Origin of the sequence: Paraburkholderia ginsengiterrae (genome assembly GCF_001645125.1) — a bacterium.
Classification (GTDB): Bacteria; Pseudomonadota; Gammaproteobacteria; order Burkholderiales; family Burkholderiaceae; genus Paraburkholderia; species Paraburkholderia ginsengiterrae.
Genome location: NZ_LXKA01000382.1, coordinates 170,350 through 226,774, shown reverse-complemented (window position 1 = coordinate 226,774; position 56,425 = coordinate 170,350). Strand labels below are relative to the sequence as shown.

General features: G+C 62.1%; 52 protein-coding genes and 2 pseudogenes. 24 read left to right on the top strand and 30 right to left on the bottom strand.

What is annotated here, in order from left to right; all coding sequences use genetic code 11:
- Positions 1-39: 39 nt before the first annotated feature.
- On the top strand, positions 40-318 hold the full coding sequence (locus A6V37_RS43300; RefSeq protein ID WP_100249326.1) for a transposase: 279 nt from the start codon (positions 40-42) through the stop codon (positions 316-318).
- Between the two features lie 99 nt (positions 319-417).
- Here the strand turns inward: A6V37_RS43300 and A6V37_RS37315 are convergent, their stop codons facing one another.
- The 9 genes from A6V37_RS37315 to A6V37_RS37280 all read right to left on the bottom strand — a co-directional run bounded on the left by A6V37_RS37315 (position 418) and on the right by A6V37_RS37280 (position 9,197).
- The gene (locus A6V37_RS37315; protein WP_423213090.1) at positions 418-840 is read right to left on the bottom strand and encodes a histidine kinase; all 423 of its coding nucleotides are present in this window, start codon (positions 838-840) and stop codon (positions 418-420) included.
- A gap of 68 nt (positions 841-908) precedes the next feature.
- On the bottom strand, positions 909-1,664 hold the full coding sequence (locus A6V37_RS37310; RefSeq protein ID WP_064265258.1) for a COG4705 family protein: 756 nt from the start codon (positions 1,662-1,664) through the stop codon (positions 909-911).
- Positions 1,665-1,826: 162 nt separating this feature from the next.
- Complete coding sequence (locus A6V37_RS41145) at positions 1,827-2,003, bottom strand: hypothetical protein (protein ID WP_157447936.1); 177 nt, start codon at positions 2,001-2,003, stop codon at positions 1,827-1,829.
- 182 nt (positions 2,004-2,185) lie between these two features.
- On the bottom strand, positions 2,186-3,313 hold the full coding sequence (locus A6V37_RS37305; RefSeq protein ID WP_064265235.1) for a porin: 1,128 nt from the start codon (positions 3,311-3,313) through the stop codon (positions 2,186-2,188).
- A 452-nt stretch (positions 3,314-3,765) separates the two neighbouring features.
- Positions 3,766-4,464 carry a response regulator transcription factor gene (locus tag A6V37_RS37300; RefSeq protein ID WP_064265234.1) on the bottom strand — a complete coding sequence of 233 codons (699 nt, stop codon included), beginning with the start codon at positions 4,462-4,464 and terminating at the stop codon, positions 3,766-3,768.
- 10 nt (positions 4,465-4,474) lie between these two features.
- Positions 4,475-5,872, bottom strand: a complete 1,398-nt coding sequence (locus A6V37_RS37295; protein WP_064265233.1) for a sensor histidine kinase — start codon at positions 5,870-5,872, stop codon at positions 4,475-4,477.
- A 64-nt stretch (positions 5,873-5,936) separates the two neighbouring features.
- The gene (locus A6V37_RS37290) at positions 5,937-6,971 is read right to left on the bottom strand and encodes an ABC transporter substrate-binding protein (protein ID WP_064265232.1); all 1,035 of its coding nucleotides are present in this window, start codon (positions 6,969-6,971) and stop codon (positions 5,937-5,939) included.
- 173 nt (positions 6,972-7,144) lie between these two features.
- Complete coding sequence (locus A6V37_RS37285) at positions 7,145-8,530, bottom strand: sensor histidine kinase (RefSeq protein WP_064265231.1); 1,386 nt, start codon at positions 8,528-8,530, stop codon at positions 7,145-7,147.
- Positions 8,520-9,197: a response regulator gene (locus A6V37_RS37280; protein WP_064286895.1), complete on the bottom strand. Its 678-nt coding sequence runs from the start codon at positions 9,195-9,197 to the stop codon at positions 8,520-8,522. Before A6V37_RS37280 ends, A6V37_RS37285 begins: the two co-directional genes overlap by 11 nt.
- Before the next feature lie 238 nt (positions 9,198-9,435).
- Between A6V37_RS37280 and A6V37_RS37275 the strand changes: the two genes are divergently transcribed.
- The 3 genes from A6V37_RS37275 to A6V37_RS37265 are packed head-to-tail and all read left to right on the top strand — an operon-like array spanning position 9,436 to position 12,169.
- On the top strand, positions 9,436-10,455 hold the full coding sequence (locus tag A6V37_RS37275; RefSeq protein ID WP_064265229.1) for an ABC transporter substrate-binding protein: 1,020 nt from the start codon (positions 9,436-9,438) through the stop codon (positions 10,453-10,455).
- A 39-nt stretch (positions 10,456-10,494) separates the two neighbouring features.
- Complete coding sequence (locus A6V37_RS37270; RefSeq protein ID WP_064265228.1) at positions 10,495-11,289, top strand: ABC transporter ATP-binding protein; 795 nt, start codon at positions 10,495-10,497, stop codon at positions 11,287-11,289.
- 16 nt (positions 11,290-11,305) lie between these two features.
- Positions 11,306-12,169, top strand: a complete 864-nt coding sequence (locus A6V37_RS37265) for an ABC transporter permease (protein WP_064265227.1) — start codon at positions 11,306-11,308, stop codon at positions 12,167-12,169.
- A 44-nt stretch (positions 12,170-12,213) separates the two neighbouring features.
- On the opposite strand, the gene A6V37_RS37260 is transcribed toward A6V37_RS37265, so the two are convergent.
- Positions 12,214-13,371 carry a M24 family metallopeptidase gene (locus A6V37_RS37260; RefSeq protein WP_341271994.1) on the bottom strand — a complete coding sequence of 386 codons (1,158 nt, stop codon included), beginning with the start codon at positions 13,369-13,371 and terminating at the stop codon, positions 12,214-12,216.
- Between the two features lie 556 nt (positions 13,372-13,927).
- Between A6V37_RS37260 and A6V37_RS37255 the strand changes: the two genes are divergently transcribed.
- Positions 13,928-14,245, top strand: a complete 318-nt coding sequence (locus tag A6V37_RS37255; protein WP_064265225.1) for a DUF4148 domain-containing protein — start codon at positions 13,928-13,930, stop codon at positions 14,243-14,245.
- 227 nt (positions 14,246-14,472) lie between these two features.
- Here the strand turns inward: A6V37_RS37255 and A6V37_RS37250 are convergent, their stop codons facing one another.
- Both A6V37_RS37250 and A6V37_RS37245 read right to left on the bottom strand, forming a co-directional pair.
- Entirely contained in the window at positions 14,473-14,721 is a 249-nt protein-coding gene (locus A6V37_RS37250) for a hypothetical protein (RefSeq protein ID WP_064265224.1), read from the bottom strand.
- A 140-nt stretch (positions 14,722-14,861) separates the two neighbouring features.
- Positions 14,862-15,908 (bottom strand): phytoene/squalene synthase family protein, encoded by a 1,047-nt coding sequence (locus tag A6V37_RS37245; RefSeq protein WP_064265223.1) that lies wholly within the window; start codon positions 15,906-15,908, stop codon positions 14,862-14,864.
- 425 nt (positions 15,909-16,333) lie between these two features.
- Between A6V37_RS37245 and A6V37_RS37240 the strand changes: the two genes are divergently transcribed.
- From A6V37_RS37240 to A6V37_RS37225, 4 genes are all read left to right on the top strand, one after another.
- The gene (locus A6V37_RS37240) at positions 16,334-18,004 is read left to right on the top strand and encodes an MASE1 domain-containing protein (protein WP_064265222.1); all 1,671 of its coding nucleotides are present in this window, start codon (positions 16,334-16,336) and stop codon (positions 18,002-18,004) included.
- Positions 17,985-18,665: a response regulator gene (locus A6V37_RS37235; protein WP_075643626.1), complete on the top strand. Its 681-nt coding sequence runs from the start codon at positions 17,985-17,987 to the stop codon at positions 18,663-18,665. Before A6V37_RS37240 ends, A6V37_RS37235 begins: the two co-directional genes overlap by 20 nt.
- 153 nt (positions 18,666-18,818) lie before the next feature.
- A complete protein-coding gene (gene pstS, locus A6V37_RS37230; RefSeq protein WP_242665699.1) occupies positions 18,819-20,018 on the top strand; it encodes a phosphate ABC transporter substrate-binding protein PstS in 1,200 nt (399 codons plus the stop codon).
- Between the two features lie 32 nt (positions 20,019-20,050).
- Complete coding sequence (locus A6V37_RS37225) at positions 20,051-20,743, top strand: CBS domain-containing protein (RefSeq protein WP_064265220.1); 693 nt, start codon at positions 20,051-20,053, stop codon at positions 20,741-20,743.
- 87 nt (positions 20,744-20,830) lie between these two features.
- On the opposite strand, the pseudogene A6V37_RS43295 reads toward A6V37_RS37225, so the two are convergent.
- Both A6V37_RS43295 and A6V37_RS37215 read right to left on the bottom strand, forming a co-directional pair.
- Positions 20,831-21,049 (bottom strand): annotated as a pseudogene (locus A6V37_RS43295) (hypothetical protein); the annotation flags it as partial.
- A gap of 53 nt (positions 21,050-21,102) precedes the next feature.
- The gene (locus tag A6V37_RS37215) at positions 21,103-21,870 is read right to left on the bottom strand and encodes a bestrophin-like domain (RefSeq protein ID WP_064265219.1); all 768 of its coding nucleotides are present in this window, start codon (positions 21,868-21,870) and stop codon (positions 21,103-21,105) included.
- A gap of 206 nt (positions 21,871-22,076) precedes the next feature.
- On the opposite strand from A6V37_RS37215, the gene A6V37_RS37210 reads away from it, so the two are divergent.
- Positions 22,077-22,733 carry a cysteine hydrolase family protein gene (locus tag A6V37_RS37210; protein ID WP_064265218.1) on the top strand — a complete coding sequence of 219 codons (657 nt, stop codon included), beginning with the start codon at positions 22,077-22,079 and terminating at the stop codon, positions 22,731-22,733.
- Positions 22,734-22,826: 93 nt separating this feature from the next.
- On the opposite strand, the gene A6V37_RS37205 is transcribed toward A6V37_RS37210, so the two are convergent.
- The gene (locus A6V37_RS37205) at positions 22,827-23,912 is read right to left on the bottom strand and encodes a polyamine ABC transporter substrate-binding protein (RefSeq protein ID WP_064265217.1); all 1,086 of its coding nucleotides are present in this window, start codon (positions 23,910-23,912) and stop codon (positions 22,827-22,829) included.
- A 56-nt stretch (positions 23,913-23,968) separates the two neighbouring features.
- A complete protein-coding gene (gene speB, locus A6V37_RS37200; RefSeq protein ID WP_082902555.1) occupies positions 23,969-24,946 on the bottom strand; it encodes an agmatinase in 978 nt (325 codons plus the stop codon).
- 179 nt (positions 24,947-25,125) lie between these two features.
- On the opposite strand from speB, the gene A6V37_RS37195 reads away from it, so the two are divergent.
- The 5 genes from A6V37_RS37195 to A6V37_RS37175 all read left to right on the top strand — a co-directional run bounded on the left by A6V37_RS37195 (position 25,126) and on the right by A6V37_RS37175 (position 31,111).
- On the top strand, positions 25,126-26,016 hold the full coding sequence (locus A6V37_RS37195; protein WP_064265216.1) for a LysR substrate-binding domain-containing protein: 891 nt from the start codon (positions 25,126-25,128) through the stop codon (positions 26,014-26,016).
- Between the two features lie 231 nt (positions 26,017-26,247).
- On the top strand, positions 26,248-27,342 hold the full coding sequence (locus A6V37_RS37190; RefSeq protein WP_064265215.1) for a hypothetical protein: 1,095 nt from the start codon (positions 26,248-26,250) through the stop codon (positions 27,340-27,342).
- 270 nt (positions 27,343-27,612) lie between these two features.
- Complete coding sequence (locus A6V37_RS37185; protein WP_064286894.1) at positions 27,613-29,046, top strand: MFS transporter; 1,434 nt, start codon at positions 27,613-27,615, stop codon at positions 29,044-29,046.
- A gap of 38 nt (positions 29,047-29,084) precedes the next feature.
- Complete coding sequence (locus A6V37_RS37180) at positions 29,085-30,284, top strand: CaiB/BaiF CoA transferase family protein (protein WP_064265213.1); 1,200 nt, start codon at positions 29,085-29,087, stop codon at positions 30,282-30,284.
- 2 nt (positions 30,285-30,286) lie between these two features.
- Entirely contained in the window at positions 30,287-31,111 is an 825-nt protein-coding gene (locus A6V37_RS37175) for a citryl-CoA lyase (protein WP_064265212.1), read from the top strand.
- Positions 31,112-31,149: 38 nt separating this feature from the next.
- On the opposite strand, the gene A6V37_RS37170 is transcribed toward A6V37_RS37175, so the two are convergent.
- Entirely contained in the window at positions 31,150-31,914 is a 765-nt protein-coding gene (locus A6V37_RS37170; RefSeq protein ID WP_064265211.1) for an IclR family transcriptional regulator, read from the bottom strand.
- Positions 31,915-32,187: 273 nt separating this feature from the next.
- Between A6V37_RS37170 and tehA the strand changes: the two genes are divergently transcribed.
- Positions 32,188-33,189: a dicarboxylate transporter/tellurite-resistance protein TehA gene (gene tehA / locus A6V37_RS37165; RefSeq protein WP_064286893.1), complete on the top strand. Its 1,002-nt coding sequence runs from the start codon at positions 32,188-32,190 to the stop codon at positions 33,187-33,189.
- 103 nt (positions 33,190-33,292) lie between these two features.
- Here tehA and A6V37_RS37160 read toward each other — a convergent pair whose 3' ends face one another.
- Positions 33,293-33,757, bottom strand: a complete 465-nt coding sequence (locus A6V37_RS37160) for a hypothetical protein (RefSeq protein WP_064265209.1) — start codon at positions 33,755-33,757, stop codon at positions 33,293-33,295.
- 253 nt (positions 33,758-34,010) lie between these two features.
- On the opposite strand from A6V37_RS37160, the gene A6V37_RS37155 reads away from it, so the two are divergent.
- The gene (locus A6V37_RS37155; protein ID WP_064265208.1) at positions 34,011-34,883 is read left to right on the top strand and encodes a LysR substrate-binding domain-containing protein; all 873 of its coding nucleotides are present in this window, start codon (positions 34,011-34,013) and stop codon (positions 34,881-34,883) included.
- Here A6V37_RS37155 and A6V37_RS37150 read toward each other — a convergent pair.
- Positions 34,880-35,131 carry a hypothetical protein gene (locus A6V37_RS37150; RefSeq protein WP_064265207.1) on the bottom strand — a complete coding sequence of 84 codons (252 nt, stop codon included), beginning with the start codon at positions 35,129-35,131 and terminating at the stop codon, positions 34,880-34,882. The genes A6V37_RS37155 and A6V37_RS37150 overlap by 4 nt on opposite strands.
- 54 nt (positions 35,132-35,185) lie before the next feature.
- Complete coding sequence (locus A6V37_RS37145; RefSeq protein WP_064265206.1) at positions 35,186-35,695, bottom strand: lecithin retinol acyltransferase family protein; 510 nt, start codon at positions 35,693-35,695, stop codon at positions 35,186-35,188.
- Between the two features lie 469 nt (positions 35,696-36,164).
- On the opposite strand from A6V37_RS37145, the gene A6V37_RS37140 reads away from it, so the two are divergent.
- Together A6V37_RS37140 and A6V37_RS37135 are read left to right on the top strand one after the other, a co-directional pair.
- Entirely contained in the window at positions 36,165-36,452 is a 288-nt protein-coding gene (locus A6V37_RS37140) for a hypothetical protein (RefSeq protein WP_064265255.1), read from the top strand.
- 5 nt (positions 36,453-36,457) lie between these two features.
- Positions 36,458-37,228 (top strand): PP2C family protein-serine/threonine phosphatase, encoded by a 771-nt coding sequence (locus A6V37_RS37135; protein WP_064286897.1) that lies wholly within the window; start codon positions 36,458-36,460, stop codon positions 37,226-37,228.
- A gap of 28 nt (positions 37,229-37,256) precedes the next feature.
- Here A6V37_RS37135 and A6V37_RS37130 read toward each other — a convergent pair whose 3' ends face one another.
- The 9 genes from A6V37_RS37130 to A6V37_RS37090 form a co-directional block, all read right to left on the bottom strand.
- A complete protein-coding gene (locus A6V37_RS37130) occupies positions 37,257-38,612 on the bottom strand; it encodes a sigma-54 interaction domain-containing protein (RefSeq protein WP_064265253.1) in 1,356 nt (451 codons plus the stop codon).
- Positions 38,612-41,668, bottom strand: a complete 3,057-nt coding sequence (locus A6V37_RS37125; protein ID WP_064286892.1) for a peptidase domain-containing ABC transporter — start codon at positions 41,666-41,668, stop codon at positions 38,612-38,614. Before A6V37_RS37125 ends, A6V37_RS37130 begins: the two co-directional genes overlap by 1 nt.
- Before the next feature lie 72 nt (positions 41,669-41,740).
- Entirely contained in the window at positions 41,741-42,493 is a 753-nt protein-coding gene (locus A6V37_RS37120) for a peptidylprolyl isomerase (RefSeq protein ID WP_064265204.1), read from the bottom strand.
- Positions 42,494-42,530: 37 nt separating this feature from the next.
- Positions 42,531-43,904, bottom strand: coding sequence for a beta-barrel domain-containing protein (locus A6V37_RS37115; RefSeq protein ID WP_064265203.1), 1,374 nt, complete (start codon positions 43,902-43,904; stop codon positions 42,531-42,533).
- Positions 43,882-46,455 (bottom strand): FHA domain-containing protein, encoded by a 2,574-nt coding sequence (locus A6V37_RS37110; protein ID WP_064265202.1) that lies wholly within the window; start codon positions 46,453-46,455, stop codon positions 43,882-43,884. The genes A6V37_RS37115 and A6V37_RS37110 overlap by 23 nt, the downstream gene beginning before the upstream one ends.
- 228 nt (positions 46,456-46,683) lie before the next feature.
- Positions 46,684-48,192, bottom strand: coding sequence for an efflux transporter outer membrane subunit (locus tag A6V37_RS37105; RefSeq protein WP_100249324.1), 1,509 nt, complete (start codon positions 48,190-48,192; stop codon positions 46,684-46,686).
- Between the two features lie 224 nt (positions 48,193-48,416).
- Positions 48,417-48,710, bottom strand: a complete 294-nt coding sequence (locus tag A6V37_RS37100; RefSeq protein ID WP_064265201.1) for a hypothetical protein — start codon at positions 48,708-48,710, stop codon at positions 48,417-48,419.
- Positions 48,711-48,990: 280 nt separating this feature from the next.
- Positions 48,991-49,425: a DUF4399 domain-containing protein gene (locus A6V37_RS37095; RefSeq protein ID WP_064265200.1), complete on the bottom strand. Its 435-nt coding sequence runs from the start codon at positions 49,423-49,425 to the stop codon at positions 48,991-48,993.
- 47 nt (positions 49,426-49,472) lie between these two features.
- Positions 49,473-49,988 carry a DUF4399 domain-containing protein gene (locus A6V37_RS37090; RefSeq protein ID WP_064265199.1) on the bottom strand — a complete coding sequence of 172 codons (516 nt, stop codon included), beginning with the start codon at positions 49,986-49,988 and terminating at the stop codon, positions 49,473-49,475.
- A gap of 256 nt (positions 49,989-50,244) precedes the next feature.
- On the opposite strand from A6V37_RS37090, the pseudogene A6V37_RS43290 reads away from it, so the two are divergent.
- Both A6V37_RS43290 and A6V37_RS43285 read left to right on the top strand, forming a co-directional pair.
- Positions 50,245-51,132: pseudogene (locus tag A6V37_RS43290) on the top strand (caspase family protein); the annotation flags it as partial.
- Positions 51,133-51,168: 36 nt separating this feature from the next.
- Complete coding sequence (locus tag A6V37_RS43285; RefSeq protein WP_425262296.1) at positions 51,169-52,377, top strand: formylglycine-generating enzyme family protein; 1,209 nt, start codon at positions 51,169-51,171, stop codon at positions 52,375-52,377.
- Positions 52,378-52,453: 76 nt separating this feature from the next.
- On the opposite strand, the gene A6V37_RS37080 is transcribed toward A6V37_RS43285, so the two are convergent.
- Complete coding sequence (locus A6V37_RS37080; protein WP_064265197.1) at positions 52,454-54,610, bottom strand: serine/threonine protein kinase; 2,157 nt, start codon at positions 54,608-54,610, stop codon at positions 52,454-52,456.
- 415 nt (positions 54,611-55,025) lie between these two features.
- Between A6V37_RS37080 and A6V37_RS37075 the strand changes: the two genes are divergently transcribed.
- The 3 genes from A6V37_RS37075 to A6V37_RS37065 all read left to right on the top strand — a co-directional run bounded on the left by A6V37_RS37075 (position 55,026) and on the right by A6V37_RS37065 (position 56,094).
- Positions 55,026-55,304 carry a hypothetical protein gene (locus A6V37_RS37075; protein WP_064265196.1) on the top strand — a complete coding sequence of 93 codons (279 nt, stop codon included), beginning with the start codon at positions 55,026-55,028 and terminating at the stop codon, positions 55,302-55,304.
- Positions 55,305-55,392: 88 nt separating this feature from the next.
- Positions 55,393-55,677, top strand: coding sequence for a hypothetical protein (locus A6V37_RS37070; RefSeq protein WP_064265195.1), 285 nt, complete (start codon positions 55,393-55,395; stop codon positions 55,675-55,677).
- A 207-nt stretch (positions 55,678-55,884) separates the two neighbouring features.
- On the top strand, positions 55,885-56,094 hold the full coding sequence (locus A6V37_RS37065; protein ID WP_064265194.1) for a hypothetical protein: 210 nt from the start codon (positions 55,885-55,887) through the stop codon (positions 56,092-56,094).
- Positions 56,095-56,425: the final 331 nt, after the last annotated feature.

The window sequence follows — 56,425 nt, the reverse complement described above, 5'->3', positions numbered from 1 at the left end:
ATAACTGCACATTCGTCATACAGTTTCCCGGGGCTGCCAATGCTACAACTCCCTCTCTCCGACGCCGATTGGGCGCGCGTCCAAGGTCTCTTTCCCGACCTTCAGTCCGCGCGCGGACGCCCTCGCCGGAGCGATCGCGAGATTCTCAACGCGATACTCTGGCTGCAGCAGAGACAAGAGAAGTGGCACAGGCTTCCGGCAACGTTTCCGCCGCAGCAGACTTGCTATCTTCGGTATATGACCTGGAAAAAGACGGGCGTGCTGGACCAGGTGAATGAAATCCTTCCAATGTGCGATCCCGAGCTTTCGAGCTGCTGAGCGATATGCTTAATTAATTCAGCATACCGTAACAAATCATAAGTAGTCCACTGGGCAGCAGTCCGCCCTCGTCATCAAACGCTTGTTTGTGCTTCAGGTTTAGGCTTTACCGCTCATCCGGTCAATCGTCGCCAACAGATCGGCAAGCGACTGCTTGCATTCCGTCGCGCTCGGCGTGTCGGCGCGCAAGGCACTCAGCGCGCGGTCGATTGCCTTGTCGACGGTGTGCCAATCCGCTGCCGCGCGAGGCTTCAACGACGGTTCGGCATCGTCCCACGCAAGCTCGAGATCTTTGATGCGCGCCTTGCCGCCCGCCAGGTCGCCTTTTCCGACGAGTGTCGCCGTGTCGGCGGCAATCCGGCGAAACGGTGTGAGGTCGCCAAGCTTCGAGACCTTGGCCGGCTCCGCAGCCGTGGCGGACAATGCGCTCACGCCGCTGGTATCGATACGTCCGAAGCTGAGCGCGGAGATCGCGATGAACGAAGCAATAACGGCTTTGCTCAGGGTACGTTGATTCATCATGGAGTTCGTCCGTTTGATTTAAAACTGAGTTTGAAAAACTATCCCGCCGACCTTCGGGCCGCACGCGCTCAAGGCTCACGCACGGCGGGCGCACTCACAGTCCGCTGTTCGACAGCGCTGGCGAATATGACGAGCGCCGTGATCGCGCCGAGGAAGAGCAGGCTTGTATTAATCGTGCCAAGGCCAATTCCACCGTACGTGCGCGACTGCGAAAGCAGGTCGCCGAACGAGGCACCCAGTGGCCGCGTCAAAATGTAAGCGAGCCAGAAGGTGAGGACCGGATTGACGCCGGCGTAATAGAACGCGGCAACCAGGGCAATCAACGCGCTGAATGCCACCACGCCAATCATGAAGCCAAGACCCAACGCCTCGGTCGCGAGATCGCCTGCCGCGGTGCCCAGCGCAAATGTGAACAACACGGCGCCCCAATAGAAAAGTTCGCGCCGGGTCGTGTAAATGGTGTGAATAGAAAGCGTCCGTTCGCTCCGATACCAAAGCGCAAACACGACAGCAAGTGCGAGGCTGAACGCAATCGTACTGGCATAAAGACTGACGCCCAATTTGTCAGTCAGCGCGTCGGTCAGTTGCGTGCCGACCACACTGACCAGAACCACGGTCAGCCAGTAAATCCACGGCACATACTTGCGCACGCGCAGTTGCGCAACCAGCGCAACGACGAGGAGGGTTGCCATCATTGCGCCGGTGAGCGCGGTGCCGAGTCCCACGTGCACGGCCAGGTAATCGGCGCCGGTCTCGCCGACGGTGGTCGCCATGATCTTGATCGCCCAGAAGACGAGTGTCGCCTCGGGCACTTTGTTGCTCATGGGCGCAGCACGATAATTCGCGGTCTCTAACACGCGGGTTCTCCGGTCAATAAGCATTTAGTTCGGCGCTGCGAGCGGGGGAGCCCACGCTCGGCCAGTGCGTCGAATATGCCGCGGATAACCTTATGGAAGCCTTATGGAAGAGACCAACCTACCCCAATTTCATTCGGTTCGATGTGGAACGTCGTCCGGGAACGGATACGGCGCATGCGGGCCCGGCCACTCCGCTGCCGGTGGCCCTTTCAGCGCGTCGCATCCAGCAATGCCGGCGATGCCGGCCATGAACGCACACGAAATCAAACTCATCCAAACCCATCGCAACACTGTTCGAGCAGTCATTCCCGGTCTCCTGAAACGTCGCCGAGCCTGAATAACTTAGACCCTCAACGGCCGCACGGGTTGCACGCTGAGAACTGCCACCTTAGGCCCCTGAAATAAAAAAAGCGGCGAACGGAAAAATCCGTCGCCGCGAATCGGAGCAATCTTCGTCGATGAATCAGCCGTGAGGCTCGCTACCCGAATCAGAAGCGCGTACGCACACCCGTCGTCAGCTCAACCTGGTTGTTCGCTCCGAACGTGGACCCAACCGTGTAGCCGCCATGCAGCTTCATGTAGTCGCCTGCCAGGTAGACTTCGGTGCGCTTGGAGAGGTGATAGAAAGCCGACCAGTACAGCGTTTCCTTAAAGCCGTTGTGGAGTCCGGATGCCGAGTCGAAGACACCGATGTTCGCATTCGGAATGTTGCCGTCGCCGTTGTACGCAGCGTTGTGAACGCGCATCTGCTGATAGCCGAGCTCGTAGTCAAGCGGACCCTTCGGCGACAGCTTGAAAGACACCGTCCACGAGTTGTCCTGACGTTGGCCGAGCGCGCCCTGATTGCCCAGGTAACGGAAGTAACCCGCGTTCGCGCGCAAAATGCCGAACTGATAGTTACCGCCCACCGAGAACGTCTGGTTCGTGATGCCGGCGCGATTCACATGGTTATAGAAGCCCGACACGTCGAACTGTCCGCCGTTATACCCGACTGCTGCCTGGTAGTTGGAGTTGGTACCGAAGCTCGTCTGGTTGCCAAATGCGTAACCTGCGCTGGCGAAAATGCCGTTGCTGAACAGCTTTTTCCACGCCAAGCCGTTGGTATAGCGCGTACCCGTCGCGCTCGCCGCGTAGAAAATCATCTGCTTGAAGTTGTTCGCGTTCGTCCAACCGCCTTCTTCCGTCGTCAGTCGCGCGCTGCCATACGGGTCACCGTAAATCGCCGCTGCGTCGCGAGCGATCGTGTTCTGGAAGCCTGCCGTGAACTTGCCGAAGGTGTCATTCTCAATGCCAACCCATGCGTCACGATCGAAGATCTGGCCCGGGTCTTCCATTTGGCCGTTGGCGACAACGTATTCGCTCTCGAGGCGGAAGATGATCTTCGAGCCCGCGCCGATGTCTTCCGCGCCCCTCAAACCCCAGCGGCTGCCGCTGAACCACGGCTCGCCACCGAGACCCATGCCGATGACGTGATCGCCGTTTGCGTTTGCGTGCGACTGATAGGTCGGCACGCTCAGGTCCATCAGGCCGTAAAGCTGCACGCTCGACTGCGCGTGGGCACCGGTGGCGCCAAGCGCGCCTGCGGCGAGAGCCAGGGTCAAGTACTTTTTCTTCAAGATCGTCTCCTCATATTGCTGCGTTGAAATTCTGACTTCTGCTCACCGGTACTACGGGTCCGTCTTTGTATGCAGCCAGTTCGATATCCGAATGAATGCCATCCTAGTGACTTCAATCCTTCACGTTCCTTTCCCGTGTCATTTGTGCAACTCAGTGAATTCACTGATATAAGCGAGCATCTCCCCGCCTTCTGGCCAACGTCAGTGGTCCGGAGCAGGTCATTCAGGTCTGGCAGCCGCGTTGTTACCTGGAAGAGTTGGCGTGCGTGCGAGGGCTCATCGCGGCGCGAGTGTTCACTCGTGCGATGGCTCTGGCGAGACCGTGCTTGACGTTTGCCAGTCAGGGAATTAAGGCATGGAGGGACGGATGGGGACGCCGTTGCCTCGCGACGGTCTCGCGCGGCGTTCCAGTGCTCACGGCAAGCATGCGCCCGAAGCGCCGCCTGGCCGCGTTATAACGCGGCAGCAAAGCCTTCGCGAGGCTCTTCTTCCCGCAGGATGTAGCCGAGCCCGCGCAGCGTCATGATCTTCGCGCTCGAACTCGCGAGATGCTTACGCAGACGGTGAATGTAGATGTCGATTGCGTCGGCGCTGGGTTCTTCGTCGAGCGTAAAGACCTTGTCCATCAGGCTCGCTTTGGAGACGGTCTTGCCCTGCTTCAGAATCAGCGCTTCAAGAATGGCGTGTTCGCGGCGGCGCAACGGCAACGCTTCGTTCTGCAGCACGAATTCACGCGAATCGAACAGGTAGCGCAAATCCCCGCACTCTATCGACTGGCCCTTGTCGCCGGCGGCCTGACGGCGGATCAGTGCCTTGATGCGCGCCACCAGTTCACGTGCGTCGAAGGGCTTGACCACGTAATCGTCGGCGCCTGCGGAGAAGCACGCGACTTTATCGTCGGTGGAGCCGTTGGCGGTGAGCATCAGCACCGGCACGTTGTCGCGTTTGCGGCGCAGGCGCGCGAGCACGTCTTTCCCGCTGATGCCGGGCAAGCGCAGATCGAGCAGCACGGCGTCGTAGCATTGCATGCCAAGCAGCGTCTCGGCCCGTTCGCCGTCCTGCGCCCAGTCAATCGCAAATTGCTCGACCTGCATCAGGTTCATCACCCAGCGCGCAAGGTCCGCGTCATCTTCAACGAGCAGCAGTTTCATCGTTCTCCCCTTATGCGGCCCCGTATTTCGGCGCGGCCGTCCACAGGCGCATTTCGACCGTGACGACCAGGCCGACGCCGCCCTCGCCTGCGTCGAGCGTCACGGTGCCGCCCTGCCGGTGGGCAATTTCCCGCACGATCGGCAAGCCGAGCCCGGTTCCCTCGGCGTGATTCGACGCGCGATAGAAACGCTCGAACACACGCGGGCGCGCTTCGGCCTTGATTCCGGGTCCATTATCGATCACGCGCACGATCGCCATGCCGTTGCTGCGTTGCGTGTGCACGGTCACGCGGCCGCCCGGCTGTGTATAGCGCAGCGCGTTGTCGACGAGATTGGTGACGAGCGCCGCCGTCAACGCCTCGTCGCCGGTCACGATCAGCCCATCCTCCAGTTCGGCGCCCAGATCGATTTCGCGCGACTGCGCGAATGCAATCAACTCTTCCAGCACGCCGGCGATCAACGCACTCAGGTCGACGCGCTCGCAGGCGCCAGCCGGTGCGGCCGACTCGGCCTGCGCGAGCAACAGAAGCTTGTTGGTCAACGTGGTCAGCTTGCGGCTGCTCTTGTGCATGCCCGCCAGCGCTTCGGTAAGCGGCGCATCGCGGTTCTCGCGCTGACGCGCGAACTGAATCTGCGCGGCCAGCAACGCGAGCGGCGTGCGCATCTGGTGCGCGGCGTCGGAGATGAATTGCCGCTGTGTGGCGGCTTGCTGCCCCATGCGCGCAATGCACTGGTTGATCGCGTCGACGATCGGCCGCAGTTCGACATGCAGGCGCGTAACACGTATCGGCTTGAGCTGCGAAGGATTGCGATCGGCGACATCGTCTTTCACCTTCATCAACGGGCGCAGCTCGAAAGTCAGACCGAGGTAGACGAACACCATCGCGAGCACGAGCGTGAGCACTTCGCCGAACAGTTGCGGACGCAACAGACGCCACACCATCGCGTCGCGCGAGCCTTCGGTTTTCGCCACCGCAACGACGACTTCCTCTGTACGTCCGGAATCGTAAAGTTGCCGAACGTAAATGGCCGCGCGAACCGCGCGGCCGTCTTCGAGATGCGTGGAGTAAAGCTTAGGTGTGTCGCCCACGTGGGGCGGCAGCGGCAGCTCGGGCGTTCCCGCCAGCAGACGGTGGCCGCTGGCTTCGACGCGATAGAACACGCTGTCCTGCTCCGGCGACTCGAACAGCTCGAGCGCGGCCGGCGGAATCTGAATCGAGACGCTGCCGTTGTCCCAATCGATGTCCTCGCCGATGATGCGCATCGACGAAAGTAGCGCATTGTCCTGCACGAGATCGGCCGTGGTCTGCGCGTTGCGATACGACATCATGCCGGAAACGGAAACGAACGCCGCCAGTGGCAGCAAAAGCCACCACAGCAAGCGTCCGCGCAAACTGCCTGAAAACACGATTCGTCGATCCTCCCTGCTGCATGCCGGCGCCCCTCACTGAGAGAGGCGGCCGGCCTCCATCTTACGGCTTTACATCGTTGACGAACTGATTGGTGTAAGTCCTGGACAGATCGATATGGCGGTCCTTCACCGACGGATTGAAGCCCGCCAGCACCTTGAGCACCGTATCCGGCCCGTCGGCGGGCATCTTGCCGTCCACGGTGAACATGGGCAGTGAAGCCTTCAACGCGCTCACATAGAGTGCCTTGTCGCTGCCAATATAGTCTTTCGGCATCTGCGCGGCGATTTCTTCGGCGCTATGCGTATGAATGTATTGCAGCGTCTTCACGAACGCACGGGCGAGCTGGGCCGCCTCCTGCGGGTGCTTGTCGAGCCACGCGCTCTGCACATACAGGCTCGAAGCCGGATAGGTGCCGCCGAGCGCGGCGCGCGTGCCTTCCAGCGTGCGCATGTCGATCAGCACCTTGGCGTCGCCGGTCTTCAGCAGTTGCGAGACGGTCGGCTCCGTCGTCATGCCCGCGTCGATGCGTCCTTGCTTCATGGCCACGATAAAGCTGTTGTCGGCCCCCACCGGCAGCACCGTGTACTGCGAAATCGGCACGCCCTTGAGGTTGGCCAGATACTGCGTGAGAAAGTTGGTCGACGAACCGAGACCGGTCACACCGAGCGTTTTACCCTTGACGTCGGCCATGCTTTTGATCGAGTCGGCCGACTTGGCCGAGACCATCTCCACCTCGCCCGGCACTTGCCCGAACACGACGATGGCCTTCACTTCCTTACCTTTTGCTTGCAGATCGATCGAATGATCGTAGAAACCCACTACGCCCTGCACGCCGCCCGCTAGCAATTCGTTTTCCGCGTCGACGCCCGCCGGTTGCGACAGCAGTTCGACGTCGAGGCCCTCGGCCTTGAAGTAGCCAAGCTGTTCGGTCAGGCGCGCGGGTAGATAGATGAGCTTATTGATGCCGCCGACCATGATGACGACTTTCTCCGGCGTGGTGGCCGCATAGGCCGCCGGCTGGGCAAGAAGAAGCGTGAGCGACGCCGCGACAGCGGCATGAACGGCGCGCGAAAGGCGCGTCAAAGCATGGGTCATTGTGGATGTCTCCGTTATTTTCCGCATCCGCGGGGGCGTCCGAGGGATCGCCTGAAAAAATTCTAGGGGCGCGAATCCTTCTCAACGCTTTCGCCGATGCGTTTCCGGTCCTGATTGCGGGTTTGTCCTGAGTCGTCCCAATCAAATCGTGGCCTTAGGCGGCCTTAAACCGCCTAAGACCGCTCCAGTGCCGCTCGCGGAAACGACACGGCAATGTGCACACCCTTGCCGCCCTCGCCCGGTTTGAGCGTGATTTCGCCGTGATGCGCATCGGCGATTTCGCGCACGATGGCGAGGCCGAGCCCGGTGCCTTCCGTATCGGTCGATGCCCGGAAAAACGGCTCGAACACCCGGTTGCGCGATTCGGCCGGAATGCCGGGGCCGTCGTCCAGCACGCTCACGGCGACGCGATCGGCGTCGGCGCTGACGGCGACCGTGACGTGGCCGCCACTGCCGGTGTAGCGAATGGCGTTTTCCGCGAGATTGGCGATCAGCGCCTGCAGCAGCCCGCGATGTCCCGCCACCGGCGCGGCGCCATTCAGTTCGGCCCCCAAATCGATGTTGCGAGCCTGGGCGAGCAGCGCCAGGTCCTCCACCACATCCATTGCGAGCGGCACCAGATCGACCGTTTCCACGGCCAATTGCGTGTTATCGGCGGCCTCGGCTTGCGCCAGCAACAGCAGCTTGTTGGTCAGCCCCACCATGGACCGGTTGCTGCGATGCATGGCTGCCAGAGCTTCGTCGAGCGCGGGATTCGAGCCGGCCTGCTGACGCGCGAACTGCAACTGCGTGCCCAGCAGCGTAAGCGGCGTGCGCAACTGGTGCGCGGCGTCGGCAATAAAGCGGCGTTGCGCGGCCACCTGCACACCGAGCCGGGCGATGCACTGATTGATCGCCTCAACGATCGGCCGCAACTCCGTATGCAGGCGCTCGACGCGAATCGGTTCGAGCTGCATCGGATCGCGGTCGGCCACGTCCTCTTTCACTTTCATCAGCGGCCGCAACTCGAAGGTCAGGCCGATGCACACCAGCGCGACCGCGAGCACGATCATCTCGATCTGCCGCACGAGCTGCGGCTGCCACAACTGCTGGGCCATGGCGTCGCGCGAGCGCACGGTCTTGCCGACCGTCACCCGCACGTGGCGCGTTGCGCCGTTGTCGTACATGAGACGCACAATGCCGACCGCGCGCACGGCGTGGCCCTGCAGATGGGCGTCGTAGTGGTCCGGGGTATCGGGCGCCTGCGCGGGGCGTGCCGGGAAATCCGGTGTACCGGCGAGCAGGCGGCCGTCGTCGACGCTCACGCTGTAAAACACCTGATCACGGTAGGGCGAAACGAACACTTCGAGCGCCGCGGGCGGCACATCCACGCGCAGGAAGCCGTCCACCCACTCCACCTCGCCCGCGATCATCCGCGCCGACGAGATCAACTGATTGTCCTGCACCAGGTCCGCCGTGCGCCGCGCGTTGTCGTACTCGGCCTTGCCGGTCACGAACACGTACAACGCGAGCGGCACCAGCAGCCACCACAGCAAGCGCATGCGCAGACTATTGGTCATCTTCTTTCTTGCGCAGCAGGTAGCCGAGTCCGCGCAGCGTGACGATCGCCGCCGAACTGCCGTCGAGTTTCTTGCGAAGACGCGAGATGTAGATTTCGACCGCGTCTTCGCTCGGCTCGTCCGCGAGTGTGAAGCTCGCGTCGACCAGAGCGGGTTTTGTCACCGTCTTGCCGAGGCGCAGGATCAGCGCTTCGAGCACCGAGCGCTCGCGCGGCGTGACGTTCAGCGGCGCGCCCTTCAGTGTGAACTGACGCGTGTCGATGTCGAACACCAGATCGCCGCACGCCACTTCGCTCGATTTGGAGGGCGCCTGGCGGCGGATCGCCACCTTGATGCGCGCGATCAGCTCGCGCACTTCGAACGGCTTGACCAGGTAGTCGTCCGCACCGGCGCCGAGCAGTTCCACTTTTTCGTCGATCGAACCGCTTGCCGTCAGGATCAGCACGGGCGTCGCGTCGCCGCGCTGACGCAGCCGGCGCAGCACGTTTTTGCCCGACAGCTTGGGCAAATTCAGATCGAGCAGGATCACGTCGTAGTGATTCGTGCGCAGCAACTGGTCGGCGGCGTCGCCGTCCTGCACGGCGTCGAGCGCGAACGCTTCCTGCTCGAGCATCTTGGCGAGCCAGTGAGCCAGCGTGGGGTTGTCTTCGATGAGCAGCAGCTTCATGGCGGGAACGGCAAAAGTCAGGCCGTTGATTGTGCCGTAAAACAGGGGCTTTGCGCGCGCCCTATGTGGATTGCAGCCTGCGTTGTGGGGGTTTGCGCGAACTTGCGGGTTAACACCCATGAAATGCCCACGGCCCCGAAAGCTGGCAGAAGGTTTGCGATTTCTATAATCGCCGTCATTCACTCAGAGAGTGCCGCATGCAGCACCAGGCGGCGCCCCAACCTAAGGAGACTGCCCCATGCGTACTTTGCGCCAGATTGCCGCCGTGTCAGGTGTTGCGTTCACCCTTGCCGCCGCTTCGGCCGCCGCTCACGCGGAAAAGCTCACGATCATGGTCGGCGGCGCCACCAAGATCATCTATTTGCCGGCCAAGCTCACGGAGCAGCTCGGCTATTTCAAGGACGAGGGTCTCGACGTCGAAATCCTCTCGCAACCGGCCGGCGTCGACGCGGAAAACGAACTGCTGGCGGGCGCGGTGCAAGGCGTGGTGGGCTTCTACGACCACACCATCGACCTGCAGAGCAAGGGCAAGGAAGTTCAGGCACTGGTGATCTTCGGTCAGGTGCCGGGTGAAGTGGAAATGGTCTCCACCAAGTCCGCCGACACCTTCAAGAGCATGGCCGACGCAAAGGGCAAGACGCTCGGCGTGACCGGGCTCGGCTCGTCGACCAGCTTCCTCACGCAATACCTCGCGCAACGCGCGGGCGTGCCGTCCACGCAGTACACGCTGCTGCCGGTGGGCGCGGACAACAGCTTCATCGCCGCCATCAAGCAAAACCGTATCGACGCGGGCATGACGACCGAGCCGACCGTCTCGCAACTGCTGAAGACCGGCGACGCCAAGGTGCTGGTCGACATGCGCACGCTGGAAGGCACGCGCGCCGCGCTCGGCGGCACCTATCCGGCTTCGAGCTTCTACGTGCAGCGCGCGTGGGCCGAGTCGCACAAGGACGATGCGATGAAACTCTCGCACGCCTTCGCGAAGACGCTGAACTTCATCGCCACGCATAGCGCGGCAGAGATCGCCGACAAGATGCCGAAGGACTACTACGGCAACAACAAGGATCTGTACATCGGCGCGCTGAATGCGTCGCTGCCCATGTTCACGAAGGACGGCAAGATGCCCGCCGACGGCCCGGATACGGTGCTGAAGGTGCTGTCGGCGTTCAATCCTTCGGTGAAGGGTAAGCATATCGATCTCGCCAAGACCTATTCCAACGACTACGTGTCGGCCCCGGTCAAGACCGCGGCGAAGTAACGCCCTATCAACATCAAGAGAACTGCGAGGCACCAGCCGATGAATCAACCCATGTCACGCGATACGCCAGCCATTGAAATGCGTAACGTATCGTGCCGTTTCATTTCCCCGGACGGCAAAGCCACGATCGCGTTGCGCGACTTCAGCATGTCGGTGGCACGCGGCGAGTTCGTCGCCGTGGTCGGTCCGACGGGGTGCGGCAAGTCCACCACGCTCAGCATGATTACCGGCTTGCTTAAGCCCACCACCGGCGAAGTACGGGTGATGGGCGCGCCGGTGGACGGCATCGACCCGCGCATCGGCTTCGTGTTTCAGGCCGACGCCGTGTTTCCGTGGCGCTCGGTGCTCGATAACGTGGCGGCAGGTCCGCTGTATCGCGGCCGCTCGAAATCGGCCGCCTACGACGAAGCCAACGAATGGCTGCGCCGCGTGGGCCTCGACAAGTTCGGCAAGCACTATCCGCATCAACTGTCCGGCGGCATGCGCAAGCGTGTGGCGCTCGCGCAGACCTTCATCAACAAGCCCGAAATCCTGCTGATGGACGAGCCCTTCTCGGCGCTCGACATGCAAACGCGCACGTTGATGCAGGACGAACTGCTGCAACTGTGGGCAGGTGTCGGCTCGGTGGTGTTCGTCACGCACGATCTGGAAGAAGCCATCGCGCTCGCCGACCGTGTGTTCGTGCTGACCGCGCGCCCGGCAACGCTGAAGAAGGTGTACGAAATCGATCTGCCGCGTCCGCGCGTCACGTCGGAAGTGCGCTACGACCCGCGTTTCATCGAAATCTCGCGCGACATTTGGCATGACCTGCGCGAAGAAGTGCAGATCGGTTAATCAAGGAATGGCAACTATGTCTACTACTCCTCAACAGACGATGCCCTCGGGCATCGACCCCGCGTCGCTCGCACAAGTCGAACGCGTCGCGCAAAAACGCATCCGCCAGCGTCACGCGCTGGTGATCACACTGCGTATCGTCGTGCTGGTGGTCGTGCTCGGCGGGTGGGAACTGTCCGCGCGCCTGAAATGGATCGACCCGTTCTTCTTCTCCATGCCCAGCGCGATTTTCGAGCAGATCGTCGACTGGTTCGTGAACGGCACCTCGCAAGGCCCATTGCTGACCCAGGTCTGGGTCACGCTTGAAGAAACCGGCCTCGGCTTCATTATTGGTTCGGTGGCGGGTGTGTTCTGCGGCATCGTGCTCGGCCGCAACAAGTTGTTGTCCGACGTATTCAGCCTCTACATCAAGATCGCCAACTCGATTCCGCGCGTGGTGCTGGGTTCGGTGTTCGTGATCGCGCTGGGTCTCGGCATGGCGTCGAAGGTGGCGCTGGCGGTGGTGATGGTGTTCTTCGTCGTGTTCGCCAATGCGTTTCAAGGTGTGCGCGAGGCTGACCGCTATATGATCGCGAATGCGCAAATCCTAGGTGCATCGCGCCGCCAGGTAACGACCTCGGTGGTGATTCCGTCGGCACTGAGCTGGATTCTTGCCAGCTTGCACGTGAGCTTCGGTTTCGCGCTGGTCGGTGCGGTGGTCGGCGAGTTTCTCGGCTCGAAGCAAGGTATCGGTCTGCTGATCTCCACCGCGCAGGGCGCGTTCAACGCAAGCGGCGTGTTCGCGGCGATGATCGTGCTGGCGGTAGTTGCCCTGGCGGCGGACTATCTGCTGACTGCTGTTGAACAACGGCTGTTGAAGTGGCGGCCGACCGCTGTCTAACGGGTTACTGGGCGCCGCGTGGAGAACGCGGCGCCCTTTGATGTTTACCCCACACCGAAGGGATCGTCGATGCTTGACGCAGGTTGCGTGAACCATCGCGGTCCCGATTCCGTCATATAAGCGTGATCCTCGTGCCGGATGCCAAAGGCGTTGGGCACGCAGAGCATCGGTTCGATGCTGAAACACATGCCGGTGTCCAACGGCGTACGATTGCCCTTCACCATGTAGGGCGACTCGTGAATATCAAGGCCGATGCCATGCCCGGTGCGGTGTGGAAGCCCCGGCAAACCATAATTCGCCTGGTATCCCGCGTTCTCGATGTAGGCCCGCGCGGCACCATCAATCTGCTCAGCGGCTACACCAAGCTGCGCCGCTTCGAATGCACGCAGTTGCGCCTGTTGCTCGTGCATCCACACTTCCCTCTGCTGCTCCGTCGCATTGCCGAACACGTAGGTACGCGTGATGTCGGACTGGTAGCCATACAGTTCGCAGCCCGTATCGATCAGCACCATTTCGCCGCGCTCCAGCGACTTAGGCGACTTCACTCCGTGCGGAAAGGCGGTGTCCGCCCCGAACAGCACGATGCAGAACGTGGAGCCGCGACGCGAGCCAACCTTGCGGTGAGCCTTGTCGATAAACTCCAGCACCTCCGCCGTTGAGATGCCCTCCCGGAGTATGCGTGCCGCGGCCTGGTGCACGCGCAGCGTCATGTCATTGGCTCGCTGCATGAGCGCGATTTCAGCCGATGATTTACGCATCCGGCACTCGCTCGTCACCCCCGCTGCGCTCACAATGGCAAGTTCCGGAGCGTGCGTGCGCAGTCCGGTGTACATGAAGAAAGGCGCCGTTTCATCGAAGCCCAGCACGCCGGCGCTCGCGCCATGACGCGCCAGCACTTCCGCGATCAGCAGCGCAGGCGCTTCGTGCTCTTGCCAAAGGTTCATCCTGCCGGGAATCTGAAGCATGCCTTCGAATGTTCCGCGCTCGAAAGCCGGAACGATATATTCGATTTCACCCTGCGCCGGAATGATCGCGCCGGTCATGCGCTCGCTGCGGCGCCAAGGGACGCCGGTGAAGTACAGCAGGTTGCTGTTCGACTCGACGAACAGGGCGGCCATACCCTGCTCGCGCATCAAACGCTGTGCATTGGCGATACGGGCCCGATACTCGTCCGGCTGAATCGGCTCAGTGCCCGCCGTCATATCGTGCAATTGCGCGAGCTCGTTTTCCGCGGTTGAGCCGCCGATACCTCTGTTCATGTACTACTCCTTGGCTTATGCACTGTGTCTTTGTATCGCGTCGCTCTCACAACGCATTCTATTCTGACTCCGCAGCGGCGGATTTTTCCTGGTTAATGAGGGTGGCGTCTAGATACGATTCCCTGATCCAAATGACGAAATCGGCATAACCGGGTCTGGCGAAGCGGTCGTCGCGGTCAAAAATCGGATCGGAGTTAGACCACCCACCATGTGAGGAATCCTTAGCTTAACGCCCCTTCCTTGACCGATTCAATTCGCCATATCGCAGCACGACCTTTTTCCGCAATACGTGTCGCCGATCCGCAGTACGTCGGGACAGCGCGGTATCGACGCGATTTCCCCACGCCCAAACTCCCGCCTCTTTGTCTCAAATTTAGCAACAAACCTTACCTGATATGGGTATTACTCCAGCCAGATCGCAAAACTACAATGTAATCACTGACTACGAACAAGAACGCTCGTAGCAACACAAAGACCAAAAAACTGGAGGTAGTTAATCATGAAATCGCTCGTTCAAGCCGTTGTTATCGCCGCTGCACTGGCCGCTCCCGTTGCTTCGTTTGCACAATCCAACCAGCCCGTGACCCGCGCTCAGGTCCGCGCCGAACTGGTTCAACTGGAAAAGGCCGGATTTCACCCAGGATATGACGACCCGCATTACCCGGCTAACATTCAGGCCGCTCAAGCCCGCGTCGATGCTGAAAACGGCACCTCGCAGGCAGTGCAAAGTGGTTACGGCGGCGTGGTGAGCGGCGCATCGCAATCGGGCCGTCCGGTCGCAATGAGCGGTCCGCAGTCGATTTACTTCGGCCGCTAATTCGATCACGTATGTGGACACTGAGCCATCCTCAAGCGGCAACGGGCGCTAACAGCCGGTTGACGCATCGAGGATACGCACACTCATAAAACGAACCGGCCCGCGACCGACTTTCATCGATCGCGGGCCAGTTCTGTATTCCTTACCTCCGTCATCGGGCTCCCGATGGCTTCGCCCGGGCTCTCAAGGCCTGGGCGTTTTTTCTCGACGCACTTTATCGACGCACCTTAGTCGCGTGCGATCAGATTGCCCACCTGACCACGCCCCGTGACGAGACAGTTCGACAGAAAATTCTCGCCCTGACTGCTGGCCCCAATATCGCCAAAACCTTTTTTCAGCGCGTTCGCCTTGACCAGTTCCGCGCCCTGATGGCACGTAATTGTTCCTATCTCCCCTGCTTGCGCGCGCATCAATGCCCTATCTGCCATCAGATAGCCGAGTAACAGCACCACGGCAATATTGAACGCCTGTCTCATGGTTCGTCTCCTCTTTTGAAGAGACTAACGCGAACCACGAATACACGGTCCTAGGGGTTTCCCGATTGAGGATGATTCAATGATGCAAATTAAATCAGCTCACATTTTCACGCGATTCACCATGCGGAATAGCACTACATTCAAAACCGCGCTTCGATTTGCCTGATTTGCTGTTCGACTGCATTGCGCACCCGTCTATTCGAAGGGACCAATAGCAGCGATGAGGCGATGATCTGATAGACCCTGTTGCGCTTCACCTTGGAGACTTTCCGCGGGTCGAGCCAGGCGTGGTTGTCCACCAGCAGAAGCAGGGTCTCCAGACCGATCAGAATCGGCCACAGACATGCGAGTCGCAAGCGCACCGACGATGCGGGAATCGCCAGCGTGTAGTCGAGGGCTGCGCGGAAATGATCCAGTGATTTACCCAAAAGCTCCACCAACAGCGGCCGCGCACGCAGCGAGTTGGCCGGCAGCAGCAGTTCCTGCGCGCTCAGTCCGTGGCGATCGAGCAGGATCTGTGGGATATAACAGCGGCCAATCCGCAAGTCTTTGCCGCAATCGCGCAGCACATTGGTCATCTGCAACGCCTTGCCGAAACGCACGCCACGTTGCGCCATGATCTCGGGGCGCTCTTTCAGCGTGCCTGGCATGTGAGCGTAGGTCATCGTCGTCCAGAATTCGCCGACACAACCCGCCACCAGATACGTATAGCGATCGAGATCGCCGTATTCGCGCAGTGCCGCGATCTCGCCGGAACGTTCGTCCGGGAAAGTGCGAAGATCGAACTCCATGCCTTCGGTTAGCGTCGAGACGATCTCGCGCACGGCCTTGCGATCGGATTCGCTTAATTGCATCAACACGTCGAGCGCCGGGCCGAGCGATTCGAGCAGGACTTTTTCATCCGACTGGATCTGCTGCCCCGCTACTTCGGCGGCTATGCGCTGCAACGGCGCACCGTCGTCGGCCGCGCCATTGACCTGCGCGCGCAGCGACAGCAGCAAAGCAAGCCGTTGTTCCGGCGAGATCAGCGAGGTATCCGCAATCGTGTCGGCCGCGCGCGCCAACAGGTACGCGAGGCCGATTGGATCGCGCATCCCGGCGGGCAGCACGCGCAGGGTGAGATAGAAGGAGCGGGAAACGCCTTTCAGGAGCGGGCCAAGAAGGAAGGCCCGGGTCGGATTCGGCATGGACGGGATCAGTTTTGTGTTGGGCGAAAGCGGGTAAAAGTCAGGCGCTGCCGAATTGTATACGGCGAACCGCCTTCATCGCGCGACGGTGGCTCTGCCCAGGCCCTTGCCAGCCTGCTCGCCATGGCTCGCGCTCAGGCGCTTTACCCGTACCCTATTGGCGAGCTCGGGTGAGATCTTGACGGCCTCGGTGAATGCGCGTTGTCTATGCGGAGGCGTCGGTCGGCAGTACGTGCCCCGTTCTTGCCATTCGACGAGCTTTCAGGTCAAGCGCTCATCGCCAATATGTGCGTTGGTCAACGTTTGGGGAATCCGCCGACTTTGCGCCAAAAAATTCACGGCCTATGCTGGACCGTTGTCCCACGACTGTTGAAAAGCCGTTTTAACGCCCGCAAGAACCTGTCCTTCAGGATTTGAAGCGAACGATGGTTACCATTCGGGTCAATTCCAGAACCAGCCTCTTCCTGTACACCGGAATCGTTGCATTGGCGTACTTCGCAGGTGCAAGGCTGGGGCTTGCGTATGCGGTAGTGGGCGGCGCCATTTCCCTCGTCTGGCCCTCAAGCGGCATCGCCCTTGTTGCGCTGCTCGCTCTGGGCTTCGCAGTTGCGCCGGGAATTGCGATCGGCTCGTTCCTCGCCAACCTGTCGGCCGGCGTGCCCGCAGGCGTGGCCGCGTTGATCGGCACCGGCTCCATGATCGGCGCGTTGACGGCAGCATTCCTGTTGAAGCGCGCAGCCCGATTCCGGATCACGCTCAACCGGATTCATGACGTGCTGGCCTTCATCGGCCTGGCCGCGGTGCTGAGCACGGCAATCAGCGCGCTGTTTGGCATGACGGCCCTGCGTGGAGCGGGCCTCGTGCCGCCCGCCGAGTACGGCGCGGCCTTTCTGAAATGGTGGCTCGGCGACATGATGGGAGTCCTGGTCATCGCCCCGCCCCTGCTCAGCTTCCTCACCTATTCGAACCCGGTTCGCTCCAAGCAGCAGACCGTAGAGGCGTGCGTACTGACCATTTCGACCTTCTGGGTGAGCTACCTCATTTTCGGCGCGCCGCAACTTGCCGGGCATGGCTACTATCCTGCGGCCCTGGCGGTCTTTCCGTTCGTTATCTGGGCGGCTTTGCGCTTCGATCACCTGGGCATCAGCATCACGACCCTGGTGGTCTCGGCCATGGCCGTCTGGGGCACCACCCACGGCACGGGCCCCTTCGCTGCCGAATCCCCGGTGGATAGCCTCGTGAGGTGGTGCACCTTCGCCAACGTCATGGCAATAACCGGACTGCTGCTGGTGGCGGCACGTGCTCAGGAACAGCGCGCGCATCAGCTGCTTCAGGCGTCCTATATCGAACTGGAACAGCGCGTGGTGGCTCGAACCGAAGACCTGCAGAAGACCAACGATGATCTCAAGGAGGAGATGGCGCAACGCCGTCTGCTGGAAGGAGAATTGATCCGGATTGGCGATCAGCAGCAACGACTCATCGGCCGGGACCTGCATGATGGGCTAGGACAACAGCTGACGAGCCTGGGCCTGTACTGCGCCGCCTTGAATCAGAAATTGCAGGCGCAAGGCCACGCAGCAGCAGCCGATGCCGCTACCATTGTCGGATTGGTCAAGCAGGCGTCCTTGATGACCCGCCGGATTGCCCATGGCCTGGACCCGGTCGCCATGGAACAGGGTGGCCTTGTAACCGCATTGCAGGGGCTGGCGGACACGGCGCGCACGCTCAATGGCGTCGATTGCACGCTGCGGGCCGCGCCGGATGTGGACCCACTGGATCCGCTGATGCAGATCAACCTCTACCGTGCGGCACAGGAAGCAGTCAACAATGCGCTGAAATATAGCCACGGCCGCCGCATCTGGATCGACCTGGAGCAGGCAGACGGTATGCAGACGCTTTCAATCAGTGACGACGGAGCGGGCGTCGGCCAGGAAGAAATGGAGCGCGCCTCCGGGCTGGGACTTCATAACCTCCGTCACCGGGCAAGCCTTCTGGGCGGTTCCTGCTCGGTCACCCGCAATACTTTCGGAGGTACCACGGTCGCCATCAATTGTCCGCTACCGGGGGGGGCGGACCGTGCACGAAAAATCGTCTAGCCCGGACCGGGCCACTCAAATCCTGATCGTGGATGATCACCCCATCATCCGGGACGGCATGACACATCTGCTGAATCTGCAGGGAGACCTGCACGTGTGCAGTGCGGCTGGCAGCGCCGAAGAGGCGCTGGCGGCGATGGATCGGGAGCCCGATATGGGCCGCCCCGACATGGCCATTGTGGACCTCAGCCTGAAATCGGATTCCGGCCTCGATCTTGTCAAGACGCTCCGCCACCGCTACCCGGCTCTGGCCATCCTCGTCCTCAGCATGCATGACGAAAGCCTGTTTGCCGAACGCGCACTACGGTCCGGGGCCAACGGGTATCTGATGAAACTCGAGGCCACCGAGCACGTCGTGAGCGCCATTCGCGAAGTGCTGGCAGGCAATATTTATTTAAGCGCCGCCATGCACGAAAAGCTGGCGCGAGCCCTTGCCGCCCCTCGTAAAAACGCGGAGGGCGCAATCGCGAGCCTTTCGGAGCGGGAATTCGAAGTCCTGCACCTGATCGGACTCGGCTTCAGCACGCGCGAAATCGCGGGAAAACTGAATCGGAGCGTGAAGACCATCGAGGCGCATCAGGCCAACATCAAAGAAAAGCTGCATATCCGTAGCGGCAAAGAGTTGATGCGCTTCGCCATTCAGTGGATCGAGAGCCAATAGGGCGGAGCCCGACCGCAGAATAAGGCAATCCCCTAGCCTCTTTTAGCAACGGCGCCTTATTCATGCGCACGCAGCCGGCGCATACAGTGCCGTCATACCTGCCAGCGTGCCGCGACCCTTATGCGGGGTAGGCAGGCGTAGCCCAACATCTCGATGGGGGTCGCCGCCATGAACACCCGATTCCAGCAAAGCACTGTCGCTCCCCTTTCCACAGTCATTGCTGCAACGGCCCGCGAGCTACGGCAGGTGTTTCGCTGTATCGCGATCGCGACTGCGTGTCTCGGCGCGAGTCATGCGCTGGCGGCGCAGACAGTGCAGGCCGTCGGAGGTATCACGGGTGCCGGCTCGAGCTTCTTCGATCCCCTGGCGCAGAAGTGGGCCGCCTCCTATTACGGCAAAACCCATCAGCAGGTGAGTTTTCATCCCGTTGGCTCCGGCAACGGCATTGATCAGTTGAAAGCGGCCACGGTAACTTTTAGTGCCTCGGACATGCCGCTGAAGCCAGACGAATTGCGCACATCGGGACTCATCCAGTTCCCGGTGGCGGCCGGCGGCCTCGTGCCGGTAGTCCACCTCGACGGCATAGCACCGGGACAGCTTCACTTGACGGGTCCGCTGCTGGCGGACATCTACCTGGGCAAAATCACCGACTGGAACGACCCGGCCATCAAGGCAATCAATCCCGGTCTCGCGCTCCCCGATCTGAAAATCGTCGTGGTTCATCGCGGTGACCGGTCCGGGTCGACCTTCAACTGGACGAACTATCTGAGCGCCGTGAGCCCGCAATGGCGCGAGCAGGTGGGCAGCGGCCTGACGGTCAAATGGCCGGTTGGGTTCAGCGCCACGAACAGCCAGCTGGTCGCCACCTATGTTAAGCGGATCGCCGGCGCGATCGGTTATGTCGAGCTAGCCTACACGGGCCTCGCGCCCCTCGCCTATGCGAGCGTTCAGAATAAATCGGGCGCGTTTGTCGAGCCATCGGCCGCAAGTTTCAAAGCTGCCGTCGAGACAGTGGATTGGGGCCGTGTGGGCGATTTCTACCAGCTCGTCACCGATCCGCCGGGCGACCGCGCTTGGCCGATTCCTGGCGTCGTATTCATCTTGATGAAAGCCGAGAACAACGTCGGCTCATCCGTCGCGCTTGCGTTCTTCCGGTGGGCTCTCAATGAGGGCCGCGAAGAGGCGGCTGTCGAAAATTACGGCACCCCGCCGCCGGAGCTAGTCGGGAAGATCGAAGCGTATTGGGCGCAGAACCTGTCCAGCGGGCTAGTCGGCGAAGTCCCTGCCGGCGGCGCACCGAAAGGGACGACAAGCCTGGTCCGCGTCACCAAGTCGCTGCCGGCAGGCTATTGAGCGTCATTCACTCACTCGCAGGAGGACCGACCATGCGTGCGCTTGACATCATGACTACGTCCGTCATCACCGCCACTCCGGACATGACGATTCACGACGCGGCACAACTGTTCGTCGACAACCGTATCAGCGGCATGCCGGTCGTCGATGCGAACAGACAGGTTATTGGCATCGTTAGCCAGGGCGATCTGCTGCATCGCGTGGAAAACGGCACGGTGCACGGGAAGCGCCCGTGGTGGCTCGAATTTCTGCTGTCGACGCCTCGCGAGCAAGCCGCAAGGTACGTGAAGGAGCACGGGCACGTCGTCGGCGACGTGATGTGCGACCAGGTGATTTCAATTTCCGAGGACATGCCGCTCGATCAGATCGCCGACCTCATGGAGCGCCGGCATCTCAAACGCGTACCGGTACTGAAAGACGGCAAGCTGGTCGGAATCGTCAGCCGGTCCAATATGATCCGCGCACTCGCGAGCGTCGCTCCGCCCGTGGATTCGATTTCGCACGACGATGCGAGCCTGCGCGACGCGATCGTGCTGGAAATGCACGGCCAGCGCTGGGGGCTGCCGAAACAGGGCGTGCTCGTCAAGGACGGTGTCGCGCATCTCTGGGGCGTGATCGAATCCGACGAGGAAAGGCGCGCGATCCGCATCGCGGCCGAGGGCGTGCCGGGCGTCAGGCGCGTCGAGTATCACCTGGAAACGCCGAGCGTGATTCCGGCGTTGTAATCCGCACACAGTCGCAAGAGGCGTGTGGATTTGAGCTGAGCCACACGCCGTTGTTTACGGTGCGATACATCGTGACGAATCCGACGATCAGTTGCGCGTTGGAGGCAGCGGTCCGAAGAAAATCCGTTTGCGCTTGTCGCGTCCGAGTGCGCGCGCGAGTTCCGCGATCACGCAGTAGTTGAATATCAGCGTGATGAGCAGAATCTGCACCGCCCAGAAGCGCGGCCAGCTGATATGGGTGAGCAGTTCGTGGTTCGCGGCGGCGAACCCGCCCGCCTCCTTCCAGAAATCGTAGAGCCGCTCCAGCTGGGCTGCGCTCTACGACCGTTCGAAATTCCGAATTATGCGCTCTGGATGGATTACGGATTGTGCAGCGATTGCGCGGTGCTGATCAGATTTTGCGGAACCACGCGAATAATGCCGTTGCGCGGACTATCTATGTCCGCAATCAACATGAACGAGAGTGCCACCGTCAACGGCATGATTAGCAGAAAGCGGTTTTTTGCGCGGGCATTTTTCACGCCATAACCCACCAGCGCGTTGCTGAACACGCCGATCACGATCATCAACAGCCACGCGGCGTGGGGGATGCGATTCCACCATGCCGCCTGGGTATAGCCCTGCGAATTGATGACGTCATTCATGCCCGCAACCGCAAGCGCGGTAACGGGGTTGGGCTGCGCCTTCGCGCCATCCTTCACCGCGCTCCACAACTTGTCTTGCAGGCTGCCGGTGGCGGCGTTGATCTGCTCGACGCGCTGCGGGTCGCGTGTCTGATAGTACTCAATGCGTAGTTCGGCGTATTGAGCGAGGTTCGAACGAATCCCGGCAGCCACACTGTCCGGCAGAAGATTGACCCGAATGAACTCGGTCCCGATGGCGTTGGCTTCTTCCTCTTCGAGATTCTTGCGCTGATCGTAGCGGCCAACCGCCATTGACAGGCTGAACCCAATGACCAGCGCGAGCAGCGTCAACGTGGCCGATTGCACCGTCTTGAAGTCTTCGCGTCCATCCTCGTCCAGTTCCGAGCGAGCTCGCAGCACTGAACTGCCGAGCCAGGCAGCGAAGAACATCAGCACGAAAGAAACCACGAATAGAACGAATGGATGGCTTATGATTTGCAGCACGTATTGCTCCCCCGAATAGTCACACTGACGAACCTGTGCGGCACAGGCGCGGCTGCATAGCAGGCGCCGCCTGAGCTTGAAGGGTCAGATAGTAGCGTGCCTTGGGGTCAACGAAAAGGCGCAACCGACGCGTCGCCGCCGGCCGACCAGCTGTCCGTCATGACGGTCGTGATAGAGTCGATCACCCTCCTTTATCGCGTAGCCCTATGTCGACATCCGCCGAACGTAGCCCCACCGATTCAGCCGGTCATCAACAGGACACGGAAAGCACCGCTGATGCGCACAGCGTGACCATGCAGACTCCTGCAATTGTCCCAACGCAAACCGCTCTGGTCGTCATGCATTATCAGACCGACATCCTGGCGTTGTTTCCATCCGTCGCGCCCACTTTGCTCTCCAATACGCGCAAGTTGTGTGACGCGGCGCGGGCCAAAGGCGTGAGCGTCTATTTCGCCAAGATCCACTTTCGCCCAGGCTATCCGGAAGTCAGTCCGTTGAACAGGAACGGGCAAGGCATCAAGCAACTGGGACTTTTCGTCGACGACCAGATCTCGCCCGAACTCGGCCGGCAGCCCAATGAACCGCTCATCATCGCGCATCGCGCGAGCGTGTTCTTTGGTACCGACCTGCAGGTGCGGCTTTCGGCGCGGGGTATCAATACTCTGATCATGGTGGGCATTGCGTCGACCGGTGTGGTGCTGTCATCGGTCGCGTATGCGAGCGATGCGGACTTCCGGTTATTCACGGTCAAGGATTGCTGCTACGACCCGGACCCGGTCGTGCACGATCATCTTTTTTCAACGGCATTCGATTCACGGACGACGGTGCTGTCGCTCGCTGATGCGCTGGTGTTGCTTGATTAAATCCGGATCTCGTTCAACTAGAAGAGACGCCATACAGGCGCCCGGAGAACGCGTCGCCAGGTGGCCAGCGCGGCCACCTGGTCGTCATGCTGTCTATCCCCCCGACTTCAACTGTGCCCACAGCCTGCCTTCCAACCGCTTGATCGTTGCCGGTAGTGGCTTGAGCAGGAACAGCGTCTTCAATACCGACTCAGGCGGATACACGGTCGGATCGTTGAGAATCTCAGGGCGCACGAACTTGCGCGCGGCAGCATCGGCATTCGGATAGAACACCTCGTTGGTGATGGCCGCATGCACCTCAGGGCGCTCGATATAGTTGATCCAGTCGAGCGCGGCTTCCGGGTGCGGCGCGTCTTTCGGGATCGCCATCATGTCGAACCACACCGGGGCGCCGCCTTGCGGAATGAAGTATTTGACCTCGTAGGTCTTGCCGGCCTCCCGCGCGCGATGGCTCGCCATCGACACATCGCCCGACCAGCTCAACGCAAAGCAGACGTCATCGCCGGCGAGATCGTTGATGTAGGTGGTCGCGTTGAATTGCGTGATGTACGGGCGAATCTTTTTTAGCGCTTCATACGCGGCCTGGTAGTCGGCCGGATTCTCGCTGTTCGGGTCGCGGCCGAGGTAGTGCAAAGTGACCGCGAACACGTCGGACGGCGCGTCGAGCACAGACACGCCGCAACTCTTCAGCTTGCTCAGATATTCGGGCTTGAAGAGGATGTCCCAGTTATCGAGCGGGGCATCGTTGCCGAGAATCTTTTTGACGCGCGTGACGTTGTAGCCGAGTCCCGTGGTGCCCCACGCCCAAGGTACCGCGTATTGATTGCCGGGGTCCGCATCGGCAACGAGCTTCAGCAGATTACGGTCCAGATTCACCAGATTCGGCAGTTTCGATTTGTCGAGTTTCTGATAGATGCCCGCTTCGATCTGTTTGGCGAGAAAGTTCGAGGTGGGCACCACGACGTCGTAGCCGGTTGAACCCGTCAGCAGTTTCGCCTGCAAGGTTTCGTCGCCGTCATAGACATCATAGCGAACGTGAATTCCGGACTCCTTTTCAAAGTTCGGCACCGTGTCTTTCGCAATGTAGTCAGCCCAATTGTACAGATTGAGCAGTTTTTCATCGGCCTGCGCGCTTGCACCGAACGCACACAGCAGTAGCGCTGCCAGCATCGGCTTCATGATGGGTTGGGACATGATAGTCATCCAGAAAGGTTTCGATAAAGCCTTTGGCGGGCTTACAGGCGCTGAAGTCGTTGCAGCTTCTGATTGCGCATCAGGCACAGCATGTCGACGGCAATATGGGTGGCGGCGAGCGCGGTCACGTCGCTGTGGTCGTAGGGCGGCGACACTTCGACCACGTCCGCGCCGACAAGGTTGACGGGGCCCAGCGCGCGCACCATCTCCAGCGCCTGCGCCGAGCTGAGACCGCCTGCTACCGGTGTGCCTGTGCCGGGCGCGAAGGCCGGGTCGAGGCAGTCGATGTCGAATGTCAGGTAGGTCGGCGCATCGCCCACAATGGCCAGCACTTCGTCGATGGCCGCCTGTGTGCCGTTGCGATGCACCCACGGCGCATCCAGAACGCGCACGCCCATGAAGTCCTGGTTCCATGTGCGAATGCCGATTTGCACCGAACGTGCGGGGTCGATCAGCCCCTCGCGGATCGCCTTGTAGAACATCGTGCCGTGATTCAGCGAGTCGGAGTTGTCGTCCGGCCAGGTGTCGCTATGCGCGTCGAAGTGGATCAGGCTCAGCGGCTTGCCGTACTTTTCCGCATGCGCAATGAGCAGCGGGTAGGTAATGGAGTGGTCGCCGCCCAGCGTGAGCATGCTCGTACCCGTTGCCAGGATGCCGCGTGCGTGTTCGACGATCGCGTCGCGAATGCCAAGCGGATTGTGAGCGTCGAACCAGCAATCGCCATAGTCGACCACGTTCAGATGATCGAACGGGTCGATACCCCACGGATATGCACCGAGCTCGGACAACAGCACCGAGGCGGCGCGCATGGCTGCGGGGCCGAATCGTGTGCCTGGGCGAAACGTCGTGGCGAGGTCGAGTGGAATGCCGGATATGGCAACGTCGACGCCGGCGAGATTACGCGTGTAGGGCCGGCGCATGAAGGACAGCACGCCGGCGTAAGTCGGCGGCGAGGGCTGCCCGTCGATGCCCGCCGCAGCGGATGGTGTGAGGTGGGATAGCGCAAGATTCAGGGTCATACAGGTCGATCCAGACAGTTTTTACGGACGCCGTCACACAAATTTCTCTCATGTCTGCCTGACCGGCGGAGCTAGTGTGGATGGCGATTGGCTGTATGATTGCGGGTAAAAATTCCGGCGAAAAGCAAAGAATCTTGCTGGAAGTATCGATATTTTTAATATCTCCCGGTTGCCATCCCATGCGCAGACTTCCTCCCTTGCAGGCCTTGCTCGCCTTCGACGCCGCCGCACGGCTCGGCAGTTTCACGCGCGCGGCGCAAGAACTTGCGCTGACGCAATCGGCGATCAGCCATCAGATCCAGCAACTCGAGGAATGGACCGGGCAGCCGCTGTTTCGGCGAATTGGGCGCGGCGTCGCGTTGACTGCCGCGGGCGCGCTGTATGCGCAGACCGTCACTACCGCGCTCGGCACGCTCGCGGATGGCCGCGACCGCATCGAACCGTATGGCAATCCCGATTCGGTCATCGTCGTGTGCGCGCCGCAGTTCGCATCGGGCTGGCTGATGCCGCGCATGCGAGCGTTTTCGAAGGCGCTGCCGAACATCGAGATCTGGCTCGTGACCGGCGAAGAGGTCAACGAGATCGATCGCGTCGACGTCGATCTTGTCGTGTCGTCGAAGAAGATCGATTCGCCCGAGGTGATGTGCGAGCCCTTGCTCGATGAAGAGGCCGTCGCCATCTGCGGGCCGATGACCGCGCGCCGTTTGCGCTCGGTGCCGTTTCCCGATGTATTGACGCAAGCGCCATTACTGGTCTACGAAAAGAGCCCGGAATGGGCGCCCTGGTTGCCTGATTTGAGGCGAGGAGGATTGCGAACACGGCGCGCAATGACGGTCAGCGATCCGCGCTTCCTCGTCGCGGCGGCCGAGCAGGAAGCGGGGATTGCGATGCTGTCGCGACTCACAGCGGGCGATGCGCTGACGAGCGGGCGCGTCGCGGTCTTGCAGCAAGTGCCGGGATTCGCGCTTGCGCCGCTGTGGCTGATGCGATCGGCGCAGCCGGCGCGCTCCGCTGCGGTGGACGCGGTTTATGCGTGGATGATCGGACTTTGCAGAAGCAAGGATGACTGAACAAAATACCGAGAACTAATTCACGGTCGAACGATTCGGTAATCGTTCCCTGTGCGCAGCGCGTAGCGACGATTAATGCACACATCTGATGCAAATCGATCGGCGTGATCTCATGCGTCGTCACCGTCCAGTCACGCCCGCATGTTTCCATATCTTTCGCTTGATTACCGGCCAACTCACCAACGCCGTTAGCCCTTCCTTCCCCCCGCATACCTGCTTCAGGAGACGAGCATGCCGAGCATTCGACCTGTTTACGCAGTAAGCAGCATTTTCAGCCGCACCGCATTCGTGTTCACCGCACTCTGTTTCGCTGCGGGTGCCGCCGACGCGCAGGACTCGGCGGCGAAGAAGCCGATCGTCACTCCGGGGTTTAACCTGAGCGTGTTTGCCAAGGGCACCGGCGGGCTGGTCACCGCACCGGACTCACTGGCCGTGTTGGATGGTCACGTCTGGGTCGGCTATGCAAACAGCGGCGCACCGGATGGCACGAATGGCGCGATGAGCGTGATTGTTGAATACTCGCCCGACGGCAGTGTCCTGAAGACTTATCAAGTCACGGGGCACAACGACGGCCTGAAGGTTAATCCATACACGCGTGAAATTTGGGCGATGCAGAACGAGGACGCGAATCCCAACCTCGTCATCATCAATCCGGCAACCGGCCAGGCATCCAAGCCGTATACGTTCGCCAAAACGCTGCACGGCGGCGGTTATGACGACATCGTGTTCAAGGACGGCCAGGCCTACTTCAGTGCGTCCAATCCCACGCTTAACGCCAGCGGCAAAAATATGGGGCCCGCGATTGTCCGCGTGCTGCATCTCGACGCAAACAACTATACGGTCGACGTGACTCCGGTCATGCGCGGCTCGCTCGACGCCAGCGACATTCCGTTCGGCACCGTGGCGACGCTCAATCTCACCGATCCGGATTCCATGACGCTGACGCCGTCCGGCGATGTGCTGCTCGATGATCAGGGCGATGCTCAGCTAGTTCTGTTGCGCTCGTCGGGTGGTGAACCGCGCGTGCAGTATCTGCCGCTGCTCGGCAACGTGCAGGTTGACGACACGGTATTCGCCACTGCGAACCGGGGCTACCTGCTGGTGTCCGATACGAAGGCAAACACGGTGTACAAGATTAGCGCCAACGTCTGGCAGCGCGACGCAGCGTTCTCCGCATCGACAGGTGTGGCGGCTGCGGGAACCACGCCCGCGGTGCCTGGTTATGTCGGCCAGCTTGACATGCATAGCGGCGCACTGCTGCCGCTGGTCACCAATCTGGCCAGTCCGCACGGCATGGTCTTTGTACCTACTGAGAACCAGCAGTAACGGCCACGCGTTGATCGCAGGATGACGTGATCGCCGCAAGAACTTCCGCGGCGATTGCGTCGGCTATTGTCCGATTCCACGGCCTCTCATGGTCGTCGCGATCAAAACGCCCGAACCGATGAAGTGCTTCCCGCCCGCAATCCCCCTCCCTAAGTAAAAACCCGAATTCCTGCCTGCCGCGACTCCGACTAATCTCGGCGCATTCATTAAATAGAACATCGTTCTATCTGACAGAACGATGCGTTGGAGAGATACGTGAAGGAGGACTCCATGGCTAGCCAGCCGATCGACGCGTCTGGCGCGTCGCCCCATTCGAGCGCCGGTGCGCAAGCGCTCACGCCCGGCGTGAACGCGCGCATCGACCGTCTGCCCGCGACGCGCGCGGTGTGGATGCTGGTGTTCCTGCTGTCGATTGGCGGCTGGTTCGAGTTCTACGATCTGTTCTTCACGGCGTACGTCGGCCCCGGCCTCGTCAAGAGCGGCGTCTACTCGACTACGACGGCGTCGTTCTTCGGCGTGTCGGGCCTCGGCGCGTTCGTCGCGGCGTCGTTCGCCGGGCTCTTTATCGGCACGTTCTTTCTCGCGGGCATGGCCGACCGCTATGGCCGCAAGACCGTGTTTACCGTGTCGCTGCTGTGGTACTCCGCCGCCACGCTGATCATGGCGCTGCAAAGCACGGCGCCCGCCATCAATCTGTGGCGCCTGATTGCCGGCATCGGCGTAGGCGTCGAGCTGGTGACCATCGACACTTATGTCAGCGAACTCGTGCCGAAACATCTGCGTGGCCGCGCGTTCGCCTTCGTTCATCTGGTGCAGTACACCGCCGTGCCGTCGGTCGCGTTTCTGGCGTGGTTGCTGGTGCCCCTCACGCCGTTCGGACTGGACGGCTGGCGCTGGGTCGTGATCATCGGCGCGCTCGGCGCCCTGGTGGTGTGGGCGATTCGCCGCCGCGTGCCGGAGAGCCCGCGCTGGCTCGCACAACAGGGACGCGTGGCCGAAGCGGAGCAGGCGCTGCAGGTGCTGGAAACGAAAGTCGCCGCGCAATACGGCAAGCCGCTCCCCGCCGCGGTGCCGACCGTCGAACCGGCTACCACCAAGGCGGCCTTCCGCGAAATCTGGCAGCCGCCCTATCGCAAACGCGCGATCACGATGCTGGTGTTCAACCTGTTCCAGGCGATCGGCTTCTACGGCTTCGCCTCGTGGGTGCCGACGCTGCTGGTCTCCAAGGGCGTGACGATCACGCACAGTCTGCTGTACTCGTTCGTCATCGCGACTTCGAATCCGTTCGGGCCGCTCCTGGGCATGGCGATCGCGGACCGCATCGAACGGAAAACCTTGATCGTGCTGTCGGCGCTCGGCATCGCGGTGTTCGGCAGCCTGTTCGCGACGCAAACCTCGCCCACCATGCTGATGATCCTCGGCGTGCTGATCACGCTAAGCGGTACGCTGCTTTCGGTCGGTTATCACGCGTATCAGACCGAACTCTTCCCCACGCGTTTGCGGGCGCGCGCTGTCGGCTTCGTCTACTCGATGTCGCGGCTGTCCGCGATGTTCTCCGGCTTCATGATCGCGTTCGCGTTGCGGAACTTCGGTGTGAGCGGCGTATTCGCGCTGATCAGCGGGTCGATGGTGATGGTGATGGGCGCGATCGGACTCTTCGGACCCCGTACCAATCAGCTCAATCTCGACGAAATTTCGCATTGAACCGCGCATTGAACCGTATTGCACAAGAGGCTTTGAAGATGTCGCTGCCGTTGTCTGGAGTCCGGGTACTGGACTTATCGAATGTATTGGCCGGGCCGTTCTGCGCGTATCAGCTCGCGCTGCTCGGCGCCGAAGTGATCAAGATCGAGCACCCCGAAGGCGGTGACCTTGCACGGCGGCTCGGCGCCGACAAGGACGCGTCGGCGCGCAACATGGGCGCCTCGTTCGTCGCGGTGAACGCGGGCAAGCAGTCCGTCACGCTCAATCTGAAAGACCCGCGCGGCAAAGCGATTTTGCGCGACCTCGTCAAGACCGCGGACGTGCTGGTTGAAAATTTCCGACCCGGCGTGATGACGCGGCTCGGCCTCGATTTCGACGCGCTGCGCGAGGTCAATCCAAAGCTCGTGTATTGCGCGATCTCCGGCTTCGGCATGGACGGGGAGTTTTCGAAACGCCCTGCCTACGATCAGATCATTCAGGGCATCTCGGGTGTGATGAGCGTGACCGGCGATGCGCAGAGCGCGCCATTGCGCGTCGGCTATCCGGTGTCGGACACGGTTGGCGGCCTCACCGCCGCCTTCGGCATTTGCGCCGCGTTGCTCGACGCGCGTGCCACAGGACACGGGCGCCTGCTCGACGTCTCGATGCTCGAGGCCACGCTCGCGACCATGGGCTGGGTCGTCTCGAACTTCCTGAACGCCGGTGTCACGCCAACGCCGATGGGCAACGAAAACTTCACCGCCGCGCCTTCGGGCACCTTCAAAACCGGCGACGGGCCGCTGAACATCGCCGCCAACGAGAACAAGCAGTTCGCGAGTTTGTGCGAGTTGATCGGCCGCGCGGACCTGCTCGACGATTCGCGCTTTTCCGAGCGCAACGCCCGCAAGGTGAATCGCGCTGCGTTGAAGGCGGAGATCGAAGCCGCGTTGGTCCACGACAGCGCGGCGAACTGGGAAGCGAAATTTTTCGAAGCGGGCGTGCCCGCGGGTCGCGTGATGTCAGTGCCGGAAATTCTCGCGCATCCCCATCTGGAATCGCGCGGTTTTATCCGCGAATTTGCCGCCGGCGCCACCACCGAGCGGCAACGCGTGACCCGCGCGGGTTTTCGTCTTCACGATGCGGACACGGCGCCCAGCACACCCGCGCCGGTTCTGTCGGCCGATACGCACGCGCAGCTCGCCGCGCTCGGCTACGACGACGCCCGCATCGACCATCTGCGCGCCGAAGGAGTGATCTGAACATGACGCAAGCATTCGACGCCGCCAGGCTCGCCGCCGATTACTGGAGCACCTCGATCATCGACATCCACCCGGGCTCGATCAACGTGCGCGGGTTTCCGATTCAGGAATTGATCGGCAACATCAGTTTTCCGCAGATGATCTGGCTGATGTTGCGCGGCGAGTTGCCGGATGCGGCGCAGGCGCGTCTATTCGAAGCGGCGCTGGTGGCCTCGGTGGATCACGGCCCGCATGCCCCTTCGATTGCGATTTCGCGGATGGCGACCAGCTGCGGCCTGCCGCTGAACGGCGCGATGGCCTCGGCGATCAACGCGCTCGACGACGTGCATGGCGGCGCCGGTCAGCAGGCGGTCGAACTGTACGACTCGATCGACGCGCGCATGCAGGCGGGCGCAACGTTGGAAGACGCTGTGGAACAAGGCGTCGATGCTTTTATCGAGGCACACGGCAAATATCTTCCCGGCTTCGGGCACCGCTTTCATCCGGTCGATCCGCGCGCTCCGCGGCTTCTCGCGATGGTGGACGAAGGCGTGGCGCAGTCGTGCGTCGACGGAAAGTACGCCACAATCGCGCGCGGCATTGAAGCGCTGCTCATGCAGCGCAAGAGCAAGCCCGTGCCGATGAATATCGACGGCGCCACCGCCGTGATCTACGCCGAACTCGGCTTCGCACCTGAACTGGCGCGCGGCGTGTTTTGCCTGTCGCGTGCGGTCGGCATTCTGTCGCACGCATGGGAGCAGCGCGGACGCAAGGAGCGCAACAAGGGACCCATGCCGCGTCAGATGGCTTACACGTACACGGGCAAGCCCAATCGTCATTTACCTTGAGCCGCTTGCGCCGGCTTGAACCGCCAGTCCTGAGCTAATCAATTGCCTTGAACTTCGACCGCGCGCCGCTGCGCATGGCGCATGGCGCGTGAATCGCCGCCTAAAGCGTCGGTGGCGCGCGCCGCGCAATTGAACAGCGCACCCAGATTGCGTTCGACGAACGCATGGTCGATCCGCGAACTCGGCCCCGCCAGCGTGAGCACGCCGCGCAGGGTCTGCCGCACGCCGAACACCGGCATGGAGATGCCGGCCGTCTCCCGGTCGCGCTCGCCGATCGACACGCAGTAGAAATCCTCGCGAATCTTCTCGAACGGCCCACCCAGCGTGCCGCCGAACGCCAGCAGCGCCTGGCCGCCCGAACCGCTTTCCAGCGGCAGCACATCGCCTTCGCGCACGTGAAAACGCACCGCATGCTTCGAATCGACCCGGTGCAGGCACACGCGCACCTCCTCGTCGCGCACATAGAACGACACGCTTTCTCCGCTCGTTTCCGCGAGTTCGCGCATGAGCGGCACCAGAATATCGCCGAGGTTCAGGCTGCGCTGATACAGCGCCCCGAGCATGAAGGTGGCGGGACCGAGTTGATAGCGGCCGTCGTCCAGACGCAGCAGCAGGCGGTGCTGGATCAGCGAGCCCGCGAGGCGCAGCAACGTGCTCTTGTAGAGCCCCGTGCGCGCCGCGAGTTCGGCGAGGGTGAGCGCGGCATCGTCCGGCCCGAAGGCGAACAGGATCGCGCAAGCACGATCGATAACGGCAACGCCTTCGCCTTCCTTCGAGTTGGATTTTTCCGCGGACGTTGGCATGGATTGCGTCACTTAAAGGTAAGCAGAAATTTTACGCCATGACGCCGGGCTGTCATACCCGCCGCGTACGCGCCGCCGCCCCCCTTCAAAACCGGGGCTAAACCGATAACCGCCATGCAACACGACTAGTCTCTGCCCGATGCACGTTGAGACGATCGCGCAATTTGTTGAGCGCCCGCCACGTTCAACGTTTTGCCGCGGCTTTTTACAGTACGTCATCGATCGCGCGGACCCGGAACCTCGGCGCGCGGCGCAACTCTCGGAGAATCGGTGATGAACAATATTCGTGGCACGATTCCAGCAGGCTTCTTCGGAATCGCGGTGGGCGCCCTGGCGTTCGCCAATTTGTGGCGCCTGGCGATCAGGGTCTGGCACCTGCCGGCCGTCGTGGGGACGGTCATGACGGTCGCGGCGCTGGCCGTGTGGTTCGTGATTCTGGCGGCATATGGGCAAAAGTGGCTGGCGCGCGCCGCCGACGCCCGCGCGGAACTGCAGCATCCGGTGCAATCGTCGTTTGTGGCGCTCGGGCCTGTGTCCAGCCTGCTGGCGGCGCAACTCCTGCAGCCGTATGCATATCACCTCGCGCTCGCCCTGTTCGGCGTGGCCGTGGTGACACAATTGGCGCTCGGCGTGTATCTACAGGGACGATTCTGGCAAGGCGGCCGCCCACCTGAACTCATCACGCCGGCCATCTATCTGCCGACGGTCGCGCCGAGCTTTGTCGCCGGCACGGCTGCCGCCGCCTTCGGTTTTCATCAACTGGGCGAGCTGTTCTTCGGCGCGGGCCTGCTGTTGTGGCTATCGATCGAATCGGTGATCCTGCATCGCGCCGCCGTGCATGAAGCGCTGCCCGAAGCGTTGCGCCCGACGCTTGGCGTGCAGCTCGCGCCGCCGGTGGTGGGTGGTGTGACCTACATGGGCCTGAGCAGCGGCACACCGGACATGTTCGCTCTGATCCTGCTCGGCTACGGGTTGTACCAGGCATTGCTGATGCTGCGTTTGCTGCCGTGGATCCGCAAGCAGACGTTCGTGCCGGGCTACTGGGCGTTCAGCTTCGGCGTGGCCGCTTTGCCGACAATGGTGCTGCGCATGGTCAAACGCGGCGCGACGGGGCCGGTTGAATGGGCCGCACCGGCTCTGTTCATCGCGTCGAACGTGATCATCGCGATTCTGGTAGTGAAGACGCTGGGCCTGGCGCTGCGCGGCAAGCTGATTCCCGCCGCCACCACGGCTAACGCTGCGGCCCCTGCGACCGCTGCCCGGGCGGCAACGTAAGCGCCGAGCCGACCCGCGCTTAGCTCATAGCGCGGGCCCGATAGACCGTCGAATCGAATCAGCGAGGTGCGCCGCGTTTCGCCGATTCAATCGCTGAATCCCCTCAATGCAACGCCGTCACGATCCACGCCGCTCCGGCGATCGCGATCACATCTTCGATCAACGCTGCCGGCAGATCACGCCCGAACGCACGCGCCAATGCGCCCCGCGCTCTCGCGCCGCCCAGCGTGCCGATCACGGCGCCGATCAACCCCGCGATCAGACCACCCGGCAAGCTGCCATGCGCCGCGCCGATCGCCGCGCCACTCAGCCCGCCGAGCACGAGGCGCGCGCCGAATTGCATCGGCACAGTACGGCTGGGGGTTTTCGGCAGCTGGTCGGTAATGAGCTCGGCAATGGCGAGCACCGTGAAGATGTACGGCGTGGCGGTGAAGCCCAGAAATGCCAGCGGGGTGTCTTGCAACGGCAGCCACCCCAGGTGCGCCGCCCAACTGACGGCGGCGGGCGCGGTCAACGCGCGAAGGCCGGCCACGACGCCAATCAGCAACGCCAGAACGTAGAAGGACATAGCGGACTCCGAATCACGGCAGATGATGCGCAGTTGAACAAGCCGACGGCTTACCTGGACAAACGTCGGCAGAAGGTGTCGAGCATTTCCATGGAGAGTCAACTTCTCACCGCATCAATCGAGGCCGGTCGGTCTGTACCCGCGCAGTGGCCCTTTTTTCGGTGTGGCCCTAGTGTCGCATACTTCGCTGGATGTCACGCGGCGCAAACGGTGATAAGTTAGCCTACTCACAAGAAAATCTTATGCCTACGCCATGCGACCGTATCTTCCGCTGAACGCGCTGCGTGCCTTCGAATCGTCTGCCCGGCATTTGAGCTTCACGCGCGCGGCACTCGAGCTGAACGTCACCCAGGCCGCCGTCAGTCAGCAGGTGAGAACGCTTGAGGAGCGGTTGGGCACAGCGCTCTTCAAGCGACTGCCGCGCGGCCTCGCCATGACCGAAGAGGGTCTCGCGCTGCGCCCGGTGCTAACCGATGCGTTCGATCGCATTGAAGCCGTGCTCAAGCAATTCGAAGGCGGCCACTTTCACGAAGTGCTGACGGTTGGCGTAGTGGGAACGTTCGCGGTGGGCTGGCTGATGCCGCGGCTCAAATCGTTTCGCGAAGCGCATCCGTTTGTCGAACTGCGGCTGCTGACGAACAACAATCTGGTGGACCTCGCCACCGAGGGGCTCGACTTCGCGATCCGCTTCGGCGACGGCACATGGCCGGGATCGCTCGCGGCGCGGCTGCTCGATGCGCCGCTCGCGCTGCTGTGTACGCCGGAGATCGCCGCGCGTCTGTCGAAGCCGGAAGATCTCGCCAATGAGACCCTGCTGCGCTCCTATCGCGCCGACGACTGGATGAGCTGGTTTAGCGCCGCGGGCATCCCGCCCCGGCCGATTCGCGGACCGGTGTTCGATTCGTCGCGGCTGATGGTCGAAGCGGCGATGCAAGGTGCGGGCATCGCGCTCGCGCCCGCGCTGATGTTCGATCACGAGATCAACACAGGCCGGCTGGTGCGCCCGTTCGAGGTGGAGGTTCACGCCGGCAGTTACTGGCTGACATGGTTGAAGGGCAAGCCGATGACGCCGGCAATGGTGCTGTTCAACCAGTGGATCGTTAGGGAAGCGAACGCGCCAGGCTAACCGAGTGCCGCGCGGCGGTGTCCATTCATCGCCGGACGCTCCGCCTGCTGCGGAAACACATTCCACGAGCCGTCGTCATGGCGGAAGAAGAAAATCGACAGCAGTCCGCCCGGCCGCAACGCTTCCACGCAGACATAGCGTTGCTGCGAAGCGCGGTGGCAAAACCGCACGACGCGTGCGGGCATCGACGGGGTCGGGGCGAGCCACTTGTCGACGGCCCAGTGCAAGGTCTTTTCTGCGGCAATCATGATGGTCTCCTGGAATCCGCGAGCTTGTGAATCATTGAATTCGGTCTCGTTCGCTCACGCCAACTGCGCGAAAGCGTGTGCGTGAGCACCCTTAGCGTTACTCTCGACAAAAGCCTTCACGAGGCACACCAGCGCATGCACGCCGGTACGCGGATGACGCAGGCAGCAGTGCACCTGTTCGCTGCGGCTCTTGCCGAGCAGGCACCATGCGCAGAAGTGCTCGCAGTTATTCGTCAGCAGGCGATAGTGGTTTTCGCCAAGACGTGAGCGCGCGCGGCGCACGGCTTCTTCGCCGACGTAGCGGGCGGACGGTTCCACGCGAATCGACAGTGGATGGCCGGCGGCAAAACGTTCCAGTTCCACTTCTTCGACCGGGCCACGATGAGCCGAACTCGCAAAACCCGCGTAATGAACCACGCGACCGTTGCCGACGTAAATGCCGTGATGTTCGTAACCGCGCCGTTGCGTGACGAGATGCGCGCCAATCGGCAGGTCGATGGTGGACGCTGCGTCGCTGCGGTCTTCGCGGCTTTCGCTGCTCGTCAGAAGTGGGTGGGTGTTCATGGCTGGCCTCGTTTCGATTTCCAACACTGTTGCGAGGTCTTTCGCATCATCCGGGCCATGCGCGCAAAAGCCTTTACCTACAAGGCTTTGCGGTAAAACAGGGGATTTTCGATCGCGTAAGTGTGCGACGCCAGCCGACAGAAATCGCGCCGAAGTGTTGGCGTGCGGCGCTCATTTTCGACCGCCCGGCGAGGCGCGCGGGTCACTAGAAGGACGGCAGGGAGTTGCTTGAATGTGTTGGGTCGCGCACCGGTTCAGGTTCGTGCTTGTTGGCTGCAAACCGACCCATGCAGGCGCGTTTACTAATACGTGGAATGCGCAAGCACCCGCAATCGCCCAGCCATCAACCGGCTACGACAAAACGCGTGAGCAGGCCGCCGATTGGCATAGCACTTGCACCATCTCGTTCAAATCCTTTTTCACCACGCGTCAGCGCGTGCGTGATACACGCGGCCAACCGGAGAACGACATGGCATCCATCACAGTGAACGATCTCTCGCTGAACCTCGCGCTCGACCGTAAGGCGATGACGGCAATCCGCGGCGGCGGCGGCGCCCCGTGGGTGTATGGGTGGATTCAGCCCTACGTGCCACAAACGCCGAGCATTGGACCCGTCGTCAACCTGTACGATGTCACCAACAACTTCTATGCTAACCAGATGATCAACACGTTCCAGTCGGTTGATGTCCGCAACACCGGCTCGAACTCGAACATCAACGTTTCTCCCGACGCACGCAGCCGAAACGATATGGTGTGAATGTCGTGAACTGTGCGAGCCAATTTCGCTGGACGTCGTCCGCGCGCACCGACGCCGGAAGCGTCCGCGAAATCAACGAAGATGCCTGCCTCGACCAGTCCGGACTCGGACGCTGGGCCGTCGCCGATGGCATGGGCGGGCATGCGGTCGGCGATCTGGCGAGCCGTCTGGTGATCGAAGAACTCGGCCGTCTCGCGCCGCCGGCCAGCATGAAAGCCTTTATCGCCGACGCGCACGCCCGCTTGCAGTCCGCCAACCGTCAGCTCAGGAACGAGGCGGCACGCCGCCAGGTGCAGCGGATCGGCAGCACGGTCGTCGTGCTGCTCGCCTGCGACCGCTTCTGCGGCTATGTATGGGCGGGCGACAGCCGCCTGTACCTGCTGCGCGAAGGACGCCTGCGGCAACTCACGCGCGATCACAGTCAGGTGGAAGCACTCAAGTCGCTCGGCGTCCTTACAGAGGAAGAGGCGCGGCATCACCCCGCGCAACACATGATCACGCGCGCCGTGGGCGCAACCGACGTGCTCGAACTCGACGACGACGCCATCGAAGTCGCGGACGGCGACATCTTCCTGCTGTGCAGCGACGGCCTGAGCAACGAAGTCAGCGAAGCGGAAATGCTGACGGTGCTGACCCAGGCGGCTCGCGAGAACGCATCTGAAGAACTGGTCGAGTTGGCGCTCACGCACGGCGGCCGCGACAACATCACCGCAGTCGTGGTGCGTGCGGAGGATCCGTATGCGTCAGACAAAACCCTGCTGAATCCGGCGCCCTGAGCCGGTCGACCATTAGACTGCCGCGGCCTTACGCGTCGCCGTCGTCTTCATCGCGGTCGTCGGCGCCGTTGCTCGTCGCGGACGGCGTAGCACGGTTGCGAAAGTCCTTCGAATGCAACCCGTGCTTCTTCAGCAGCATTTGCAGATGCGAGCGGTTCATGTCGATACGGCGCGCCAGTTCCGCGACCGTGCCACTCACTTCGCGAAGGCCGCGTTCGAGGAACGCCTTCTCTGCGTCGTCGCTCGCGGCGCGCTTGGCATCGCTCAGCGACATCAGATTCGCCACGCTGATCGGCTCCACGCCTGTCGCGCTCGCGGCATTCGCCAAAGCCGCGGAACCGGGCGCGGCCGGCCGCATGTCGAGCGGCAGATGATCGACATCGGCCATCTCGCCGGCCAGACACGAGAGGCGATACATCACGTTGCGCAACTCGCGGATATTGCCGGGATACGCGTAGTTCAGCAGAAAATCGCGCAGACGCGGTGTCATCCGCACGGGTCTGCGCTTGAGCGTGCCGGCCGCTTCGTCGCCAAACCATGCGATCAGCAGCGGTATTTCATCACGACGCTCGCGTAACGGCGGCAGCGTGACGTGAATCACGCTAAGCCGGTAAAACAGGTCCTCGCGGAACCTCCCCTCTTCGCTGAATTTTCGCAGATTGCGATTGGTGGCCGCAACGATACGCGTATCCACCGCGATCGTTTCATCGGAGCCCACGCGCTGAATCTCATGCGCTTCCAGCACGCGCAGCAGCTTCACCTGGCCGGCGAGCGGCAACTCGCCGATTTCGTCGAGAAAGATGGTTCCTGTGTGCGCGCTTTCGAATTTGCCCTTGCGATCGTTCGACGCCCCCGTAAACGCCCCTTTGCGATGCCCGAACAATTCCGACTCCAGCAGGTTGTCCGGAATCGCGCCGCAGTTCACGGAAATGAACGGTTTGTCCGAGCGCGAGCCGTTGGCGTGAATCACTTTCGCCATCAACTCCTTGCCGGTGCCGCTTTCACCGTCGATCAGCACCGGCAAATCGGTCGGTGCCGCCTTTTCGGCGATTTCGAGCGACTCGAGCAGGCGCGGATTGTCGCCGAACGTCCCCTCGAAAATGAAACTGCGCTCGAGCAGCGCCTTTCTGCGCGCGCCGCGCGATTGCTCCACGCGCTCTTGCGGTTCCGCGGCCACGGCTGCCTGCACGAAGCGCTCCTTGTGCGATAGCTGCATCACCTCGTCGCGTAACGAAGTGGCCTGCCGGAGCAACTTGTCGATATCCGCGCGCTCCAGCCGCGACGACCAGCGCAGCGTCGAGCGCAGAATCTCGATCCGCTCGATCAGGCCCGCGTAGGAAATCGCGGGGCTGGCCTCTTCAATCTGGTCGAGTATCTTCATGATCACGCACTCAACTGTTTTTGAACCAGTTGGTAATACATGCCGCCGCGCTGGATCAATTCATCGTGGCGGCCCTGTTCGACGATCGCCCCTTCATACAACACGAGAATCTTGTCCGCGCGCATGATTGTGCTGAGCCGGTGCGCGATGATCACCGCGGTGCGGCCCTTCAGAATGTCGTGCATATTGCCGAGGATATTGCTTTCCGACTGGGAATCCAGCGCCGAGGTCGCTTCGTCGAAGACAAGCAGGCGCGGATCGTGATACAGCGCGCGCGCAATGCACAGCCGCTGGATCTGCCCGCCCGACAGCCCGATACCCCGCTCGCCGACAATCTGTTCGTAGCCGAGCGGCATCTTGCTGATGAAAGCGTGCGCGTCGGCCATCTTCGCGACTTCCTCGATGCGGCGGCGCTCGGGCGCATCGTCGCCGCTCGCGATGTTCTCCGCGATCGTGCCGGAGAACAGCAGGTTGCTCTGCATCACGTAGCCGATCTGGGCGCGGTAATAGGCTTTATCGACCACGCCGAGATCGTAGCCGTCGATGGTCATCTTGCCTTCGGTCGGCGTATAAAAGCCCACCAGCAACTTGGCGAGCGTCGTTTTGCCCGACCCGCTGCGCCCGACAATCGCCACAAGCTCGCCGGGCTTGATGTCGAAACTGATGTTTTCGAGCACGTAGGCCGAGTCGCTTTCACCGTAACGGAAATAGACGCCACTGAGGCTGATTTCCCCTTGCAGTTCGGGCAGCATCACACGCGAGGGCAAATCCTGCGGCTTCTGCTCGGGTTCGATGTCGAGCACGTCGCCGAGGCGCTCCATTGCCACGCCCGCATCGTTCACCATGCTCCACAAACCGACCAGTCCCATCAGCGGACCCAATACGCTCCCCATGAACGCGTTGAACGCGATCAGCTGGCCAATCGTCATTTCACGCGCTAGTACGAGCGTCGCGCCGACCCAGAGAATGGCGATCGTGGTGGCGGCGTTCAGCAACTGACTGCCCAAGCCTACGAGAATGTTGAACGCGTGCGCGCGATATTGCACTTCGAGTGCTTTCGCGTACTTCTTCTCCCAGCGCAGACGCACCGGCCGCTCGATGCCCATGCCCTTGACGGTCTCCACGCCGGCGAGCGCCTCCATCAGAAACGACTTCGATTCGGTCGACGCCGCGAACACCTCGCGCGCATAGCTTTTTATCTTCGGCGTGGCGAGCGCAGTGAGCGCCATGATCGGAATGACGAACGCGATCAGCACCAGTGTCATCTTCACGTTGTAGACGAACATGATCGTGAAGTAGATGAACACCATCAGCAGATTCAGCGCGGTAGTGACCGTGGATTCGGTGAGGAACGCGCGGATCGTCTGGTTTTCCTGGAAGCGCGCGAAAATATCGCCGGTCTTGCGCTTGGCGAAGAACGAAAACGGCAGCGACATGGTGTGCTTAAAAAACTGCGACATCATCGCAAAGTCCATGTTCCGCACCATGAAATTCGCCAGATACGCGCGTATCGACGACATCAGTTGCGAAAAGACATTGGCGATAATCAGGCCGCCTATCAGCAAGTGCAGCAGGCTGACGTTCTGATGCACGATCACGCCGTCGAGTATGTTCTGGATAATCAGCGGCGGAATCACGCCCAACACCTGAATCACGAAAGTGGCGAGACACAGGTAGCCGAGTATCTTTTTGTACGGCTTGAGGTAGCCGACAAAGCGTATCCACGGCGAACGGGCCGCGGACATTTGCAGCAGATGCGGGCCGCCCGTGAACAACAGGCACGTGCCGCTCCAGCCGCGCTCGAAATCCTCGACGGTCATTTTCTTGAAACCGACGGCCGGGTCCGCGACCCACACATAGTCTTTGGAGAGTCCGTACACCACCACGTAGTGGTAACCCTCCCAATGCACGATGAACGGCAGATCGAAGCCGCGCAAGGAATCGAACGTGCATTGCACGCCGCGCGCCGTGAATCCGAGCGATTCGCCCGCACGGGCGAGGCTGTCGAGCGTCGCGCCCTGGGTCGTCACATTGGCGAGTTCGCGCAATTTGCCGAGCGTCATCGGAATGCCGTAGTGGCGGCACACCATCGCGAGGCACGCCGCGCCGCAATCCATCTCCTCCGCCTGTTCGACCAGCGCGAAGCGTTTGATGACTTTCTCGCCCAACCCCGGTTGGCTCTGCAAGTCGAGCATCAGCGGCAATTTGCGCCGCTGTTCGAGCCGCTTTTGCCGCTGCAACTCGCGGTCGCCGTAACGAATCCGCTCGTCGAGCACTTCACGCAGCTTGGGATTGCGCTCCAGAATGAAGTGGACCGTTCGCTCCGGAATCACCAGCAGCCGCGTGTCGGTCGCCGCCACGGCCGACGCCATCTGCTCCTGGCGCATCAGGCAGGCTTTCTCGCCGAATATCTCGCCTTCACCGAGCGTGGCGAGCGTATAGTCGTGGCCCTCCTCGTGCCGCACGATACGCACTGCGCCCTGGCGCACCACGTACAGCCGCCGGTCTTCGCGTCCGTCCTGTTTGAGAATTTCCTTGCCCGCCGCCACGCGTTTTACGCCGACGCTGCGCACATACTCTTCGAGTTCCGCCTTGTTCAGTTTGCCGCGCAGATCGAACAGTTGCGCGACGAAACCGCCCGCCGAATTGATCGCGACATAGCTGGCGACAAACGCCAACGCGGCCTGATTGCCGGTTATCACCGGTTCGATCGTGGTGCGCGGAATGAACAGCAGCTCGGTTTTCGCCGACGCCCGCACCGACGCTTCGTGAACATACGTGCGCAACATGGCGATGTCGGCGAATATCTCGCCCGCTTTGCGCACGCCCATGCTGGTTTCCTTCCCGTGCTCCTCCCTGAAGATACGCACGGAACCCGAGCGAATCACGTAGAGGCCGTCCGCCGTTTCGCCCGCCGAGCAGACCGTTTCTCCGAACGAGTAGAAACGCGCTTGCGCATCTTCCGCGAGACGCTCGATCTCATCGCGCGAGAACGGCGACAGAATTTCCACCGAGGCTAGAAACTCGGCTGCGGAAGGCGCGGTTTGGGGGGCGTCCATGGGCTTGCGGACCTCGATTCAGCGTATCGTTGCGTGGACCTGGTGTGGCGTATGGTGTGTTTCGCTATCCGGCTAGCGCGCTTCGATCACGTGTTCCTGAGCGCGCGCGATCAGCCAGCTCTCGCGCAGCAGCCGTCTGATCTCGGCAGCCACATCCGCATCGAGCGTGGCCGGATATTTGGCCGTCACGGCGAAGATCTCGAAACACGAGCGGTCCGCCGACGGAAACGGCCCCAGCAGGTCGCCCACCGCCGCATTGAAAATCTTCGCTTCGATGTCCGGCTTCAGCGAACCGCGCAGCACCTTGCCGATCACGCCGCCCGCCTCGCGCGTATCCGCAATCGAATGCTCGCGCGCCATGTCGGCGAAGCTATCGGGATCGTCGTGCAGGTACGAGATCATTTCCTTCGCCTTGCCCTCGCTGTCCAGCACGATGTGGCTTACCTCGATCGCATCGAACTTCGGTGAATTCAGCGCGAAGTAGTCCTTGATCGCCGCGTCGTTGCCGATCTCGTCGAGCATCTTCTCCTGATACAGCCCGTCGGTGATGAAGGCCTCGAATTCGTCGAGACTGACATGAAGCGCGTCGAGATACTGGTTCATATCCGTCGCGCGATGCAGGCCGCGCACGCGGCGAAACTGGTCGGCGCGCTCCTGTATGTCGTCGGCGCTAACGGTAATGCCCTGCTTCTTCGCCGCGTGCACCGTGAGCTTGTCGCGCACGATCTGCTCGATCAGGCTCTCGAACTGGCCGGTCAATTTCAGAAGACGAATGAACTCGGCCACGTCCACGACTTCGTCATCGATTCGCACAATCGCGCTCATCTCATCGGCTCCTTTAATTGACGTGTTATTCGCGCGGTCAACCCGCCACCTGCCTGAACGGATCGAGACCCAGATCGATCAGGCGCCGCTCGCGCACCACGATCTCCGCGCTTGCCGTCATGCCATAACGCAATGGATAGCGCGTGTCGGCAATCTGGTAGTAATTCTTGTCGAGCGTGACGCGGCCTTCGTAGACGGGTTGCTTGTCGGCTAACGACGGCTTGGTGGCGGGCGAAATGTAGGCAAGCGTGCCGCTGATCAATCCATAGCGCTGATACGGAAACGCGTTGAACTTCAGCTTGACCGGCAGGCCTTCGTGCAGAAAAGCACGATCGTGTTCGGCGATTTCGATTTTCAGCACGGGCCGCGCGTCTTTCGGCGCAATGCCGCCGAGCGGCGCATTCGCCTGAATCTTGTCACCGCGTTGTGTCGACGTGACGTCTGTGATGACACCTGAAACCGGTGCGAGGATCAGCAGGAAATTGTCTTTGTCGATGTTCTCGAAGCGAATCCGCGCGGCAGCGTCCGCCACCAGTCGCGCGGTTTGCAGTTGCAAGCGCACTTTGTCTTCCGCGTCGGTAATGTCGCGCACCGCCGAATCGTACTGAAGCTGCAGGTCGGTAGTCTGCTGGCCGCTGGTTTCCAGTTGTGCGTTAGCCAGCGCATATTCGTGGCTCAGGCGGAAATCCAGTTCCGCCAGCTTCGATTGCGCGACGCGGTAGGCGTTGTCCGCTTCCAGCGCCGCGGTGCGCTTCTGCTCCACCTGCAGCCCGGCAATGCCGCCACCGCCTGGTTGCGCAAAAAGCTGCGAGTAGCGATCCAGTTCCTGGTGCGCCGCCTCGCGCGTGCGGCGGGCATTGTCGAGCGCGCTGCGCGCTTCGTCGAGTTCGGCCTTCTGCCCTTCAGCGAGTTTGGTCGTGCCCTCGGACACGCGGTTTTCGTGCTGGCGCGCTTCCACCTCCATCTGCGCCTTGAGCGCGGCGGCCTTGCGCACCATCAGCGCCTTCTTCTCCGGAAACTGCTTCCAGTCGCGCTCGGCGTCCTCCAGCTTGAGTTGCGCTTGCAGCGCATTGCTCGCCGCTTCGATCGCACCGCGCGCATTCAGCCGTGCCAGTACATCGCCTTTTTGCACCGGCTGACCTTCGGCGATATACAGATCGGCGAGTTCACCGTCGATCGGCGCATAGATGCGGCGCACCTCGGATTCCGGCGACAACGTGCCTTGCGCGCTGACGATCACATCCGCGCGGCCGACGAACGACCACAGCAGCCCGGCCACCACCAGCGCGACCATCGCCCAGATGAGCGCGCGCGCGATCCGCACCGGTTCCGCGGTGAGAATGGCGATGCCTTCGACGCTGTGGTCCTCCAGCGCCTCCGACAACGGTTTAGGGTGACTGTCGCGCTTCACTCTGCTCGCCTCCAATCAGTGCCAGCTTCGCTTTCAGAAGCCCCGGGTCCAGCACCATGCGCAGTTCCGTCAACGAACGGCGTTGCAGATCGGCTTCGGCATCGATATCCGCGAGCAGGCGGTCAAAGTCCGCGGGATGATCGGCCTTGAGCTGCGTGTAGATGCGCATGCCCTGTTGCGCAGACGTTTGCGCGTCGGACAGCAGCCGCGCCTCGCTGCGAAATCCCGGCGAAATCCCGGCTTCGAGCCGTTGCGTGCCGCCAATCGAGCCGCTCGCGCGGTACTGCTTCCACAGGCTCTGGGCGCGCAGCATGAGATCTTGCGCACGCGCCAGCGCCTTGTCGTGCAGCGCGGCCACGTCTTTCTGGATCGACTGCGCGAACCACACGTCGATGGCCGGGTCGAGACTGGCGTAAAACGACAGCAAGCGCTGGTCGTAATCCTTGTCTCCGCGCGTCTTCTGCAACTCGCTGAACTGATCGAGCAGCGCCTTCTTGTGCGCCAGTTCCGCCGCGAGCACGTCGGACCACGGACCGGCAGGCATGTCTTGCAAACCAGCCAGCGCCTGCTGTGCGTCGCCGCGCTGCCATGCAGCCGTCACCGCGTCGTGACGCGCAATGATGTCGGGGGATGGCAAACGGATCGCCGTCAGCTGCTGAAACTGCGCCTGAAACGGCGGTGTGGTGAGATGCACCGATTTCAGCAAGGCGAGCAACGGGATCAATTGACGGCCAAGCGCGGCGTTCAACACGTCCGTGTACTGCCGCAAATCCTCACGCACGCGGTCGAGACCCGCCAGCCGCGGATAGCGTTGCCCGTAATCGTCCAGCACGGGAGGCAGCGCGCCGGGTTTGTCGCGCGCCAGTTCGGTGCGGATCGTTCCGTTCAGCCGGTCGATGGCGGCGAGATACACCGAATCGTCGCTCTCCAGTTTGCGCAGATGGCTCATCGCCTGTGCGTACGGTTCGGCAAACACGGGGACGTAGGTCGCGATCCGGTCGAGCGCGCGCTGATGGCTTTTCGCGTCGTCGTCCCAGCGTTGCAGCAGGTTGCCGATGGTGGCCTCGTCCACGTACATGCGGATCGGCGCGTCCACGCCGCCGCGTCCCGCCACGAAGCGCTCCAGATCGCCCACCCATTGCAGTTCGCTGATGAGCGAGGCGGCGTCCGCGTTATTCGCGCTCAGTGATCTCATCTCGTTGAGGAAGGCATCCGCCTGAGCGAACTGCGCCTTGTCCAGCGCATTCAGCCACCCAGGGAGTTTCGCCTTCAGGAGCGCCTCACTGGCGAGCGCGCTGACTCTTGTGTCCGCGGGATGACTCGCCAGATAGCCCGTGGCCGCCGCGACCGCACTGCCGTAGTCGCCATTTGTCAGCAGATTCTTCACCTCGCGTTCCGACGACCCACGCAGATAGAGTGTCGACGCGAACACCACCAGCAGCACGACACCCGCGGCGCCCCACCACGCGAAGCGCCGCACGCTCGCGCGATCGTCAACCGCGAGAGCCTTGCTGAGTTCGCCCGCCAGCAGCCGCCAACGTCGCGGGCGGCGCTTCGTGGAACCAGTAGGGGCGGGTCCATGCGCGCCGTTTGTGCCGTTTGCACCATTTGCACCGCTCGCTCCTCTCGCCGCGCCGCCATGCTCGTCGGCGGACTGAGCCGCTTCGTTGACTTCGTCTTCACGCAACAGCACGGGGTCCACGCAAAAGATATCGAGGAACGAATGCGCGGCGCCGACGAACGTCGTCTTGTCGGCATCGCCGGTTTCGTCGACGGCCGGCTTGAGAAATAGCTGGGTCACGGTAGGCTCGACTTCAGGGGCGCTCTGCAGCGTCACCCTGTAGACGAAGTGGTCTCCGCCAAATGCAACACAGTCTCCCTCTACCAACGGCAGCGCGGATTCAGCCAGGCGCTTTCCCCCGACGAATGTGCCGTTGGTGCTGCCGAGATCTTCGACATAGAGTTCGCCACCCTTCAGAAAGAGGTGTGCGTGGCGCCGGGAGATGTAGTTGACCTGGTGCGGATAGCGATCTTTGTAACGCGCGAAAATCTCGTCCGTCTTGCTGACCAGAAACGGAAACGCCTGCACCTCGATAGGCTGCAGGCCGAGGTCATCGCGTTCCGGCACGAGCAGCAGGCCTGGCACAGCGGGTGACTTGGCCGCCGCCACAATGCGCGCGCGCGGCTCGATCGCCACCCGGTAGCAGAGTTCGCCGCCAAAGCACAGTTCGTCGCCGGCGCGCACGCGGGCCGGCGTTTGCCGCACCGCGACGCCGTTGACCGTGGTGCCGTTCTTGCTGTCGAGGTCGGCGACGTAGACCGCGCCGTGTTCCGTGAAAATCCGCGCATGCCGGCGGGACAGGCGCGCAATCCGCTCGGATGGGTAGTCGGTAAACGGCGCCTCGCTGCGGCCGATCGCAAACAGGCTGTCGACGATCCGGATCGCGTCGAGCGCGGGTCCCTGCGCCGACGCAACCGGCGACAACACCACGTCGAACGCGGCGTCCATTGTCGCGCGCATCTCAGCAATCGGAGCTTCGCCGGTGGTCATTTTATCTGGATCACTAATCGTTTACCCGCCGCGAAGAACGCGCGGCGGAAACGGGACGAAGGACTACGGCGGAAAGAGTCTGTTCGAATGAGCCGCGCGAAAGACGGCTGCTTAAGGATTGTAAGTCACGCATGGCGAGTGTCAATTTTCCGATTGTCGGTAATGAGAGCAATGAACGAGTCAACGACGGACAAAATTCCCACGCTGCCCGCCACATCGCGGATTAGCTCAGTGCTCCTTTACTTCGGCTTGCACGTCGACGTTCGGCCAGCCGCCCCCCAACGCCTTGTAGAGCAGCACGGTGTCGGACAGCAGCAGTTGATGGTTGGCAAGCAGTTGCTGTTGCGCTTCCAGCAAGGTTCGCTCGGTTTCGAAAACTTCCAGTTGCGACACCACGCCAAGCCGCAATTGCGACTGAATCTGGTCCGCGACGATTTGCAGCCGCGACACTTCCTGCTGCAATTCCACACGCTGCGCCTTGTGCGAATTCAGATTGACCAGCGCGTTCTCCACTTCCTCGAAGGCGCCCATCACCGCCACGCGGTACTGCTGCTCGGCCACCGTCGATTGCGCCTGGGTGACCTTCACATGCGCCCGCACACCGGGATCGAGCAGCGGAATATTGATGCTGGGCATGAAGCCGTACGTGAACGACTTCAGCAAGTCGGTCAGCGCGAAACTCGCGGTGCCGCCGTGCCCGGTCAGGTTGATGGTCGGCAATTGCGCGAGCTTTGCTTCGCCGACGAGGTTGTACGCTTCCAGCACGCGGAATTCCGCAGCCACCACGTCGGGACGCCGCGCAAGCAGTTGCGCCGGCAAGCCTTCAGGCACGGGCGGCAACTGCACGCGCTGCTGCAAATGACCTGTGGGCATCTGAAACTCGCCGGCAGGTACGCCGGTCAGCGTGCAAAGCGCGTTGTTCGCAAGCGCGCGCGAGCGGCGCAGTTCGAGCAACTCGTTCGTCAGGCGATTAATCTCGGCCTGCTGGCGCAACACCTGCGTTTGCGGCACGAGTCCGCTGCGGCGCTGGCCTTCGTAGATGGTGAGAATCTGCCGGTTCGTTTCGAGCGTTTTCTGCTGCTGGTCGATCTGGTCGTCGAACTGCAGAATCTGGAAATAGGTACTGGAAACGTTCGACACCAACTCGAGGTAGCCGGCGCGCCAATCCGCCTCGCTGGCGTGAAACTCCGCCTTCTGGGCCTGCACGCCTTTTTCGACTTTGCCCCAGATGTCGATATCCCAGCTCACCTGGGTCGCGAGGTTGTACTGCTTGGAGAACGTCTGGCCCGTGGTCTTTTCGAAGTCGGCGCCCGCGCCGAGGTCCATGGTTGGCAGCGCGCCCGCTTTGGCCTCGCCGATCTGCGTGCGGGCAACGTCGATACGCGCGGCCAGCACCTTGATGTCGAAGTTGCCCGCAATCGCTTTCGCAATCAGTTCGTCGAGATAGGGATCGTGGAAGCCTTTCCACCAATCGGGTTCGATCGTCGCGGCAGCCGACACCGGTGCGCCCTTCTGATTCGACCACGACGCTTTGGCGGGCGTGTCAGGACGCTTGTAGTCGGGCATGCTGACGTCGATACAGGCGGACAGCGAGACTGCGCAAACCACTACCGCACAAACGGCGCGCAGCGCCGCGGTGCTTTTGACCGCGCGCAACGCTCGATCCGACTCGCCACGCAGCGCCGATGTCTTGCGGAAGAAGCGCTGGCGGACCGCTGATTCAAGCAACGCTGACACGATTGTCTCCGATGACGCCCACTTCGCTGCACGAGGAGAACACGCTCTTTAAGTAAAGCATCTCCTGCACGGCTTCACCATCGGAGCAATGCGGGAAAATCGGCGCAGGGATCGGGCGGTGACGCGGGGGTGGCGTGAAAAGAACGATTGGAAGCGAAATCTTTTTGAGGCGCGTCCTTCAAGACGCCGCGGAGGCGGTGAGCCTCCGCGGCGGCCGGCGCCGGTTAGCGCACGGTGATGTTGTTGCTCGTGCTCACATGCGGGTCGATCGTGGTCGTGATGCCGGAGACCAATGCCGTGTTGTTGCCGTTGGCGTTCTGGATGTTCACCGCCGAGCTGATGAACTGGGTGGCGGTAACCGTCTTGCCCTGGTTCGGCGCGTAGACCGGGTCGAAGCTGAAATACGACGGCGACGGATAGCAGTAGCTGCCGTAGCTGTAGCCGCCGCGCACGGCGCTCATGGCGCGGCCGTCGAGTTCTTCGGTGATGGACAGGTCTTTGATCATCAGCGTGTTCATGGCAAATCTCCTGGAAGGAATGGTCGCAGTCTTGCGGTGGGTTTCGAGCAACTCGTCTGCTCGTACGTCACTAATGCATGGGCTGTGCCAGTTTTGTTTTCCGATCCTAAGAAATTGCCAAAAGCGCCGTGGATAAAGGGCTGCGGGGATGGGCCAACGCCGGGAGAAAGTCCGGCCGGCACAAAGGCGGAATGAGGATGGTGGATCACGGCCAACAATTCGCGCGAAATGGTTGGACGCGGCGCGACACCGGGACTTCACGGGTCGTGCCGCGCACCGGTCATCGCGCAATGACGGTGATCTTCTTCGAGTACACGGGCGGATTGTGCGGCATGTGCATATCGTCGCCCATCAGCAACTGCAACGTATGCTTGCCCGGCGGCAGCTGAATCATGGTTTCCGTTTCGCCCGCGCCGAAGTGCAGATGATTGCGGTCCGACGGAATTTCCTGATCCATCGGCGGCAGATCGGTGTCGATCAGCAGATGGTGGTGGCCGGTATTCGGATACTTGACACCCTTCGGCGCCACGCCCATGTAGCGCAGGCCGAACCACACGCGAAACGGTTTATTGGCGGGCACGACCTGGCCGTCGTTCGGATAGCCGATATAGGCAAGGGCGCGGGCCGGCGCCGGCGTGGTACCCGCCACGGCGGCAACCGGCGACGCCAACGCCGCCCACGTAACGAGCGCCGCGACTGCGATGATCTTGTACATGAAGGTCTCTCCGTCCTGACGGACCCGCTTCGAGCGAACGGATCGCGCTAGTCTTTCAGCACCGTGATGGTGATCTTCTTCGAATACACCGGCGGCACGTGCGGCACATGATTGTGGTCGCCGAGAATGAGCTGCAACGTGTGCTTGCCCGGCGGCAACTCGATACGCGCATCCGTCTCACCGGCGCCGAAGTGCAGGTGATTACGATCCGATGGGATCTCCTGATCGAGCGCCGGCAGGTCGGTGTCGATCAGCAGATGGTGGTGCCCGGTGTTCGGATGCGCGATGCCTTTCGGGCACACACCCATGTTGCGCAGGCCCATGCGGACCCACAGCTTGCCGCCATGAATCACAGCGCCATCGGCTGGCCAGATGATGTACTCCTCGGCGCCCGGCGGCGACGGCGTTTGCTCGGCCAGCGCGAAGCGCAACGGCATCACGCTGCCGATGGCCGCAACGACCACGGTGCGCCACACCGAGCGCAGCACGGCGCGCCGCGCGGGCGCTCCCGCGGTTGCTCGATGAGGCAGATTGGGAACAACGGGGGTGGGATTTCTTCGCATAGCGCACTCTCCCGAAGAGCGGTCGTGGCCACCTCGGCTGCACGGGACAGGCCGGGCGTTGCGGCTGGATGTCGCTGGCACACGTGCAATCGAACGGCCGCGTAGTTAAAACGACCGGGCCGCCTGACTTTGTGAATTAGCTTAGGACGTAACTTGCCAAAAAGATACGCCACGGTCGTTAACCGTATGGAGCATTCAGGACACGCTAACGTTTGTGGCGCGCACCACGCGTGCTATCGTTGTTAATAGGTCGCGGATGGATGATCGATGGCGGCATCGATGCTTCACACGATTGGCTCGGGCTGTTGCCGGGCGTATCGCGATGCTCGAATGCCTATGTTCTGTCCGGAACAAACAGGATGTGAAGATGTGGCGAATATTCATGCTGGTGTGCGTGGCCGGGGCAATTCAGGCACATGGCGGCGATGTCCATGCCGCGGCGCAACGCAGCGGCGCTGACGCTGGCCTTGGCATGGCCAGCACGGCAGCGGCGAACCCCAGGAGTTCGCTGCTCACGCCGTTCGCCCCACAGCGCAATCCCGGGCCTTCCCCACGCATCGCGCTTGTGATCGGCAACGGCGCGTACGGTGCGAATCGCGCTGACGTGCAGGCCAATGCGCTCCGTGGGAATGCGCCGCGCGACGCCGAAGCCATGCGTGACCGGCTGCGCACGCTCGGCTTCGACGTGATTGCACGCACCGATGCTACGCCCGGGCAAATGCGGGAAGCCATCCGCGAATTTCATCAGCGCTTGCAAGCCGGCGGTACCGGTCTGTTTTATTTCGCGGGACACGGCATGCGGATCGGCCAGCAGACGCTGCTCATTCCAGCCGGACTCGACTCGCGCTCACCCGCAACGCTCGTGCGCGAGGGCGTCGACCTGAATACGGTATTGCAGGCGATGCGCGCGGCGCGTGACGGTCAGCTCAATCTGGTGATCCTCGATACGTGTCTGAACAATCCGTTCTCGCCTGATGCGTCGATCGATACGTCTGCGCTTCCAGGCAATACCGTGATTGCCTACGCAACAGCGCCTGGCGGTTTTGCCGCGGACGGCATGCGCCACGGCATCTACACGAATGCATGGCTGCATGCGCTCGACACGACTCCGTCGCAGACGCTCGCTGCCCTGCTGCAACGCGTCGCGCTACAGGTTCGCGAGGTGACTGACGGCAGGCAAATGCCGTGGGCGGCTTCGTCGCTCCACTCGCCGTCGCCCGATTCGAATGCGGCGATTGCGCTTCAGAACGACTCCGTGGTCACGCTGCACAGCCGGGGCATTCTGCCGAAAGACAGCAGCGAACAATACGAAATCGCTTTCTGGAATTCGATCAAGGACAGCAACTACCCCGCCGATTACGAGGCGTATCTGAAGGCCTATCCGAATGGCCGCTTCGCCGCGCTCGCTCATGCGCGCATCGACCGCTTGCGCGCGGCGGCAAGCTCGACTGCGCCGTCCGCGGCGACACCCGCCGCACCTTCAGCCGCGCCCGCGCAGGCGGCCGTGCGACCATCCACACCTGCCGCGTCGGCCAGTCCCGCTGCGCAGGAGCATCCGGTCACCACGCCCAAACCCGCTGTGAGCGCGGCCCCACCTGCCCCCGGGCCCGCCGCTCCGCCCGCCGCGGCCATCACAGCTGTCGCGCAAAAACCCATCACGCACCCACCGGTAGCCGGCGAGAGCCGTGACTGTGCCACTTGCCCGATCATGATCGCCGTGTCCGCCGGCTCGTTTTCAATGGGCAGCAGCACCGACGATCCGTCAGAGAAGCCCGTTCATCACGTGAGCATCGGCGCGCCATTCGCCATCGGCAAATACGCTGTCACCGTCGATCAATGGAATGCGTGCGTGGCCGCCAACGCTTGTCAGAAGCTGACACCCGAGAGCAACACCAACAAGGCCGCCCCGGCACGCGATCTCAGTTGGGACGATGCGCAGCAGTACGTGAAATGGCTGAGCAAGACCACGGGCAAGCCGTACCGCCTGCCGACGGAGGCGGAGTGGGAATACGCGGGTCGCGGCGGCACGACCACCGCCTACTGGTGGGGCGACCAGATGCGCAAAGGCAACGCCAATTGCAAGGACTGCGGCGATCCGTGGCACAAGGAAGGACCCGAAGTCGCCGGCTCGTTCGCACCGAATCCGCTCGGCTTGTACGACATGAACGGCGGCGTCTGGGAATGGACCGCCGACTGCTGGCACAACTCCTACCAGGGCGCGCCCACCGACGGCCACGCGTGGGACAGCCCCGGCTGCGACATGCGCGTGATTCGCGGCGGTTCGTGGCGCGAAGGCGGCGGCTACATGCTGAGCGCCACACGCTTCAAGTACAGCGCCGGCGTGCGTCAATCGCAGGATGGCGTGCGGGTCGTCAAGGATCTCAGGTGACGTGCGAGGGGGTGCACGGCGGGAAGCATGGCCGGTTCTGGTTCTCTGAACGTTATCGATGCCGCCGCCGTTGCGGTCAAGGCGTGCGTGGCTTCGTCGTGATCGGCGCGAAATCGGCAACGATACGATCGCGGCCGTATTTGCCACCCATTTGCGTAAGCCGCGCGTCGAGCGCACGTAGATAATCGGCGCGCGATTCGCTTTCGGGCCGCGGTTTGTCGAATAGCGGCGCCGGCGTGATCAGCAGCACGACCATCTCCGATCCGAATGGCTTCGAAATGACCCAGTCGCCCGCGCTGCCAATGGTGGCCGCGTAGTGCGGCGGCGCCTGATTATCTTTCGCGCGCGGGCTCGGCACCATGTGCACGACGCTGCCGTCGAGCTGATAGTAGTCGAGGTTTACATAAGAATCGTATCCCGGCGTGGTGACGTCGACGACCAGCGGGTCGCCATCGCTCAGCTGCCCACCGGGCGGCCGAACGTGTAAAGCCGCAACGTGGCCCGCCTGCCAGTTGTGAATCCAGTACGGCGCTAGTGCCTTGATGGTGTCGCACTTGTCGTCGGCGACCGGCTCCACGTTGAGCGCCAGCGTATCGACACCCGGCAACGTGCCCAGCGTGTCTTTAAGATGCGCCGCGCCGTAGCGCTGCGAAACGTAGCCACGCACCGTCAGCGAGTGATCCTGGGTCGAAGCGGACAGCGCCGAACAGGGCACTTGCGCCAACACCGGGGTCACCGCGGCCAGCGTCAGCGCCGGCTTGGGTGCCGGTACCACTGGCGATGCAGGCGAAGCAGGTGGCGCGGGTGGTGCCGTAGCAGGGCCCGCCGGAAGCGCCGCAAGAGGCGCCGGCGCCGAGACCGGTCCCTCCACCGCGGAAGACGAAGCCGCCTGCTCCGCCGAAGCCTGCGAAGCGCCCGCATTGGTCTGCGAACCGCCCTGCCGGTTCGGCGCGGAGCGCAGCGCGAACACACCGACCGCCGCCGCGCACACCATGGCGAGACTCGCAAGCCCCACCTTCGCCAGCGTGCCCGACTTCTCCGCACGCGCCTCGTTGTCGAACTCGGCGATGAAGCGCGTCACGCTCGGCATGCGCGTATTGCGATCGAACGACAGCGCGGCACGCAACGCGCGCCACTGCCTCGCATCGAGATTGGCCGGCCGTTGCGGCTTGAAATCGGCATTACGTGCCTGCGTCGCCGACAGGCGGTCGAACGGATGATGGCCGGTCAACAGCTCGTAGGTGATGCAACCAAGCGCGTAGATGTCGTCGCGCGGGTCCGGCTCGCGATGCTCGATCATTTCCGGGCTGGCATACGCCGGCGTCAGCGCGCCGAGGCTGCCGGGGTCGAACACGGTGGCGTCGCTCTCTTCTTCCGGCCGCTGGAACACGCGTGCGATGCCGAAGTCGATCACCTTCACTTCGGCATTCGTCGTGAGAAATACATTGGCGGGCTTGAAATCGCAGTGAACAAAGCCGCGTTCGTGTGCGTAGGCAAGCGCGCTGCACATGCCGCGCACAATCGGCAACGCGGCGCGCACCGGCATGCCCTGGTAGCCGGGCGTGCGCAGCAACTGGCTGAGCGGCTTGCCGGACAGGTACTCCATCGTCAGATAGACGATGGGCCCGTCGCGGTCGAAGTCGTAGACCGTGATGATGTTGCGGTGCGCAAGCACCTGCGCCTTGCGCGCCTCGCGCTGCAACGCGACGAGCGAATTCGGATTGCCGCGGAACTGGAGGTTGAGCACCTTGATCGCGAGATACGGCTTGCGGTCCGAAGCCTCGAGCTTGCGCAGATCGAGCGCCTTGTACACCGTTCCCATGCCGCCCACGCCGAGACACTCTTCGAGAACGAAGCGGTTGTTCAGCGTGTCGCCGGTGCCTTTGATCTGATCGTGTCCGGCCGCGTCGGCGGTGCCTGGCGCGTTGGCCGCACTACCCGCGCTGCCCGTACTGGCCGAGCGAACCGATGGAATTTCGACCGTGGTCTGAAGACCGGTTTCGTCGCCCCCCGCCGCCACGTTCGAGACGCGCAACTGTTCGATGCGCCGCCGCACTTCCACGTAGAGATCGTCGGGTAGCGGTGTTTTGCGATGCGCAGCGCCGAGCATCTCCAGCAGCTGGGTAGGAGCGAGTCCTTCCGTCGTCAACGTGCTGTCGAGTTGAGCCACGAACTCGTCACGGGACAGCTCGCCGTTCTGAAAGTCGTGAATCACACGCGCAAGGCTAGCCATTTGTGCGAAGCGCCGCCGCTGCCGTTGGGCCGGATCGCACGCGACCGCAACCTCTCGGGCCGATAGAAAACCTGTCGTAGCCATTTACATGTGCCGTTTCGATACTAGTCCCCGGCCCGCCCTTTCGCAAACCAGGATTGCCCCGCTGCCCGCGTAGCACGCGGGTGTCGTGCGTGAGCCAACAGCCCGCCAGGGTCTGTCGGGTGTGCGCCGTCAGCCGAGTACCTGTGATGCGCGGCGGCAGACCGTGCGCAACCTTGGTGGCCCGCATGAAAGCCTTGTGCATCAAGCCATCTGCAATTTTCTTAGGAACCTTGAATAAGACTGGCACGGCCCATGCGTTAGTGACGTACGAGCAGACAAGTTGCTCGAAACCCACCGCAAGACTGCGACCATTCCTTCCAGGAGATTTGCCATGAACACGCTGATGATCAAAGACCTGTCCATCACCGAAGAACTCGACGGCCGCGCCATGAGCGCCGTGCGCGGCGGCTACAGCTACGGCTACCCGACGTCGTACTTCAACTTCAGCCCGGTCTACGCGCCGAACGAAAGCAAGACGGTTACCGCCTCCCAGTTCATCACCGGCGGAGTGAACATCGAAAACGCCAACGGCAACAACGTCGCGCTCGCCAATTGCATTACCTCGACGATCAACCCCTGCGTCAACACGAGCAACAACATCAAGGTGTAAGGCACCCCCAGGCGAAGCGTCCGGCTCGCCGGCCCGCTTCGCCTCCCGCTGAGCACGCCCGTCTTCCGCGCACTTTTGGAGAATCACCATGTCATCCCTCATGATTCGCGATCTGTCCAGCACTCGCGAGCTCGACCGCCGCGCCATGTCGGCGGTGGCCGGCGGCACCGGCGGCAGCGTGCCCGGCCTGCCTTCCCTGGCCGGTCTCGGCACCCTCGCCAACATCAACGTCTCCGTGAACCAGAACCTCATCCAGACGCAAAACGTGAACGTGGCCGCACTCAATAACATCGGCGTGATCGGCGCGAATTTCATTCCGCCCAATCTGAACGTCAGCCCGGCGCTGTGGGGCTCCAATAACGCCTTCGTGTGACGGCCGGCGGTAGCAAGGGCCGGGGGACTTCCCTACTGCCGCCGCGTCGCAAGCCGGGTCGCAAGCCGCGTCGCAATCAGCCGGCAAGCGGCAAGCCTGTTTCCTATACTGATAGTGCGACGAGACCTCTGCACACTTCACGACACACCCGAGCGGCGACCGGAGCATCACCCCGGCCGGCCGCTCGATTTCTTTGTAGGAGCCTCCATGGCCAAGCTCATCATCAAGGACCTCACGGACAGCGTCGAACTGGACCGTCAAGCGATGGCGGCCATAGTCGGCGGTGCGCGCATCGGCGCGCGCCTTAATGTCGCCGCGCCACTGGTGCCGGCTTCGGCACGCGTGGTGGAATACCCGCCCGGGTTCCCCGCGGCTCATCAGACCATTGTCAAGGCGGCCATGCAGCGCAAAACCTAACGCATCTCGCCACCAGTCCGCGCAATTAGCTTCATCGAAACGGCACGCGCCAGATCCGCGTGCCGTTTGCTCATGTGGCAATCGACACGCCGTCAACCGGCCGTCTGTGCACGCCTCGCAGCGCTTCACCGAATACGTCCGTCCGATTGCAGGTTCGTCGAGCGTCACCGACATCTTGGAAAATCGCCATCAAGGGTGCCTACCTGTAGGACGCGCGAATCGGCCGCAATTGGAAACAGGCCCTGCTCGCGCGATCCAGGTCAAGTGGGTCTGTTCAATTCGCCTGGTGAATGTCCGCACGTGGCGACGACGCCGACCTTTCGCTCACCTA

What these genes read in the sequence shown, in the direction of transcription:
- A6V37_RS43300 (WP_100249326.1), top strand. Translation starts at nt 40, where the DNA reads ATGCTACAACTCCCTCTCTCCGACGCCGATTGGGCGCGCGTCCAAGGT.
- A6V37_RS37315 (WP_423213090.1), bottom strand. Translation starts at nt 840, where the DNA reads ATGATGAATCAACGTACCCTGAGCAAAGCCGTTATTGCTTCGTTCATC.
- A6V37_RS37310 (WP_064265258.1), bottom strand. Translation starts at nt 1,664, where the DNA reads ATGAGCAACAAAGTGCCCGAGGCGACACTCGTCTTCTGGGCGATCAAG.
- A6V37_RS41145 (WP_157447936.1), bottom strand. Translation starts at nt 2,003, where the DNA reads ATGACTGCTCGAACAGTGTTGCGATGGGTTTGGATGAGTTTGATTTCG.
- A6V37_RS37300 (WP_064265234.1), bottom strand. Translation starts at nt 4,464, where the DNA reads ATGAAACTGCTGCTCGTTGAAGATGACGCGGACCTTGCGCGCTGGGTG.
- A6V37_RS37290 (WP_064265232.1), bottom strand. Translation starts at nt 6,971, where the DNA reads ATGACCCATGCTTTGACGCGCCTTTCGCGCGCCGTTCATGCCGCTGTC.
- A6V37_RS37285 (WP_064265231.1), bottom strand. Translation starts at nt 8,530, where the DNA reads ATGACCAATAGTCTGCGCATGCGCTTGCTGTGGTGGCTGCTGGTGCCG.
- A6V37_RS37280 (WP_064286895.1), bottom strand. Translation starts at nt 9,197, where the DNA reads ATGAAGCTGCTGCTCATCGAAGACAACCCCACGCTGGCTCACTGGCTC.
- A6V37_RS37275 (WP_064265229.1), top strand. Translation starts at nt 9,436, where the DNA reads ATGCGTACTTTGCGCCAGATTGCCGCCGTGTCAGGTGTTGCGTTCACC.
- A6V37_RS37270 (WP_064265228.1), top strand. Translation starts at nt 10,495, where the DNA reads ATGAATCAACCCATGTCACGCGATACGCCAGCCATTGAAATGCGTAAC.
- A6V37_RS37265 (WP_064265227.1), top strand. Translation starts at nt 11,306, where the DNA reads ATGTCTACTACTCCTCAACAGACGATGCCCTCGGGCATCGACCCCGCG.
- A6V37_RS37260 (WP_341271994.1), bottom strand. Translation starts at nt 13,371, where the DNA reads ATGACGGCGGGCACTGAGCCGATTCAGCCGGACGAGTATCGGGCCCGT.
- A6V37_RS37255 (WP_064265225.1), top strand. Translation starts at nt 13,928, where the DNA reads ATGAAATCGCTCGTTCAAGCCGTTGTTATCGCCGCTGCACTGGCCGCT.
- A6V37_RS37250 (WP_064265224.1), bottom strand. Translation starts at nt 14,721, where the DNA reads ATGAGACAGGCGTTCAATATTGCCGTGGTGCTGTTACTCGGCTATCTG.
- A6V37_RS37245 (WP_064265223.1), bottom strand. Translation starts at nt 15,908, where the DNA reads ATGCCGAATCCGACCCGGGCCTTCCTTCTTGGCCCGCTCCTGAAAGGC.
- A6V37_RS37240 (WP_064265222.1), top strand. Translation starts at nt 16,334, where the DNA reads ATGGTTACCATTCGGGTCAATTCCAGAACCAGCCTCTTCCTGTACACC.
- pstS (WP_242665699.1), top strand. Translation starts at nt 18,819, where the DNA reads ATGGGGGTCGCCGCCATGAACACCCGATTCCAGCAAAGCACTGTCGCT.
- A6V37_RS37225 (WP_064265220.1), top strand. Translation starts at nt 20,051, where the DNA reads ATGCGTGCGCTTGACATCATGACTACGTCCGTCATCACCGCCACTCCG.
- A6V37_RS37210 (WP_064265218.1), top strand. Translation starts at nt 22,077, where the DNA reads ATGTCGACATCCGCCGAACGTAGCCCCACCGATTCAGCCGGTCATCAA.
- A6V37_RS37205 (WP_064265217.1), bottom strand. Translation starts at nt 23,912, where the DNA reads ATGAAGCCGATGCTGGCAGCGCTACTGCTGTGTGCGTTCGGTGCAAGC.
- speB (WP_082902555.1), bottom strand. Translation starts at nt 24,946, where the DNA reads ATGACCCTGAATCTTGCGCTATCCCACCTCACACCATCCGCTGCGGCG.
- A6V37_RS37195 (WP_064265216.1), top strand. Translation starts at nt 25,126, where the DNA reads ATGCGCAGACTTCCTCCCTTGCAGGCCTTGCTCGCCTTCGACGCCGCC.
- A6V37_RS37190 (WP_064265215.1), top strand. Translation starts at nt 26,248, where the DNA reads ATGCCGAGCATTCGACCTGTTTACGCAGTAAGCAGCATTTTCAGCCGC.
- A6V37_RS37185 (WP_064286894.1), top strand. Translation starts at nt 27,613, where the DNA reads ATGGCTAGCCAGCCGATCGACGCGTCTGGCGCGTCGCCCCATTCGAGC.
- A6V37_RS37180 (WP_064265213.1), top strand. Translation starts at nt 29,085, where the DNA reads ATGTCGCTGCCGTTGTCTGGAGTCCGGGTACTGGACTTATCGAATGTA.
- A6V37_RS37175 (WP_064265212.1), top strand. Translation starts at nt 30,287, where the DNA reads ATGACGCAAGCATTCGACGCCGCCAGGCTCGCCGCCGATTACTGGAGC.
- A6V37_RS37170 (WP_064265211.1), bottom strand. Translation starts at nt 31,914, where the DNA reads ATGCCAACGTCCGCGGAAAAATCCAACTCGAAGGAAGGCGAAGGCGTT.
- tehA (WP_064286893.1), top strand. Translation starts at nt 32,188, where the DNA reads ATGAACAATATTCGTGGCACGATTCCAGCAGGCTTCTTCGGAATCGCG.
- A6V37_RS37160 (WP_064265209.1), bottom strand. Translation starts at nt 33,757, where the DNA reads ATGTCCTTCTACGTTCTGGCGTTGCTGATTGGCGTCGTGGCCGGCCTT.
- A6V37_RS37155 (WP_064265208.1), top strand. Translation starts at nt 34,011, where the DNA reads ATGCGACCGTATCTTCCGCTGAACGCGCTGCGTGCCTTCGAATCGTCT.
- A6V37_RS37150 (WP_064265207.1), bottom strand. Translation starts at nt 35,131, where the DNA reads ATGATTGCCGCAGAAAAGACCTTGCACTGGGCCGTCGACAAGTGGCTC.
- A6V37_RS37145 (WP_064265206.1), bottom strand. Translation starts at nt 35,695, where the DNA reads ATGAACACCCACCCACTTCTGACGAGCAGCGAAAGCCGCGAAGACCGC.
- A6V37_RS37140 (WP_064265255.1), top strand. Translation starts at nt 36,165, where the DNA reads ATGGCATCCATCACAGTGAACGATCTCTCGCTGAACCTCGCGCTCGAC.
- A6V37_RS37125 (WP_064286892.1), bottom strand. Translation starts at nt 41,668, where the DNA reads ATGGACGCCCCCCAAACCGCGCCTTCCGCAGCCGAGTTTCTAGCCTCG.
- A6V37_RS37120 (WP_064265204.1), bottom strand. Translation starts at nt 42,493, where the DNA reads ATGAGCGCGATTGTGCGAATCGATGACGAAGTCGTGGACGTGGCCGAG.
- A6V37_RS37110 (WP_064265202.1), bottom strand. Translation starts at nt 46,455, where the DNA reads ATGACCACCGGCGAAGCTCCGATTGCTGAGATGCGCGCGACAATGGAC.
- A6V37_RS37100 (WP_064265201.1), bottom strand. Translation starts at nt 48,710, where the DNA reads ATGAACACGCTGATGATCAAAGACCTGTCCATCACCGAAGAACTCGAC.
- A6V37_RS37095 (WP_064265200.1), bottom strand. Translation starts at nt 49,425, where the DNA reads ATGTACAAGATCATCGCAGTCGCGGCGCTCGTTACGTGGGCGGCGTTG.
- A6V37_RS37090 (WP_064265199.1), bottom strand. Translation starts at nt 49,988, where the DNA reads ATGCGAAGAAATCCCACCCCCGTTGTTCCCAATCTGCCTCATCGAGCA.
- A6V37_RS43285 (WP_425262296.1), top strand. Translation starts at nt 51,169, where the DNA reads ATGCCGTGGGCGGCTTCGTCGCTCCACTCGCCGTCGCCCGATTCGAAT.
- A6V37_RS37080 (WP_064265197.1), bottom strand. Translation starts at nt 54,610, where the DNA reads ATGGCTAGCCTTGCGCGTGTGATTCACGACTTTCAGAACGGCGAGCTG.
- A6V37_RS37075 (WP_064265196.1), top strand. Translation starts at nt 55,026, where the DNA reads ATGAACACGCTGATGATCAAAGACCTGTCCATCACCGAAGAACTCGAC.
- A6V37_RS37070 (WP_064265195.1), top strand. Translation starts at nt 55,393, where the DNA reads ATGTCATCCCTCATGATTCGCGATCTGTCCAGCACTCGCGAGCTCGAC.
- A6V37_RS37065 (WP_064265194.1), top strand. Translation starts at nt 55,885, where the DNA reads ATGGCCAAGCTCATCATCAAGGACCTCACGGACAGCGTCGAACTGGAC.